General features: G+C 36.1%; 51 protein-coding genes and 4 tRNA genes (2 of these 55 only partly in view). 39 read left to right on the forward strand and 16 right to left on the reverse strand.

Annotation, left to right across the window (positions count from 1 at the left end; translation table 11 throughout):
• The 8 genes from NSQ89_RS22995 to dnaA form a co-directional block, all read right to left on the reverse strand.
• Positions 1–78, reverse strand: partial view of an HD-GYP domain-containing protein gene (locus NSQ89_RS22995; protein ID WP_047944613.1) — the start only. It extends 1002 nt beyond the left edge of the window; only the first 78 of its 1080 coding nucleotides appear in the window; the start codon lies at positions 76–78; its stop codon lies off the left edge, out of view.
• A gap of 177 nt (positions 79–255) precedes the next feature.
• Positions 256–2760: a DNA gyrase subunit A gene (gene gyrA, locus NSQ89_RS23000; protein WP_328283408.1), complete on the reverse strand. Its 2505-nt coding sequence runs from the start codon at positions 2758–2760 to the stop codon at positions 256–258.
• A 165-nt stretch (positions 2761–2925) separates the two neighbouring features.
• The gene (gyrB, locus tag NSQ89_RS23005; protein ID WP_047944611.1) at positions 2926–4857 is read right to left on the reverse strand and encodes a DNA topoisomerase (ATP-hydrolyzing) subunit B; all 1932 of its coding nucleotides are present in this window, start codon (positions 4855–4857) and stop codon (positions 2926–2928) included.
• A gap of 60 nt (positions 4858–4917) precedes the next feature.
• On the reverse strand, positions 4918–5163 hold the full coding sequence (remB, locus tag NSQ89_RS23010; RefSeq protein WP_047944610.1) for an extracellular matrix regulator RemB: 246 nt from the start codon (positions 5161–5163) through the stop codon (positions 4918–4920).
• 15 nt (positions 5164–5178) lie between these two features.
• Entirely contained in the window at positions 5179–6297 is a 1119-nt protein-coding gene (gene recF, locus NSQ89_RS23015; protein ID WP_061797267.1) for a DNA replication/repair protein RecF, read from the reverse strand.
• Between the two features lie 14 nt (positions 6298–6311).
• Complete coding sequence (gene yaaA, locus NSQ89_RS23020; RefSeq protein ID WP_047944608.1) at positions 6312–6524, reverse strand: S4 domain-containing protein YaaA; 213 nt, start codon at positions 6522–6524, stop codon at positions 6312–6314.
• A 217-nt stretch (positions 6525–6741) separates the two neighbouring features.
• On the reverse strand, positions 6742–7875 hold the full coding sequence (gene dnaN / locus NSQ89_RS23025) for a DNA polymerase III subunit beta (RefSeq protein WP_047944607.1): 1134 nt from the start codon (positions 7873–7875) through the stop codon (positions 6742–6744).
• Positions 7876–8074: 199 nt separating this feature from the next.
• Complete coding sequence (dnaA, locus tag NSQ89_RS23030) at positions 8075–9415, reverse strand: chromosomal replication initiator protein DnaA (RefSeq protein WP_047944606.1); 1341 nt, start codon at positions 9413–9415, stop codon at positions 8075–8077.
• Positions 9416–10435: 1020 nt separating this feature from the next.
• On the opposite strand from dnaA, the gene rpmH reads away from it, so the two are divergent.
• From rpmH to NSQ89_RS23080, 10 genes are all read left to right on the forward strand, one after another.
• Positions 10436–10570: a 50S ribosomal protein L34 gene (gene rpmH / locus NSQ89_RS23035; RefSeq protein WP_016201470.1), complete on the forward strand. Its 135-nt coding sequence runs from the start codon at positions 10436–10438 to the stop codon at positions 10568–10570.
• Between the two features lie 178 nt (positions 10571–10748).
• Complete coding sequence (gene rnpA, locus NSQ89_RS23040; protein ID WP_047944605.1) at positions 10749–11096, forward strand: ribonuclease P protein component; 348 nt, start codon at positions 10749–10751, stop codon at positions 11094–11096.
• Between the two features lie 139 nt (positions 11097–11235).
• Positions 11236–11970, forward strand: coding sequence for a YidC family membrane integrase SpoIIIJ (gene spoIIIJ / locus NSQ89_RS23045; protein ID WP_369988879.1), 735 nt, complete (start codon positions 11236–11238; stop codon positions 11968–11970).
• Positions 11967–12596: an RNA-binding cell elongation regulator Jag/EloR gene (gene jag, locus NSQ89_RS23050; RefSeq protein ID WP_095321077.1), complete on the forward strand. Its 630-nt coding sequence runs from the start codon at positions 11967–11969 to the stop codon at positions 12594–12596. Before spoIIIJ ends, jag begins: the two co-directional genes overlap by 4 nt.
• 431 nt (positions 12597–13027) lie before the next feature.
• Positions 13028–14413, forward strand: a complete 1386-nt coding sequence (gene mnmE / locus NSQ89_RS23055; protein WP_047944601.1) for a tRNA uridine-5-carboxymethylaminomethyl(34) synthesis GTPase MnmE — start codon at positions 13028–13030, stop codon at positions 14411–14413.
• A gap of 73 nt (positions 14414–14486) precedes the next feature.
• A complete protein-coding gene (gene mnmG, locus NSQ89_RS23060; RefSeq protein WP_095258366.1) occupies positions 14487–16367 on the forward strand; it encodes a tRNA uridine-5-carboxymethylaminomethyl(34) synthesis enzyme MnmG in 1881 nt (626 codons plus the stop codon).
• A 24-nt stretch (positions 16368–16391) separates the two neighbouring features.
• Positions 16392–17111, forward strand: coding sequence for a 16S rRNA (guanine(527)-N(7))-methyltransferase RsmG (rsmG, locus tag NSQ89_RS23065; protein ID WP_047944599.1), 720 nt, complete (start codon positions 16392–16394; stop codon positions 17109–17111).
• 371 nt (positions 17112–17482) lie between these two features.
• Positions 17483–18373, forward strand: a complete 891-nt coding sequence (gene noc / locus NSQ89_RS23070) for a nucleoid occlusion protein (protein ID WP_047944598.1) — start codon at positions 17483–17485, stop codon at positions 18371–18373.
• A 562-nt stretch (positions 18374–18935) separates the two neighbouring features.
• Entirely contained in the window at positions 18936–19697 is a 762-nt protein-coding gene (locus NSQ89_RS23075) for a ParA family protein (RefSeq protein ID WP_047944597.1), read from the forward strand.
• Entirely contained in the window at positions 19690–20547 is an 858-nt protein-coding gene (locus NSQ89_RS23080; RefSeq protein ID WP_061797255.1) for a ParB/RepB/Spo0J family partition protein, read from the forward strand. The genes NSQ89_RS23075 and NSQ89_RS23080 overlap by 8 nt, the downstream gene beginning before the upstream one ends.
• Before the next feature lie 88 nt (positions 20548–20635).
• Here NSQ89_RS23080 and yyaC read toward each other — a convergent pair whose 3' ends face one another.
• Complete coding sequence (gene yyaC / locus NSQ89_RS23085) at positions 20636–21253, reverse strand: spore protease YyaC (protein WP_047944595.1); 618 nt, start codon at positions 21251–21253, stop codon at positions 20636–20638.
• A gap of 462 nt (positions 21254–21715) precedes the next feature.
• Between yyaC and NSQ89_RS23090 the strand changes: the two genes are divergently transcribed.
• From NSQ89_RS23090 to rlmH, 23 genes are all read left to right on the forward strand, one after another.
• The gene (locus tag NSQ89_RS23090) at positions 21716–22567 is read left to right on the forward strand and encodes a mechanosensitive ion channel family protein (RefSeq protein ID WP_047944594.1); all 852 of its coding nucleotides are present in this window, start codon (positions 21716–21718) and stop codon (positions 22565–22567) included.
• Positions 22568–22587: 20 nt separating this feature from the next.
• Entirely contained in the window at positions 22588–22788 is a 201-nt protein-coding gene (locus NSQ89_RS23095; protein WP_047944593.1) for a DUF951 domain-containing protein, read from the forward strand.
• Positions 22789–22967: 179 nt separating this feature from the next.
• On the forward strand, positions 22968–24068 hold the full coding sequence (ychF, locus tag NSQ89_RS23100) for a redox-regulated ATPase YchF (RefSeq protein WP_341133329.1): 1101 nt from the start codon (positions 22968–22970) through the stop codon (positions 24066–24068).
• A gap of 166 nt (positions 24069–24234) precedes the next feature.
• On the forward strand, positions 24235–25386 hold the full coding sequence (locus NSQ89_RS23105) for a glycosyltransferase family 4 protein (RefSeq protein WP_341133330.1): 1152 nt from the start codon (positions 24235–24237) through the stop codon (positions 25384–25386).
• 165 nt (positions 25387–25551) lie between these two features.
• The gene (gene rpsF / locus NSQ89_RS23110; RefSeq protein ID WP_047944590.1) at positions 25552–25842 is read left to right on the forward strand and encodes a 30S ribosomal protein S6; all 291 of its coding nucleotides are present in this window, start codon (positions 25552–25554) and stop codon (positions 25840–25842) included.
• Between the two features lie 56 nt (positions 25843–25898).
• A complete protein-coding gene (gene ssb / locus NSQ89_RS23115; RefSeq protein WP_047944589.1) occupies positions 25899–26417 on the forward strand; it encodes a single-stranded DNA-binding protein in 519 nt (172 codons plus the stop codon).
• A gap of 41 nt (positions 26418–26458) precedes the next feature.
• Complete coding sequence (gene rpsR, locus NSQ89_RS23120) at positions 26459–26695, forward strand: 30S ribosomal protein S18 (protein WP_047944615.1); 237 nt, start codon at positions 26459–26461, stop codon at positions 26693–26695.
• A 371-nt stretch (positions 26696–27066) separates the two neighbouring features.
• Positions 27067–29040: a DHH family phosphoesterase gene (locus tag NSQ89_RS23125; RefSeq protein ID WP_047944588.1), complete on the forward strand. Its 1974-nt coding sequence runs from the start codon at positions 27067–27069 to the stop codon at positions 29038–29040.
• Positions 29037–29486, forward strand: a complete 450-nt coding sequence (gene rplI, locus NSQ89_RS23130) for a 50S ribosomal protein L9 (RefSeq protein WP_047944587.1) — start codon at positions 29037–29039, stop codon at positions 29484–29486. Before NSQ89_RS23125 ends, rplI begins: the two co-directional genes overlap by 4 nt.
• A gap of 249 nt (positions 29487–29735) precedes the next feature.
• Positions 29736–31100 (forward strand): replicative DNA helicase, encoded by a 1365-nt coding sequence (dnaB, locus tag NSQ89_RS23135; RefSeq protein ID WP_047944586.1) that lies wholly within the window; start codon positions 29736–29738, stop codon positions 31098–31100.
• A gap of 255 nt (positions 31101–31355) precedes the next feature.
• The gene (locus NSQ89_RS23140) at positions 31356–32648 is read left to right on the forward strand and encodes an adenylosuccinate synthase (protein WP_047944584.1); all 1293 of its coding nucleotides are present in this window, start codon (positions 31356–31358) and stop codon (positions 32646–32648) included.
• Between the two features lie 276 nt (positions 32649–32924).
• Positions 32925–33000 (forward strand) — tRNA-Lys (locus NSQ89_RS23145).
• Positions 33001–33018: 18 nt separating this feature from the next.
• Positions 33019–33090, forward strand: a tRNA-Glu gene (locus tag NSQ89_RS23150).
• A gap of 34 nt (positions 33091–33124) precedes the next feature.
• Positions 33125–33201, forward strand: a tRNA-Asp gene (locus NSQ89_RS23155).
• Between the two features lie 112 nt (positions 33202–33313).
• A tRNA-Phe gene (locus NSQ89_RS23160) sits at positions 33314–33386 on the forward strand.
• Positions 33387–34237: 851 nt separating this feature from the next.
• Positions 34238–34948 (forward strand): response regulator YycF, encoded by a 711-nt coding sequence (gene yycF, locus NSQ89_RS23165; protein ID WP_047941026.1) that lies wholly within the window; start codon positions 34238–34240, stop codon positions 34946–34948.
• 8 nt (positions 34949–34956) lie between these two features.
• Positions 34957–36786, forward strand: a complete 1830-nt coding sequence (walK, locus tag NSQ89_RS23170) for a cell wall metabolism sensor histidine kinase WalK (protein WP_047941025.1) — start codon at positions 34957–34959, stop codon at positions 36784–36786.
• A complete protein-coding gene (locus tag NSQ89_RS23175; RefSeq protein WP_047941024.1) occupies positions 36783–38096 on the forward strand; it encodes a YycH family regulatory protein in 1314 nt (437 codons plus the stop codon). Before walK ends, NSQ89_RS23175 begins: the two co-directional genes overlap by 4 nt.
• Positions 38083–38883 carry a two-component system regulatory protein YycI gene (locus tag NSQ89_RS23180; protein WP_047941023.1) on the forward strand — a complete coding sequence of 267 codons (801 nt, stop codon included), beginning with the start codon at positions 38083–38085 and terminating at the stop codon, positions 38881–38883. The genes NSQ89_RS23175 and NSQ89_RS23180 overlap by 14 nt, the downstream gene beginning before the upstream one ends.
• Before the next feature lie 6 nt (positions 38884–38889).
• Positions 38890–39678 (forward strand): MBL fold metallo-hydrolase, encoded by a 789-nt coding sequence (locus NSQ89_RS23185; RefSeq protein ID WP_047941022.1) that lies wholly within the window; start codon positions 38890–38892, stop codon positions 39676–39678.
• Positions 39679–39866: 188 nt separating this feature from the next.
• Positions 39867–41078 carry a S1C family serine protease gene (locus NSQ89_RS23190; RefSeq protein ID WP_095321883.1) on the forward strand — a complete coding sequence of 404 codons (1212 nt, stop codon included), beginning with the start codon at positions 39867–39869 and terminating at the stop codon, positions 41076–41078.
• Positions 41079–41385: 307 nt separating this feature from the next.
• Positions 41386–41547, forward strand: a complete 162-nt coding sequence (locus NSQ89_RS23195) for a CxxH/CxxC protein (RefSeq protein WP_016201499.1) — start codon at positions 41386–41388, stop codon at positions 41545–41547.
• An 80-nt stretch (positions 41548–41627) separates the two neighbouring features.
• Positions 41628–42107: a 23S rRNA (pseudouridine(1915)-N(3))-methyltransferase RlmH gene (gene rlmH / locus NSQ89_RS23200; protein ID WP_341133331.1), complete on the forward strand. Its 480-nt coding sequence runs from the start codon at positions 41628–41630 to the stop codon at positions 42105–42107.
• Positions 42108–42170: 63 nt separating this feature from the next.
• Here rlmH and NSQ89_RS23205 read toward each other — a convergent pair whose 3' ends face one another.
• Entirely contained in the window at positions 42171–42635 is a 465-nt protein-coding gene (locus NSQ89_RS23205) for a phage tail protein (protein ID WP_095333269.1), read from the reverse strand.
• Positions 42636–42654: 19 nt separating this feature from the next.
• A complete protein-coding gene (locus NSQ89_RS23210; protein ID WP_341133332.1) occupies positions 42655–43134 on the reverse strand; it encodes a GyrI-like domain-containing protein in 480 nt (159 codons plus the stop codon).
• A gap of 109 nt (positions 43135–43243) precedes the next feature.
• Between NSQ89_RS23210 and NSQ89_RS23215 the strand changes: the two genes are divergently transcribed.
• The gene (locus NSQ89_RS23215) at positions 43244–44206 is read left to right on the forward strand and encodes a helix-turn-helix transcriptional regulator (RefSeq protein WP_341133333.1); all 963 of its coding nucleotides are present in this window, start codon (positions 43244–43246) and stop codon (positions 44204–44206) included.
• Positions 44207–44466: 260 nt separating this feature from the next.
• On the opposite strand, the gene pdxR is transcribed toward NSQ89_RS23215, so the two are convergent.
• Positions 44467–45891, reverse strand: coding sequence for a MocR-like pyridoxine biosynthesis transcription factor PdxR (gene pdxR / locus NSQ89_RS23220; RefSeq protein ID WP_341133438.1), 1425 nt, complete (start codon positions 45889–45891; stop codon positions 44467–44469).
• Between the two features lie 134 nt (positions 45892–46025).
• Between pdxR and NSQ89_RS23225 the strand changes: the two genes are divergently transcribed.
• On the forward strand, positions 46026–46943 hold the full coding sequence (locus tag NSQ89_RS23225; protein WP_341133334.1) for a DMT family transporter: 918 nt from the start codon (positions 46026–46028) through the stop codon (positions 46941–46943).
• Positions 46944–47094: 151 nt separating this feature from the next.
• On the opposite strand, the gene NSQ89_RS23230 is transcribed toward NSQ89_RS23225, so the two are convergent.
• The 4 genes from NSQ89_RS23230 to moaC form a co-directional block, all read right to left on the reverse strand.
• On the reverse strand, positions 47095–48297 hold the full coding sequence (locus NSQ89_RS23230) for an AGE family epimerase/isomerase (RefSeq protein WP_341133335.1): 1203 nt from the start codon (positions 48295–48297) through the stop codon (positions 47095–47097).
• A 124-nt stretch (positions 48298–48421) separates the two neighbouring features.
• Positions 48422–49300, reverse strand: coding sequence for an SDR family oxidoreductase (locus NSQ89_RS23235; RefSeq protein ID WP_445668977.1), 879 nt, complete (start codon positions 49298–49300; stop codon positions 48422–48424).
• Between the two features lie 384 nt (positions 49301–49684).
• On the reverse strand, positions 49685–50788 hold the full coding sequence (locus tag NSQ89_RS23240; RefSeq protein WP_341133336.1) for a hypothetical protein: 1104 nt from the start codon (positions 50786–50788) through the stop codon (positions 49685–49687).
• 239 nt (positions 50789–51027) lie between these two features.
• Positions 51028–51516, reverse strand: coding sequence for a cyclic pyranopterin monophosphate synthase MoaC (moaC, locus tag NSQ89_RS23245; protein ID WP_095258342.1), 489 nt, complete (start codon positions 51514–51516; stop codon positions 51028–51030).
• Between the two features lie 86 nt (positions 51517–51602).
• Between moaC and modA the strand changes: the two genes are divergently transcribed.
• From modA to narH, 4 genes are all read left to right on the forward strand, one after another.
• Entirely contained in the window at positions 51603–52376 is a 774-nt protein-coding gene (gene modA / locus NSQ89_RS23250) for a molybdate ABC transporter substrate-binding protein (protein WP_095258341.1), read from the forward strand.
• 12 nt (positions 52377–52388) lie between these two features.
• Positions 52389–53051: a molybdate ABC transporter permease subunit gene (gene modB / locus NSQ89_RS23255; RefSeq protein ID WP_095258340.1), complete on the forward strand. Its 663-nt coding sequence runs from the start codon at positions 52389–52391 to the stop codon at positions 53049–53051.
• A gap of 105 nt (positions 53052–53156) precedes the next feature.
• Positions 53157–56840: a nitrate reductase subunit alpha gene (locus NSQ89_RS23260; RefSeq protein WP_341133337.1), complete on the forward strand. Its 3684-nt coding sequence runs from the start codon at positions 53157–53159 to the stop codon at positions 56838–56840.
• A protein-coding gene (gene narH / locus NSQ89_RS23265) for a nitrate reductase subunit beta (protein ID WP_303985689.1) crosses the window boundary here: on the forward strand, positions 56830–57671 show its 5' portion. 634 nt of this gene lie beyond the right edge of the window; the window shows 842 of its 1476 coding nt (coding positions 1–842); its start codon is at positions 56830–56832; its stop codon lies beyond the right edge, outside the window. The genes NSQ89_RS23260 and narH overlap by 11 nt, the downstream gene beginning before the upstream one ends.

A 57671-nucleotide genomic window follows, 5' to 3' on the forward strand; every position in this document is an offset into this window, starting at 1 on the left:
TATTGGTCTATTTGTTCGTATAAAAATGTCTTCTGCTAAAATACTGCCTGGCTTTAACTCTCTAACTTTAACAATCATGGAAACCACCCTTTAAAAAACGGACTTTTTTACTATTTTAATGTATTTTTTTTGAAATGTAACCCATTAATTTCATCCAATACTCCTAAAATCAGCTATATATTTAAAATATATGAATTAATCTCCATAAAAAAGAGATGCCTCTAGGTTTTCCCTTTAAGACATCTCTACACAATATTATTCGTTTGAATCCGCGTCATTCTCTGAAGATGCTTGTTGACCTTCTTCAGTCATTTCCACTTCTTCATCCTCTTTTTCTACCTTCGCAACAGTTGCAACAAATTCATTGTCACTTTCATTTAATTTAATCAGTCGGACACCTTGAGTGCTTCTACCCATTGTAGAGATATCACTTACTGCCATTCTGATTAAAACCCCGCCTGTTGTGATAATCATTACATCTTCTTCCCCGGTAACAACTTTCATCGATACAAGATTTCCATTTTTATCGGTGATGTTGCATGTCTTAATACCTTTTCCGCCTCTACCTTGAACTCTATATTCATCTATCGGTGTTCTTTTTCCGTAACCTTTTTTAGTTACAATCAGTATTTCCGAATTTTCTTCAAGAACTTCCATACCTACTACTTCATCCCCAGATGATAGAGTGATACCTTTTACGCCCGTTGCCGTTCTACCCATAGAACGTACATCTGTTTCTGGGAAACGAATAAGCAATCCGTTTTTCGTACCAATAATAATTTCCTTTGAACCATCTGTTAAACGTACAGAGATCAACTCATCACCTTCTCTTAAGTTAACAGCAATTAGTCCATTATTTCTTATATTGGCAAAAGATGATAACGGAGAGCGTTTAGATATTCCTTCTTTTGTAGTGAAGAATAAATACCAATCATCTACAAATTCTGAGACAGGAATAATTGCATTGACCCACTCATCCTTTTCCACACCTAAAAGGTTAATAATTGGAATACCTTTAGCAGTTCGGCTGAATTCTGGTATCTCATACCCTTTTAATCTGTATACTTTCCCTTTATTCGTAAAGAATAGAATAGTATCATGAGTAGATGTAGAGCTTAACTGTTCAACGAAGTCATCTTCATTCGTACCCATGCCCTGAATTCCTCTGCCTCCACGTCTTTGCGCTCTGTAAGTAGATGCTGGTAGTCTCTTAATATAACCATTATGAGTTAAGGTTATAATGATATTTTCTTCTGGAATCAAATCTTCATCTTCAATGTTTTCAATTCCACCAGCAATAATTTCCGTACGACGTGTATCATTAAATCGCTCTTTTACCTCTAAAAGCTCTTCGCGAATAATTTCTAAGATTTTTTCTTCATCCGCTAGAATAGCTTTTAATTCAGCAATTAGCTTAACTAATTCTTGATACTCATCTTCAATTTTTTCTCTTTCTAATCCAGTTAATCTTTGTAGACGCATGTCCAGAATAGCTTGAGCTTGTTTTTCCGAAAGATTAAAGTTCGTCATTAATCCTTCACGCGCTATATCTGTGGTTCGTGAACTTCGAATTAAGCTAATTACTTCATCTAAGTGATCTAAAGCAATACGCAGTCCTTCTAGTATATGAGCTCTAGCTTCAGCTTTTCTTAATTCAAATTCTGTTCTTCTGCGAATAATGACTTTTTGATGATCTAGATAATGAGCTAAACATTGTTTTAAGTTAAGTACCTTTGGCTGCCCATCAACCAATGCAAGAAGATTGATACCAAAGCTCGTCTGCATAGCCGTATGCTTATATAGATTATTTAATAAAACATTGGCATTTGCGTCTTTTCGCACTTCAATTACAATGCGCATTCCATTACGATCCGATTCATCTCGCAAATCAGTAATTCCATCAATTTTTTTATCGCGAACTAATTCAGCAATACGCTCTACTAGTCTTGCTTTATTGACTTGATAAGGAATTTCTTTGACAATAATAACTTCCTTACCACTAGGCTTCACTTCAATTTCCACTCGTGCTCTTAATATAATGGAACCTCTGCCAGTCTCATAGGCCTTTCTAATTCCGCTTCTACCAACAATCATTCCGTAAGTTGGAAAATCTGGTCCTGGGATAATTTCCATTAATTCAGGAATGGTAATATCAGCATTCTTACTTACAGCAAGGACTCCGTCTATTACTTCTCCTAATTGATGTGGAGGGATATTTGTAGCCATTCCGACCGCTATCCCACTTGTACCATTTACTAGTAAGTTAGGGAATCGAGAAGGTAATACTACTGGTTCCTTTTCTTCTCCGTCAAAGTTTGGCTTGTAATCAATTGTATCTTTATTAATATCACGTAATAGCTCCATTGCTATTTTTGACATTCTTGCTTCCGTATAACGCATCGCTGCAGCAGAGTCACCATCTACAGATCCAAAGTTACCATGCCCATCAACAAGCATATAGCGATAGTTAAAATCCTGAGCCATACGTACCATTGTTTCATAAACAGCACTATCACCATGTGGATGATACTTCCCGATAACTTCCCCAACAATACGGGCTGATTTCTTAAACGGCTTGTCAGAATGCATTCCAAGATCATGCATCGCATATAAAATACGTCGGTGTACTGGTTTTAATCCATCTCGTACATCTGGAAGAGCACGAGAAACAATAACGCTCATCGCGTAATCTAAAAAGGAATCACGCATTTCTTTACTTATATTTCTATCTTTAATTTGAGAATTTGGCATATCAGCCATTTAAAGGAACCTCCTTAAGAAACAATTAGACCAGCTTCTTCATGATAAAAAGTGTTTTAGAACAAGTATATCTAATCGAATTCCTTATGATTAATAGGAATAACTAACTTCTAAAGAAATACACAAGGTGCCAATCTAATCAGCACCAAATTTCTTTTCCTATCTTTAAACATCTAGGTTTTTAACGTAGGTCGCATTTTCTTCAATAAAGTTTCTGCGTGGCTCTACTTTATCACCCATTAGCATTTCAAATGTTTCATCTGCCTCAATGGCGTCATCTAAACTTACTTGTAAAAGTACGCGGTGTTCAGGATCCATCGTTGTATCCCATAACTGCTCTGCATTCATTTCTCCTAATCCTTTATAACGTTGTATATTCGGTTTAGGGTTGGCTGGTAATGTAGCTAGAACTTCTTGTAATTGTTTATCACTATATGCATATTCTAGCTTTTTCCCTTGTTTTATGCTGTATAGTGGCGGTTGTGCGATATAGATATAACCAGCTTCTACAATCTTTCTCATATAACGGTAGAAGAAGGTTAATAATAATGTTCGAATATGAGCACCATCAACATCGGCATCTGTCATAATAACAATTTTATGATATCTCGCTTTGGATATATCATAATCATCCCCAATTCCTGTTCCAATTGCAGTAATCATGGAACGAACCTCGTTGTTAGATAAAATCCGATCTAGTCTAGCTTTTTCAACATTAAGTATTTTACCTCTTAGCGGCAGAATTGCTTGGAAATGACGATCTCGACCTGATTTTGCAGAACCACCAGCAGAGTCTCCCTCTACTATGAATAGTTCACTAATTTTCGGGTCTCTTGAAGAACAATCCGCCAATTTTCCTGGTAAGCTTGAAACTTCGAGAGCACTTTTACGACGAGTTAATTCTCTTGCTTTTTTTGCAGCAATTCTTGCTCTTAAAGCCATTTGACCTTTGTCTACAATTTTACGAGCTACCGTAGGATTTTCTAAAAGGAATTTCTCAAGATGTTCAGAAAAAACAGTATCTGTAATGGTACGAACTTCTGAATTTCCTAGTTTGGTTTTTGTTTGTCCTTCAAACTGTGGATCTGGATGTTTAACAGAGACGATTGCAACAAGACCTTCTCTTACGTCTTCACCTGAAAGATTCGTATCTGATTCCTTTAATAAACTATTCTTTCTTGCATAATCATTAATTACACGGGTGAGGGCTGTCTTAAATCCGGATTCATGTGTTCCACCTTCATGTGTATTAATATTATTAGCAAATGAATGAATATTACCGGTATATCCGTCATTATACTGGAAAGAGATTTCAACTGTTATCCCGTCTTTTTCTCCTTCAATATAAATTGGTTCTTCAAAAAGGACCTCTTTATTACGGTTTAAATGTTCTACGTATGATTTAATACCACCTTCATAATGGTATTCTTTTCTTTTTTCCATGCCTTCACGTTTATCTTCAATCGTAATACGAATATCACGATTTAAGAAAGCAAGTTCTCTAACACGATTAGCTAATGTTTCATAATCATACTCTAATGTTTCCTTAAAAATTTCACCATCTGGCTTAAAGTGTGTAGTGGTTCCAGTAGTATCTGTTTCACCGATAATTTCTAAATCAGCAGCAGGAACCCCTTTTTGGTATTTTTGATAATAGATATTTCCATCCCGATGTACAAAAACCTCTAATTCTGTCGAAAGTGCGTTTACTACCGAAGCACCTACACCATGAAGTCCACCAGACACCTTATAACCGCCGCCGCCGAACTTTCCTCCGGCATGGAGAACTGTCATGATTACTTCTACAGCAGGTCTTCCCATTTTTTCCTGAATACCAACGGGAATACCACGACCATTATCTTTAACCGTAATACTATTATCTTGTTCGATAATAATATTTATCTCATTACAGAAACCAGCTAATGCTTCATCAATACTGTTATCGACAATTTCCCACACTAAGTGATGCAGACCTCGGCCACTTGTTGATCCGATATACATTCCTGGTCTTTTTCTTACAGCCTCTAGACCTTCTAAAACCTGTATCTGACTCTCATCATAAGATTGTTGTTCAACTGGATTTTGTTCCGTTGACATATCGATCACCTAACTTTCTATTGACATCAAAAAATTTTTTCATTTAATTTTGCATCATCATTAGTACTCTTGAATAGTTAACTGGACTATTCTTTTTTTTAACGTATTAGAAGCAATCGGCGAAAAATAGATAGTATCCTTCGTAATCACAATAGATTTATAAGTGGAACTTTTCCCATTGGTCATTGCTTTTTGCCGTTCTAGAAATTCCTTTGAGATAGGAGATGACTCAACTGTCTGTTTATCTAAAATAGTTAAAATTTCTGAAGTTCGCACAAGAATATTTTCTCCAATATGAACGTACACTTTTTCACCTCAAAGCTATTGAATCTTTTTAATCGTTCCGGATTCAACCTGAAAAGTAGCAGCTTCTTTTAATGTTTGATGGTCAATTCCATCAACATTGGTTGTTGTAACAAATGTTTGCACTTTCCCTTGAATGGTATTTAATAAATGAGATTGCCGGTAGTCATCTAATTCAGAAAGAACATCATCTAGCAGGAGTATCGGATACTCACGAATCTCAGAATAAATTAATTCAATTTCTGCCATCTTTATTGATAATGCAGTCGTTCTTTGCTGTCCTTGTGAACCAAAGGTTTGTACATCTCTACTGTTCACATAAAACATCATATCATCGCGATGAGGTCCGAATAATGTCATCCCTCGATCAATCTCTCGTTTTTTTAAATGCTGGAATTTTTCTTCGTATATACTCTTCATTTTCGACAAATCCTGGTCTTCTGATACATCAACGGAAGGTTTATAGCGAATTTCTAGCGTTTCCAACCCACGAGATATTCCTTTATGAATCGGAACGGCCCATTTTTCCAGCAGATGCAGAAATTCAAAACGCTTTGCGACAATTTTAACTGCCATATCTATAAATTGTTCGGTTAAAATTTCAAGCATTGTATGGTCTGTTTGTTTATTTGTTTGTAATTGTTTTAGGTAGGTATTTCGCTGGTGTAAAATTTTTTGATACTGGCTCATATCATGCAAATATACTGGTGATATTTGCCCTATTTCCATATCAATAAATCTTCTTCTAATTTGCGGGCTGCCTTTTACTAGATTTAAATCTTCAGGTGCGAACATAACTACGTTCATATTACCGATATATTGACTTAGTTTACGCTGCTCTATATGATTAAACTTGGCCTTTTTCCCTTTTTTAGCCACAACTAACTGCATGGGAATTTTCCCATGTGTCTTAACTAATCTACCTTCTATTTTAGCATATTCTTTGTCCCAACGAATAAGTTCTTTATCATTAGAAGTTCGGTGAGATTTAGCCATAGCTAGAACATAGATAGATTCCATCACATTGGTTTTTCCTTGTGCGTTTTCTCCTAAAATTACATTTACTTTATTTTCGAAAGAAATATCCAGTTCCTCATAATTCCGGTAATTTCTCAAAAGCAACTCATCAATATACATTTGGTTTCACCCTTTTATAAAACAGTGTACTTGCCAAATGAAGGAATATTTATTTCGTCACCACTTCTTAATTTTCTTCCTCTGCGCTGATCCTGTTCCCCATTCACAAATACCTCGTATTCTCCTAGGAACCATTTTGCCATTCCACCTGATTGTATTAACTCTGCTACTTTTAGAAATTGACCTAATGTAATATAATCCGTGTCAATTTTAATTTGATTATTCATCTTTTCACTCTCTCAACTTTAATCGTATCTTTCTATTCTACTAAATAATTTATTGATACACAAAGAAAAGTGTAATATTTCTATAAATAAGTCAGAAATAGTCGAAATGAGCTGACTAAAACACACTCACAGCTCACTCATTAATCATTTTGTATATTTATGCAATGTCTCTATAAAAAGAAAATTGGGTGTTCACTAAATAGAACACCCAAAAATTTTAATAGGTTCTAACCGGTAATATAAGCTGCAATGTAGAATCATCATTTGTTGGATGAATAACAAATGGTCGCATCGCTCCAGTAAAGCTGATTTTCACTTCTGATCCTTCAAGAACTTTCAACGCATCCATCATAAATTTAGCACTGAAAGAAATTTTTAATTCTTCCCCACTAACCGATTCGCTTACTAATTCCTCCATTACTTTTCCAATTTCCGGAGTAAAAGAAGAAATTTCTATCACATTATCACTCATAGTTGAAAATTTAACAACATTATTTCGACCTTCACGTGCGAGTAAGGAAGCACGATCAATGGATTGCAAAAATTCTTTAGAATTTACAACAATATCCGTCTTGCTCTCAGTAGGTATTAAGCGATTGGTGTCAGGATAATTCCCTTCTAACAAACGCGAGAAGAATAGAATATGTTTCGTTTTAAATAGAATCTGGTTTTCCGTAACAAAAATTTCAACAGGTTCATCATGATCATCTAGAATTCTATTCAATTCATTTAAACTTTTTCCTGGAATAACAATATTAAATGATTGTTCTTCCTCTGTTTCTATTTTTGCTTTTCTTAAAGCTAGTCGATGACTATCTGTTGCAATACAGATTAAATCATTGTTTTCTATTTTCCAGTTTACACCTGTCAACACTGGACGTGTTTCTGAGGTGGACACCGCAAAAACAGTTTGTTTAATAATATTTTTTAGTAAATCTGTAGGAACTTTAATAGAATTTTGTTCCGAAATTTGTGGTAAATGCGGGTATTCTTCAGAATCTAGCCCATTTAAATTGAATTCTGATTTACCAGAACGAATGGTTGTTTGTAAATTATCAACCACAATTTCAACTTGGCTGGTAGGGAGTTTTTTTACAATTTCACTAAAAAACTTAGCTTGTAAAACAATAGAACCAGGTTGCTGGATATCAACTATTTCTTGATCTCCTTCTTCTTTAGGAATAAAAGATTCAATGGAAATATCAGAATCACTTCCAGTTAATGTTACTCCTTCTTCACTCGCAACAATTTTTATTCCAGTTAGAATTGGAATTGTTGTTCTACTAGTAATTGCTTTCATTACATCTTGAACACTTTGAACAAGATGGTCTTTTTGGATGATGAATTTCATTAATTAATCCTCCGATTTAAATAAATTTTGAATGTAAGTTCTAAATGCTTATTTTAATAATATATTTTTAAAAAAAATAGTAGTACAAGTAGTAGGCCCTGTTAGTATGTGGATAACTTTGTTTAAGCAAGGAAACACAGTCTATCAACATGTGGATAGACTGTGTTTAAAGTAAGGAAAGTTATACACATTATTCTATCTAAACTTTTAAGAGTTCATTTATTTCTTTTAATTGTTTTTGAAGTAGAGAGTCCGTTAAAAGCAATTTTGATATTTTTTCATGGGCATGAATAACAGTTGTATGATCACGGCCGCCGAACTCTTCTCCGATTTTTGGTAAAGAGAAATCCGTTAATTCTCTCGATAAGTACATAGCAATTTGTCTTGGGAATGCAATGGATTTAGTTCGTTTTTTGGCTTTGAAATCTTCTAACTTGATATGAAAATGCTCTCCTACTACCTTTTGAATATCATGAATGGTTATTACACGCGGTTTAGAGCTTGGAACTATATCTTTTAATGCTTCAGCTGCTAAATCAGCATTTATATCTTTATTAATTAAAGAAGAATAAGCAACAACACGAATAAGTGCACCTTCTAGCTCACGAATATTAGAATCAATTTGATTTGCAATATAAAGCATTACTTCATTTGGGATGTCTAATCCATCTGCTTTCGCTTTTTTCCTTAAGATAGCAATCCGTGTTTCTAAGTCTGGCGGCGTAATATCTGTAATAAGTCCCCATTCAAAACGAGAACGCAGGCGATCCTCTAGTGTTGGAATTTCCTTTGGAGGACGGTCACTAGAGATAATAATTTGTTTGCTTTCTTCATGTAACGTGTTAAATGTATGGAAAAATTCTTCTTGTGTTGATTCTTTTCCAGCAAGAAATTGAATATCATCTATTAAAAGAACGTCAACATTTCGATATTTATCACGGAATTCAGCACCTTTATTATCACGGATACTATTAATAAATTCGTTTGTGAATTTCTCAGAAGATAAATAAACTACTTTAGCAGATGGATTATGATCAAGAACATAGTGACCAATTGCATGCATTAAGTGAGTTTTTCCAAGCCCAACTCCTCCATAAATAAATAGAGGGTTATATGCTTTTGCAGGTGCTTCAGCAACAGCAAGGGAAGCTGCATGAGCAAAGCGATTTCCAGATCCAATTACAAAAGTGTCGAACGTATATTTGGAATTTAAAATAGTTTGTTCCGTAACTTCTTCATCTTTTTTCTTTTGTTTGGTAGAAATTTGCTGATCAAATTCCTCTTCTTTTTGATTTTGAGGAATAATAAATTTTACAAGAAGTTCCTCTCCTGTAATTTCATAAAGTATTTCAGCAATCAGTTGAGAGTACCGTTCTTCTAACCAATCTCGGGCAAATTCATTAGGTGCTGTTACAACTAGAAGATCTCCTTGCAGGGAATTAGCCTTTGTAGGCTTAAGCCATGTATCAAAACTAGGTTTACTAATCTTTGTTTCGATTGTGCTTAAGGCATTATTCCAGAGATCCGTTATATTCTTCAAGTATCCTCGCCTCCTTTTCTCAGAGTTAATCTTGTTAGCGCTGTTCATCCCAGCAGATGATCTATCTTAAAACGTATAGAAAAAGATGATTTTCAATAGGAATGGTTAAAATTACTCAATTTGTCGTTCCTTAAAAAATATTAAAAACAAAAAAAGAGCTTTAAAGCCTTAAGATAAAATCGCTAAAAATACTTTTGCTAAAAAAGATAAGATCGATTGATGCGATAAGCAGCAATCGTAAAACAAGTGTAAATTTTTTTTGCAAAAGTCGATATTTTTTTCTTTGCTTCCTGTATTAAGTCGTCAAATTCCTGCAAAAGGAATTATCTAATCGTGACTTTGGACAAAAATCTTGCAGCAATATGGATATAATTAGACAAGATAACAGGAAAGTTGTCCTTTTCTAATGTGGAAAAATATATTATAAGGAAGATTAGTGGTATTTCGACAGTATCCACCATCTGTGGAAAACTCTGTTCAGTCACAAAGAATAAGATGTCCACAACTTATCCACAGATTGTGGATAATAGAGTTATGCACAGATTTTATTCAGATGTGAAAACAAAACTATAATAACAAAAATTTATAAGAACTGCAATGCTTTTTAATATCTTATCCATAAGTCAATTAGGTTGTTAGTAATAAATGTCCACAAGCTATTAGTTTGTTGAAAAGTTGTAAATAACTATTGTGGAAAAAATATTACCGTCGAAATTTATCCACAAACGTCGAAAGGATAGTTAAAAATGCTCAAAATTAGATAAAAGAGATTTTTGTTGAAATATCCAAATTGGTAAAAATTATTCGTTAAGAAACAGAAATGTTGGGAAGGATTATGAAGAAGAATAGAAAAATATGTGGTATACTATTGCAATGGCCTAAAAAAGATAGGAACATCACTAAATAAAGTGATCCATAAAATTAGATAAATAAAATGAATAGTTGACAATTAATTGCCTATGTTTATATAATTGTAAGGACTGTCTATAACAGCTATTCCTCAGGGAGGTGTCATATACAATGAAAAGAACTTATCAACCAAATAAACGTAAAAGAAGTAAAGTTCACGGATTCCGTAGCCGCATGAGCAGCTCAAATGGACGTAATGTCTTAGCGCGCCGTCGACGCAAAGGAAGAAAAGTATTATCAGCTTAGGCCACTGAAAAGTCAGTGGTCTTTTTTCAATTAAAAGGAGAAGGGAATGATCTTGCATAAAAGGACAGACCCTTCCTTTTTTTACAATAGATTGGTTTACTTCACGTTAAGATGCCTATCTAATTCTTTCTTTTATTGGGAAATTAGGTAAGTTGGAGGATTGAAGGAGTTATAAACGTTGAAAAAAGAATTTAGAATCAAGAAAAATAAAGAATTTCAGTCTGTTTTTAAAAAAGGGCAATCTTTTGCCAATCGACAGTTTGTTATTTATAAATTGAAAAAAGAAGAACAAGTGCATTTTCGTATTGGCTTATCTGTTAGTAAAAAAATTGGCAATGCCGTAAAAAGAAACCAGATAAAACGCTATGTAAGACAAGCATTTCTTGAATTAGATGACATGTTGGAAAACAAGTATGATTATGTCATAATTGTAAGAAAGCCTGTTGCTGATATGTCTTTTGAAGAAGTAAAAAAGAGTCTTATCCATATTTTGAAAATAGCAAAAGTTCTTTCAAAAAAGAATTAATGGGAAAATCCTATTAAAGCGTTTCCTACCGTTCGTTTATCGGTTACAATACTTATTAAGTAATATTCGAAAATCATGTTACAGGAGGATTTGCAGCTTGAATAAGAAATTTTTATTGATAGTTGGTCTACTTTTTTTAATGACCATTCTAACAGGGTGTACAGAGTTTAATCAACCAATAACTTCTGAAAGTGAAGGGATTTGGAATGAATACATTGTATATCCATTATCTCAATTGATTATTAAAACAGCAGCATTCGCTGGTGGTAGTTATGGTATCTCTATTATTATCGTAACTATTTTAGTTCGACTGGTTATTTTACCGCTTATGATTAAACAAACAAGAAACAGTAAGGCAATGCAGGCAATCCAGCCGCAGATGAAAGAGCTGCAGCAAAAATATAGCTCGAAAGACCAAAAGACACAACAAAAGCTTCAAGAAGAAACAATGAAGTTATTCCAAGAGAATAAAGTAAATCCATTAGCGGGATGCTTCCCTCTAATCGTACAAATGCCTATATTGATTGGATTTTATCATGCTATTTCTCGTACAAGAGAAATTGCTTCCCATGATTTCTTATGGTTCAGTTTAGGACAGCCTGATCCAATCTATTTATTACCGATAATAGCTGGTGTAACAACATTTATTCAAACAAAACTATCAATGGCAGGAGCACCGCCAAATCCGCAAATGCAAATGATGGTTTGGATTATGCCAGTGATGATTTTAGTATTTGCTATTAATTTCCCGGCAGCATTATCTCTTTACTGGGTAGTAGGGAATATCTTTACAATTGTTCAAACGTATTTTATCAAAGGTCCTGAAATTAAAACTGCTGGACAAACTAGCAAAGCAGGAGGAGCGAAGAAGTGAAAGAAGTTACTGCCGTAGGACAAACAGTCGACGCAGCAGTGGAGTCAGCTTTAGCTCAGCTTAAGACAACAAAGAATCAAGTTGAAATCATTGTTGTTGAGGAAGGAAAAAAGGGATTTTTTGGTTTTGGTTCTAGAACAGCAAAGGTAATCGTAAGGAAAAAAGTTAATCCAGTGGAAACGGTAGAGGAATTTCTCAAAGATGTTTGCGAAAAAATGGGCGTTCCTGTTAAGATTCAAATAAAACAAAATGGCAGAAATATATTGTATGAATTATCTGGTGAAAAAATTGCTCTATTAATCGGAAAAAGAGGGCAGACCCTTAATTCTATTCAATATCTAGCACAATTGGTCATTAATAGAGAATCGAAAGAATACTTAAAAGTATTATTAGATGCAGAAGGCTACCGTGAACGAAGAAAACAGGCATTAATTCAGTTAGCGGAGAGAATTGCCTATAAAGCGGTTAAAATAGGCAAAGAGATTCCGCTTGAACCGATGCCTGCTGATGAAAGAAAAACGATCCATACTGCTTTGGTATCTTTCAAAGGAATAAAAACTTATTCTTCGGGGGAAGATGCGAAAAGGCATATAATTATTGCGCCGATTAAGGTGAAAAACAGATAGAAAAAAGAGAATGTCTCTCAAGGAAGAGACATTCTCTTTTTTTTTTGTCTTTAAAAGAGGTTAGTAGTTATTTCTAATTATGAATGATTCGTCTTTACAATTTAGTCATTTGATTTGGAGTCAGATTCATGCAAAAGCAGTTTATCGAGTAAAAATGAAAAAAGAACATGGGCAAATAAAATTGAATCTAAGCACCTATAAAAATAGTAAGAAGAAATACATAGCTTTTGTAATTTTATTTTTCGTTTTATTGTTATTCACATGTGGATAAGATAAAATGGTAAGTAATGATAAAAGTGAATGTGGATAAGTGTGCGGATTTTTTTCTTTTTTTACATTTGTGGATATGTTAATCTAATCTATTGTAATCATGTCAAAGGTGAATACAATCATTTAAATAGATATTATTTTTTTGAATTGAGGTGAAAAAGATGGAATTAGATACAATTGCTGCGATATCGACGCCAATGGGTGAGGGAGCGATCGCAATCGTTCGATTAAGTGGACCGGATTCAATAAAAATCGCAGACAAGCTCTTTAAGAGTATAGGAAATAAAAAGTTAAGTGAGGTAGCAACTCATACGATACATTATGGACATATTATGGATCCAGCAACAAATGAGGTTGTGGAAGAAGTAATGGTATCGTTGATGAGAGGACCGAAAACTTTTACAAAAGAGGATGTTGTCGAAATTAATTGTCATGGTGGACTAGCTTCGGTAAATCGTTTATTGCAGTTGACTACTTCTCATGGTGCAAGAATTGCCGAACCGGGTGAATTTACAAAAAGAGCCTTTTTGAATGGAAGAATTGATCTTTCTCAGGCAGAAGCGGTAATGGACTTAATAAGAGCTAAAACAGATCGAGCGATGAATGTGGCACTTGGACAAATGGAAGGAAGATTATCGAAATTAATCAAGCATTTGCGCCAAGAAATTTTAGAGACATTAGCTCAAGTAGAGGTTAATATAGATTATCCCGAGTATGATGATGTGGAAGAGATGACACAGCAAGTGATGTTGGAGAAATCAAAGTATATTAAGACGGAGATTGAAAAACTTCTGCAAACGTCACAACAAGGAAAGATTCTGCGGGAAGGTCTAGCAACCGTTATTGTAGGAAGACCAAATGTAGGGAAATCCTCTTTATTAAATAGCTTAGTGCAAGAAAATAAAGCAATCGTTACAGATATCCCTGGTACAACAAGAGATGTCATTGAAGAATATGTAAATGTGCGCGGAGTCCCTCTTCGTTTGCTGGATACTGCCGGTATTCGAGAAACAGAAGATATTGTAGAGCGAATAGGGGTAGAGAAATCCCGGAAAGTACTACGAGAAGCCGATTTAATTTTGCTTGTCTTAAATTATGCGGATGATTTAACAGAAGAAGATAAGAATATTTTTAAAGCAACAGAAGGTATGGATTTTATTGTAATAGTTAATAAAACAGATTTACCACAAAAGATTGATTTAGAAAAAGTAAAAGAACTTGCCGGTAATCGAAAAGTCATTACAACTTCTTTAGTAGAAGAAAATGGTGTAGATCAATTAGAAGAGGCAATATCTAGCCTATTCTTTGAAGGTGCTATTGAAGCAAGTGATATGACCTATGTTTCTAACTCCAGACATATTTCCTTATTGAATCAAGCATTAAATGCTATTAGTGATGCAATAGTAGGCGCAGAAACTGGAACACCAATCGATATTGTACAAATTGACTTGACAAGAACGTGGGAAATACTTGGTGAGATTATTGGTGAAAGTGTTCATGAAAGCTTAATTAATCAGTTATTTTCTCAATTTTGTTTGGGGAAATAAACGAATAAATATAAATAGTACAGAGCCTCGAAAACAAGCTAAAAGAAAGACTTAGAAAGAAGGAGGCATCATGATGCAGTACGAAGCTGGAAATTATGATGTAATTGTTATTGGTGCAGGCCATGCAGGTTGTGAAGCAGGACTTGCAGCAGCAAGACTGGGCGCCAAAACATTAATGTTAACAATTAATTTAGATATGGTTGCTTTTATGCCATGTAATCCATCTGTGGGAGGACCGGCTAAGGGGATTGTTGTTAGAGAAATTGATGCACTTGGCGGCGAAATGGGTAAAAATATTGATAAAACCTACATTCAGATGAGGATGTTGAATACAGGAAAAGGACCTGCAGTCCGTGCACTAAGAGCTCAGGCAGATAAATATATGTATCAACATGAAATGAAGAAGACATTAGAAAATGAACCAAATCTGACATTAATTCAAGGGATGGTAGAAGAATTAATAGTGGAGGATCAAGTTGCAAAAGGTGTCATTACGAAAACGGGTGCTACGTATCGTGCAAAAACGATTGTCGTAACTACTGGAACATATCTTCGCGGCGAAATTATTTTAGGGGAGCTTAAATATTCAAGCGGTCCGAATAACCAGCAGCCTTCCATTCGATTATCGGAGCATTTACAGGAGCTCGGTTTTGATTTAGTACGTTTTAAAACAGGAACACCTCCTCGTGTAAACAGTCATACTATTGACTATTCTAAAACAGAAATACAGCCAGGGGATGATGTTCCAAGAGCATTTTCTTATGAAACAACGAAATTTATTACAGAACAGCTTCCTTGCTGGTTAACATATACAAATGAAACAACACATCAAATTATTGATGCAAACTTACATCGTTCTCCAATGTATTCAGGGATGATTAAAGGAACTGGACCACGTTATTGTCCATCAATTGAAGATAAGGTGGTGCGATTTAACGATAAACCAAGACATCAAATTTTCTTAGAGCCAGAGGGGAAAAATACTCAAGAAGTTTATGTGCAAGGATTATCCACAAGCTTGCCTGAAGATGTTCAACAGGAAATTCTAAGAACGATACCGGGATTAGAAAATGTACAAATGATGCGTGCTGGATATGCAATTGAGTATGATGCTATTGTGCCAACACAGCTATGGCCAACATTGGAAACAAAGAAAATTAAAAATCTTTATACTGCTGGTCAAATCAATGGAACTTCAGGATACGAAGAGGCAGCAGGCCAAGGATTAATGGCTGGTATAAATGCAGGCTTAAATGCTTTAGAAAAAGAAGAAGTTATTTTAAGTCGTTCTGATGCGTATATTGGCGTTTTAATTGATGATTTAGTTACAAAAGGCACAAATGAACCCTACCGTCTTTTAACTTCTCGAGCAGAATATCGTTTATTACTTCGCCATGATAATGCAGATCTGCGTTTGACGGATATTGGCCATAGAATTGGTCTTATTTCTGAAGAGCGTTACGCGAAATTCTCGGAGAAAAAGCAATTAATTGAAAAAGAAAAGCAACGTTTAAGCGAAGTCATGCTAAAGCCAAATGAACAAGTTCAAAATGTTATTAAAGAACAAGGCGGCAGTGAATTAAAAGATGGCATAAGAGCAGGAGATCTATTAAAGCGACCTGAAATGAATTATAGTCATATTGAAGGACTGGCACCTAGTGATATAGAATTAACGGAAGATATAAAAGAGCAAGTAGAAATTCAAATAAAGTATGAAGGCTATATTGAGAAATCCTTACAGCAAGTAGAAAGACTAAAGAAAATGGAGAATAAAAAAATTCCTGAGAACATTGATTATGATGCTATCTCTAGTCTTGCAACAGAAGCAGTACAGAAACTAAAAAAAGTTCGACCATTGTCCATTGCACAGGCATCAAGAATATCTGGGGTAAATCCAGCAGATATATCCATTTTATTAGTTTATTTAGAACAAGGGAAAATTGCTCGAGTTTAATCTCTGGATAGAAAGGGTTCATGCATGAATACGGAAGAATTTATTCAAATGCTCTCCGATAAAGGAATCACTTTATCGGAAAAGCAAATAAATCAGTTTGAGCTCTACTATGAAACATTAGTAGAGTGGAATGAAAAAATGAATTTAACAGCTATTACGGATAAATCAGATGTTTATTTGAAGCATTTTTATGATTCCATTACTGCTGGATTTTACTATGAAGGGTTTCATCGTCCTGCACAGCTATGTGATGTGGGAGCTGGGGCTGGCTTTCCAAGTATTCCTTTAAAAATTGTCTTTCCTGATTTAAAGGTAACAATTGTTGACTCTTTGAAGAAAAGAATTCACTTTCTTGAGCATCTAGCGTCCGTCTTAGAGTTAGAAGAGGTTAACTTTATTCATGACCGAGCAGAAACCTTTGGCCAAAATAAGGAGTATCGTGAAACATTTGATATTGTTACGGCCAGAGCTGTAGCAAGACTTTCCGTCTTAAGTGAGCTTTGTCTGCCACTAGTAAAGCTTGGAGGTACTTTCGTTGCTATGAAAGCAGCAAGTGCCAAAGAAGAACTGGCAGCTGGAAAAAAGGCTGTAAACCTATTAGGAGGAAAGGTGAATGAAACACATGCCTTTTTCTTGCCAATGGAAGAAAGCGAAAGAAATATCATCACCATCGCAAAGGAAAAGCCAACACCTAAAAAGTATCCTAGAAAACCAGGAACTCCTAATAAGGAACCAATCGAGTAGGGTAAGCTTAAGCAATTTAACAGGATGAGATGTTAGCTGTCTTAAAGCTAATTCGCGTCTTTCGAAGATACTCTTTTTCCACCCCTCTATAGAGTTAAGTTCGTCAAATGAAAAGGGGTGGAATCCTACTATGAAGACGATAAAAAAAGGCGATTAATTTTAAGCTATTACGAAAGAAAAAAGAGAATGATATAATCATTCATAGGATTAGGACTATATCAATTATCATATCTACTATATAATATACCTATAATTGTCATATTCTATTAAATTTCGAGAAGTTTCTTTCTATAAGTTAGATGACTTTGCAGGGATTAATGTTTCATATAGAGAATAATTAATAGGGAGTTTTGTAAAGGTGGTGCAGGGTGATGAAGCCTTCTTTCTCACGATTTTTTGGACTAGGCGAAAAGGGAGATCCAATAGAAGATGCTAGTCAATTAGGTGCAGATGCTGCTCAAGAGGAGATCGAGAATATGGGAAACAGTGAAGAAGTTAGAAAAATCCCAATTCATCAGATTGTTCCTAACCGTTTTCAACCAAGAACGGTATTTGATGATGAAAAAATTGAAGAATTAGCTCGTACAATCCATACCCATGGTATTATTCAACCAATTGTAATTAGAGAGTATGAGCAAGATAAATTTGAAATCATTGCTGGAGAACGAAGATGGAGAGCAATGAAAAAGCTTGGTTGGGAAGAAGCGCCAGCTATCATAAAAAACTTGAGTGATACAGAAACTGCGTCTGTTGCACTTATTGAAAATCTTCAAAGAGAAGAGCTTTCTCCAATTGAAGAAGCAATTGCATATGGAAAATTATTAGAGCTGCACAATCTTACCCAGGAGGCCCTTGCGCAAAGATTAGGGAAAGGGCAATCGACTGTTGCGAATAAATTAAGACTTCTTAAATTACCAGAAGAAATTCAAGAAGCATTATTGAATAAAGAGATTTCTGAGCGTCATGCTCGTTCGATGATTCCTTTAAAAGAACGCGAAAAACAAATCCAGCTTTTACAAGAAATCATTGAAAAGGGCTTAAACGTAAAGCAAACAGAAGAGCGTGTAGTGAGAATGCTCGAACAGACGAAGCAGAAGCCAAAGCCAAAAAGAAAGGCTTTTAGTAAAGATATGCGGATAGCTGTAAATACAATCCGACAATCATTAAATATGGTTTCTGATAGTGGTATTAATCTGAATGCTGAAGAAGAAGAATTTGAAGATTTTTACCAATTTACGATTAAAATACCGAAAAAGAAATAATAGATTTTTATATAGCATAATTATTTATACTTCCTTGTAATTTTTAAGCTCTGTTAAATTCCGCTTGTATTAAGAATTCCTTTTCGTCATTATATTGATTTAACAGAGCATACTTTTTTGTGAGAATAATAGCTAATTATGCTGATTCTCACTTTTTTATAGGATGATTTTTTCCTCAAAGGACACCACAAATAAAAATTAAAACCTCCATTGCTTATTTACGATGATTATTTTTTAGACCCAATCAAATAGGAAATTCTCCAAAAATGCTTGTATTAATAAGGTTTTCTCACTTGTTTTATTGTAGGAGTTTCTTTTCACTTACCATCATTAATCGAGATTAAAAGAAAAAATAACGATATTTAGAAGTTTTCATGATAAAATAATATACGTGATTACAATAGGTAGGAAATGAGCCATGTTGTAGTCTATTCTGTTTTTTACTAATAAATTGTTTTATAGTTTTAAAGAGCTATAAACAGTTCAATCATTTTATATTAAGTAGCCATCTTGCGTCGATTTATATTTCGTAGCTAGTATGGAATTAAAGGTAGGTGACATCATGGGTAAAATTATTACTGTTGCTAACCAAAAAGGTGGAGTTGGAAAAACAACTACATCAGTCAATCTTGGCTCTTGTTTAGCATATATCGGGAAAAGTGTACTATTAGTAGATATTGATCCACAAGGAAATGCCACTAGTGGTGTAGGTATTGAAAAAGCTGATGTTGATCATTGTATCTATGATGTGTTAGTCGATGATCTAGAAGCAAGTATGGTGATTAAGCAGACAAATGTAGAGAATTTGGATGTTATTCCAGCTACTATTCAGTTAGCTGGGGCGGAAATAGAACTTGTTTCTACTATTTCGAGAGAAGTTAGATTAAAAAGGGCATTAGATGAAGTCAAACATAACTATGACTACGTATTAATAGATTGTCCTCCTTCTTTAGGGTTATTAACGATTAATGCATTAACAGCTTCAGATGCGGTATTAATTCCAGTTCAATGTGAATATTATGCTTTAGAAGGATTAAGTCAATTACTAAATACAGTTCGACTTGTTCAAAAACATTTAAATCATGATTTGGCCATAGAGGGTGTGCTGCTAACGATGTTAGATGCTAGAACAAATCTAGGTTTACAAGTTATTGAAGAGGTTAAAAAGTATTTCCAAGACAAAGTCTATAAAACAATTATTCCAAGAAATATTCGATTATCAGAAGCACCGAGTCATGGGGAACCAATTATCATTTACGATCCAAAATCACGTGGTGCAGAAGTATATTTGGACCTTGCGAAGGAAGTGGTTACTAGTGGCTAAAGGACTTGGAAAAGGATTAGATGCCTTTTTTCCTAAAATAGATGTGGAGAAGGAAGAAAATGTTCAAGAAATAAGTCTAAATGAATTACGTCCGAATCCTTATCAGCCTAGAAAATTCTTTGATGAGGAAGCGATTGAAGAATTGAAGCTTTCTATACTAGAACACGGAATTCTTCAACCGATAATCGTTAGAAAGAGTATTAAAGGCTATGAAATAGTTGTTGGTGAACGTAGATATCGAGCAGCTAAAGAAGCTAAGTTAGAGACAGTTCCAGCAGTTGTCCGTCAATTAACAGAGCAACAAATGATGGAATTAGCAGTACTAGAGAATCTTCAAAGAGAAGATTTATCTCCTATTGAAGAAGGACATGCCTATCAGACTTTAATGAAGAAGTTAAAGCTGACTCAAGAGGAACTTGCAAAGCGTTTAGGGAAAAGCAGACCCCATATTGCCAACCACGTTCGCTTATTGACTCTTCCGAAGGCTGTGCAAAATTATATTTCTGACGGTAAAATATCCATGGGACATGGAAGAACTTTATTAGGTTTAAAAAATAAAGATAAGCTTCCAGCAATAGTTGATAAAATTATTAAAGACGGATTAAACGTGCGTCAGCTGGAACAATTAATTCAGCAACTAAATGAGAATGTTTCACGTGAAACAAAAAAAGAAAAAGCGCCTGTGAAAAATGTCTTTTTAAAAGAGCAAGAATCGTTTCTGCGTGAAAGATTTGGTACTACTGTTCATATTAAACAGAAGAAAAATAAAGGGAAAATTGAAATTGAATTTTTCTCTGAAGATGACTTAGCGCGTATTCTTCAATTATTTGAATTAGAAAATGAAAAGTAAAAAAGCCACCTAAGAAAGGGGAGTTTACCTTGTATGTGAACTAAACCTTTTTTAGGGGGCTTTTATATTAGCAATAAAATAGTAGGGATTAAACAGGTTCTTCCTTCGCTTGATATTCCTGAGCTTCTCTAGTATGCATATAGCGAAGGCTAGTATGATAAATGCCTTTGGAAATGATTTTGGCCATATTTAATACTAAGCTTAATCTAGTATTCTGAAGAACCAAGAATTCCATAAAACCACTAATATTTACTATCCCTGTAATATGAATATTTCCTACAGGAGGAAGCTCTTTATTAACACCACTGCCCGGTTTTACTGGCCCATCACCAATTTGGACGATACCTACACTTTTCATTCTGCCAAGGCAAGCATCAATACCTATAATGTAAGGGTTTTGATGTTTTTTATGCACTTCTCTTAATTTTTCCTCTAAATTAAGAGCGTGAATTGGATCATCTAGTGTTCCGTAAACATGAAAAGGAGAAATATTCTTTTCGCTTAACAAGGTACCAATAAGCGGACCTAATGAATCTCCAGTAGAACGATCAGTTCCAATACAAATAAAGACAATTGGCTGATTGATTGAAACGGATGGCAAATGTTTAGCTAATGAATCTGCTATCTTAAAGGCTGCTAATTGTTCATCATGAGCTATTCTAATGGGAAGTTCATTTTTTTCGAAAAGGCTGGAATATAAGGTCATTGAATCTACTCCTTTTATTTAGGATTCGATAAAATCTATAGAAGAAAGCAATTATTAAGTTGAGTTGATTGATGTTTGACCAACCATCAAGAATGAAAATCTATCGAACCATTAGTTGTTTTTAAGCATAATTATTGTAGTATTCAGTATATGGAAAAGAGGCATATTCTATACATATCCATCAAAATAAAGGAAAAAAGAGTGAGACAAATAGGAGAAACTTTCATGATAATAAGGGCAAAAGTCCTTTGTTTTAGGAAATATCGTACTACAAAGCAAATAGAAAAACTGTTAAAATAAACTTACCCAATATGATGGCTTTTAAAGAGTAAAATAGAAAAATAGTTAGCATTATTTTTTATTTGATTTAACTTTATAGAAAGTGCTTTATTTATTACCTTGCATGAATAGGGGATAAAAGGAAAATAATCTAGTAGAAGTTTATATTTAGAGGTGTTCTAAATGGATAAGAATATAAAAGAAGGTATAGATAGTCTTATGAATGAGAATTTGTGGAGGGATGTCGGCGTTGGAGCACTAAAACTCGTCCTTATTTTCCTAATAAGCGGAATTATCATCAGGATAGGGAAGGCTGCAGTACGGAATATATTTAAAGTAAGAACACATTCTGCCTTACGAGTATCTGAAAGAAGGGAAGCAACATTAATTAAGCTATTAGAAAACACGATTACTTATGTTGTTTATTTCATAGCTATCATGATGGCATTATCTGTCTTTCATATTGATGTTAAAGCATTATTAGCAGGTGCGGGGATTGTCGGCTTAGCCATTGGTTTTGGAGCACAAAGCCTTGTAAAAGATATTATTACTGGATTTTTTATTATTTTTGAAGACCAGTTTTCTGTTGGAGACCAAGTACGTATAGGAACTTACGAGGGCGTAGTTGAGGAAATTGGATTACGTACAACAAAAATAAAAGGATTTACTGGAGAGGTAAACATTATCCCGAATGGAAGCATTGTGGATGTAACGAATTTCTCCATCAATAATAGTAAAGCGATAGTAGATGTAAGTATTGCTTATCAAGGTGATATTAATCGAGCAGAAAAAGTAATACTGGAACTAATCGAAAAATTACCAGAGCAATATGAAGATATTGTTGGCGTTCCTGAATTATTAGGGGTACAAAATATTCAAGCAGCAGAAGTAACCATTCGTGTTGTAGCGGAAACACTGCCAACGAAGCATCATGCTATCGCAAGGATATTAAGGAAAGAAATAAAAAATGTTTTAGATGAAAATGGAATTGAAAGTCCTGTCCCCAAATTAGTCATGTATTCGCAACCACAGTAATTTATTTTTTAGGAGGTATTATGGAACAGAAAGAATTTGGTCTAAATGATGTCGTTGAGATGAAAAAAGCCCACCCTTGCGGTACAAACCGCTGGAAAATAATACGATTAGGAATGGATATTCGTATTAAATGTGAGGGATGTGGGCATAGTGTTCTTATTCCGCGAAGAGAATTTGCAAGGAAAATGAAAAAGGTTTTAGTAAAGCATGAGCAAGAATAGATTATTTTTCTTAGAAAAGACTGCAAATAATATTTGTAGTCTTTTTATTGATGGGAAAGGGAACACTACTTGTCTTTTTCTCTCGTTAAAACTATAATTGTTAGAGGTTTATAATAATAATGAAATTACTTTCTAGTTTGTACGATAGAGGTAGAAAGTTTATATAAGGGAGTGGCATAATGGCGTTAACTGCTGGAATAGTTGGTTTACCCAATGTTGGTAAGTCTACATTATTTAATGCAATTACACAAGCAGGTGCAGAATCAGCAAACTATCCGTTCTGTACAATTGATCCAAACGTTGGAATTGTAGAAGTACCTGATCATCGTTTAACAAAATTAACAGAATTAGTACAACCGAAAAAAACAGTACCTACTACTTTTGAATTTACAGATATTGCCGGAATTGTGAAAGGGGCAAGTAAAGGAGAAGGGCTTGGTAATAAATTCTTATCTCATATTCGTGAAGTAGATGCAATTTGCCAAGTAGTACGTTGTTTTGTGGATGATAATATCACCCATGTCTCAGGAAAAGTAGATCCTATTTCTGATATAGAAACAATCAATTTAGAGTTAATTCTTGCTGATTTAGAATCGGTAGAAAAAAGAATTGCCCGAGTTGGGAAAATGGCGAAACAAAAAGATAAAGAAGCAGTTGCTGAATTAGAAGTATTAGAACTATTAAAAGCTGCTTTTGAAGAGGAAAAACCAGCAAGAACAGTAGAGTTTACAGAAGAACAAGCAAAAATTGCTAAAGGGCTACATCTTTTAACCATTAAGCCAGTATTATATGTTGCGAATGTAGGCGAAGATGAAATTGCTGATGCAGCAAATAATGAATATGTAAAGAGGGTAAAAGAATTTGCTGCAAATGAAAATGCAGAAGTTATTATTATTTGTGCAAAAATTGAAGAAGAAATTGCAGAGCTTGAAGGGGAAGAAAAAGACATGTTCCTACAAGAGCTTGGCATTGAAGAGTCTGGTTTAGATCAGCTAATTCGTGCGGCATATCATCTTCTTGGGTTAGCAACTTACTTTACTGCTGGTGTACAAGAAGTACGTGCTTGGACATTTGTACAAGGGATGAAAGCACCACAATGTGCTGGAATTATTCATTCTGATTTTGAAAGAGGCTTTATTCGTGCTGAAACCGTTTCTTATGAGGATTTATTAGCGAGCGGCAATATGGTTGCAGCGAAGGAAGCTGGTAAAGTTCGCTTGGAAGGTAAAGAATATGTAGTAAGAGATGGAGATATTATCCACTTCCGTTTCAACGTTTAATACAATAAATATGAAAATCACTCCTGCTAAGGAAACGGCGGGAGTGATTTTTTATATGTAAGAAGATAACTGTACAATCTTTTTACAATTCCTTAAAACTCTCCAAGTATTGGATTGCTAAAATAAAAATAACCTAAAATAGTTTGCTGAAAAGGGAGTGAGGCTTTTGAAAATTGCCATTTTTTCAGACACTTATTTTCCTCAAGTAAATGGTGTTGCTCAGACTTTAAAAAGACTTACTAATCATTTTGACAACAAACAAATAGCTTATCAAGTTTATTCTCCTGAAAATAAAACTTCTACTACATACCCTAATATAAACCAATTTCCAAGTCTTCTATTTTTTCTTTATCCTGAATGCCGAACTGTTATCACGAATCCAAAGAAAATAGAGAATAGTTTAAAAAAATTCCAACCAGACCTTATTCATCTAGCAACACCATATATGATGGGGTTATACGGGTTATTTGCTGCTAAGAAATTAAATATTCCAGTGGTATCTTCCTATCACACCAACTTTGATCAATATCTTAAATACTACCATGCCTCCTTGCTAGAACCATTTTTATGGAAATATTTAAAATGGTTTCATCAATCTACCGAAAGAATATTTGTCCCCAGTAAAGAAACACAAAGAAAGTTAGAATCTTTACATTTTGATGGCTTAAAAGTTTGGGGAAGAGGGATTGATTCTAAGCTTTTTGCGCCTGATCATGATGCTAAAGAACAACTAAGAAAGAAATACCAAATAAAAGAAAAATATATTTTATTGTATGTAGGTAGATTAGCTCCAGAGAAAGATTTAGATACATTAAATAAAATTATTCATTGTCCTTCCGATATCAAAGATTCGGTCCATTGGCTTATTGTTGGAGATGGGCCAAACAAAGAAGCCTGGAGGGAAAAAGAGAGAGTACAAAAAAATATAACAATAACTGGTTATATAAAGGGGGAAGAATTGGCAAGGATATATGCAGGAGCAGATCTTTTTGTTTTCCCTTCCTTTACAGAAACTTTTGGGAATGTTGTATTAGAAGCCATGTCTAGCGGTATTCCGGCTGTCGTTGCAAATGCAGGAGGGGTAAAGGAGTTTGTAATAAATAATGTGAATGGAAAAATATGTGAACAGCAAAAAGCTGAGAGCTTTGTTCATGCAATAAGTGAGCTATTGGAAGATGAAACGATGCGACTGAGAATGGGTGTAGAAGCTAGAAATTATGCTCTAACACAATCATGGGATACTATTTTTGATGGGTTAATAAGCGATTACTATGCAGTCATACAATCCAGTCGTAATCTTAATCAAAAGTACGCTTAAAAGAGCTAGTTCTTTTTATATTTATTTAATAAAAATTAAAAGGTTATCGACTCATTTTCCTGCATTGCTATTTATTATGAAGTATGCTATACTTTTACATTGTGAGTAATGTATAGTTGCTCCTTGCCCATTGTGGGCCGTCTAGACCAAAAGGAGGTGAAAGTGATGAAAAAGTACGAAATTATGTACATCATCCGTCCAAATATTGAAGATGAGGCTAAGAAAGCTCTTGTTGAGCGTTTCAACTCTATTCTTACAGATAATGGAGCGGAATTAGCAGAATCAAAAGAGTGGGGTAAACGTCGCCTTGCATATGAAATCAATGATTTCCGCGATGGTTACTATCAATTAGTAAAAGTTAACGCTGCACCAGTAGCGGTTGAAGAATTCTCTCGTTTAGCTAAGATCAACGAAGATATCATTCGCCACATCGTAGTTAAAGATGAAGCAAAATAATAATAGATAAGTGATGTTTCACGTGAAACATTTAAAATGGAAGGGAGTTGAAACTGATGATGAATCGGGTAGTTCTTGTTGGCCGTCTAACGAAGGATCCTGACTTGCGTTATACACCGAGTGGAGTTGCTGTGGCTTCTTTCACACTTGCGGTTAACCGTACTTTTACGAACCAGCAAGGGGAAAGAGAAGCAGACTTCATTAACTGTGTTATTTGGAGAAAACCAGCAGAAAACGTTGCTAACTTCTTGAAAAAAGGGAGTTTAGCAGGTGTTGATGGTCGTATTCAAACTCGTAGCTATGATGGACAAGACGGAAAACGCGTGTATGTAACAGAAGTATTAGCAGAAAGTGTTCAGTTCTTAGAACCTAGAAACAGCTCTGGTAATAATAGAAGTGACAACATGAATTATGGAGCCCCAAGAGAACAAGATAATCCTTTTGGAGGATCAAATAATTATCAGAATCAGCGACCTCAAACAAATAGAAACAATCAAGATTATACAAAAGTGGATGAAGATCCATTTGCAAATAGCGGTCAAATCGATATTTCAGATGATGATCTACCGTTCTAAAAAGTAATTTTGATAATAAAAAGGAGGTTAATCTCATGGCAATGGGTGGACGCAGAGGTGGCCGTGCAAAGCGTCGTAAAGTATGTTACTTTACAGCTAACGGTATCACTCACATCGATTATAAAGATGTAGATTTACTTAAAAAATTCATCTCAGAACGTGGTAAAATTTTACCTCGTCGTGTAACTGGTACAAGCGCTAAATATCAACGTAAATTAACGATTGCTATTAAACGTGCCCGTACTATGGCTTTACTACCATACGTAAGTGGAGAATAATTAGCCTATAAAAAACCCTATTAGACATTTGTTTAATAGGGTTTTTATATTATCTATATGAAAACACTTGCATTGCTAGTTTCTTTTTGTCCTCCATACTCACGTTAGTAACTACATTGAAGAAGTAGATAAATGATAGTAAAATATTAGATAAAAGATGGGAACCCTTTCTTCTGGTAGAATACCCTTTTTCTAACGCCATAATAAGAAATCGATAACGTCGAAAATCTTATTCAGCCATCATGGAGTAAACGGACAGAGATAGACCTTTTTATATTTTAATTTAGTATTATGGGGTATAATAGTATCAGGTTTAATGAATACATAGTAAGGATTATGTGAAAATCTCACGAGCTTTAGGAGGAGAAAAATTGCCTACTTTTTTAGAGAAAGGATCCATACGGTATCCATTAATAAGTTTAATCGGTATTACCACTATCATGCTTGGAATCCTCTCTTTTTATAACTGGTTCTTTTCCTTAATTGGGTTATTTCTTTTTGTTATTCCTTTTTATTTTATTTTGCGAATAGATGATCGTCAGAGAAAGGAAACAGAAGAATATATAACCACTCTTTCCTACCGTGTTAAAAAAGTAGGAGAAGAGGCATTAATGGAAATGCCAATAGGAATCATGCTTATAAATGATGATTATTATATCGAATGGACAAATCCCTTTTTAGCATCTTGTTTTACAGAGGATACACTTGTTGGAAGGTCTTTATATGATGTTTCTCCATCCGTTATCCCATTAATTAAACAAGAGGTAGAAACGGAAATCATTACTCTACATGAAAGAAAGTTCCGAGTCATTCATAAAGTGGAAGAACGACTATTATACTTTTTCGATGTGACAGAACAAACCGAAATTGAAAAGCTGTATGAAGACGAACGTACGGCAATTGCCATTATCTTTCTAGACAATTATGATGACTTAACGCAAGGTATGGATGATCAGACAAGAAGTAGCATTAATAATACAGTCACAGCTATTTTAAATAAATGGGCTACAGATAATGGAGTCTTATTAAAAAGAATTTCCTCTGATCGTTTCATCGCTATTTTTAATGAACATATTCTACAAAGTTTGGAAAAGGGCAAGTTTACAATATTAGATGATGTTCGAGAATTAACTACGAAACAAAATGTACCCTTAACACTTAGTATTGGAGTTGGATCTGGTGTATCTTCCTTGCCTGAGCTGGGAAATATTGCACAATCCAGTCTTGATTTAGCCTTAGGAAGAGGGGGAGATCAAGTTGCGATAAAGCAGCCAAATGGTAAAGTGAAGTTTTTTGGAGGTAAAACAAATCCTGTAGAAAAACGAACTAGGGTTAGAGCACGAGTAATTTCTCATGCTTTGAAGGAATTAGTTCTAGAGAGTGATAAAGTCATTATTATGGGGCATAAGAATCCGGATATGGATGCAATTGGTGCAGCGATAGGGATACATAAAATAGCCCAGATGAACCAAAAGGAAGCATATATAGTCATCAATTTTCAAGAGATAGATACAGCTGTTCGAAGATTGATGGAAGAAATAAAAAAACAAGAGACCTTGTTTACGAAATTTATCACCCCTGATCAAGCATTAGAAATTGCTACAGGCGATACACTACTAGTAGTAGTTGATACCCATAAGCCTTCTTTCGTGATTGAAGAGCATTTATTGAATAAAATAGAAGATGTAGTAGTGATTGACCATCATCGTCGTGGAGAGGAATTTATAGAGAATCCGATTCTTGTCTATATGGAACCATATGCTTCCTCTACAGCCGAACTAGTAACAGAATTACTAGAATATCAGCCGAAAACTGTTAAAATTGAAATGTTAGAAGCAACAGCCCTTTTAGCAGGAATCATTGTGGATACAAAAAGCTTCACTCTTAGAACAGGGGCAAGAACGTTTGATGCTGCTTCCTATTTAAGGGGACAGGGAGCAGACACTGTACTGGTTCAAAAATTCCTAAAAGAGGATATTGAAAACTATGTGAAAAGAGCAAAAATTATTGAAAGTGTTCAATTTTATAAAGAGGGAATTGCAATAGCTATAGCGAAGGAAGAAGAAGCAGTAGATGTTGTTTTAATTGCTCAAACAGCTGATACTCTATTAACAATGGATGGAATTATTGCCTCTTTTGTAATAGCACCTAGAGGGGAAACGATGATTGGAATTAGCGCACGCTCCTTAGGAGACATTAATGTCCAAATTATTATGGAAAGTCTTCATGGTGGTGGACATTTAACCAATGCTGCTACACAGCTATCTAATATGCCGATGGAAGAGGTAGAGGCAAGGCTTAAGTTAGCGATTGATGACTATTTTGAAGGGAGAAGAAAAGAATGAAAGTTATTTTTCTAAAAGATGTAAAAGGAAAAGGGAAAAAAGGGGAAGTTAAAAACGTAGCAGATGGCTATGCACATAACTTTCTTTTAAAACAAGGTTTGGCTGTAGAGGCGAATGCTTCAGCTGTTAGTACACTAAATGCACAGAAGAAAAAAGAAGAGAAAGAAGCTATTGAAGAGCTTAATAGAGCAAAAGAATTAAAAGAAAAGCTAGAAAAAGTAACAGTGGAGCTGCATGCAAAATCAGGTGAAGGCGGTAGATTATTTGGATCAATTACAAGTAAGCAAATTGCTGATGAACTAAATAAAAAGCATCAAATTAAAATTGATAAACGAAAAATTGAATTAAATGATGCTATTCGTTCACTAGGTGTGACAAAGGTTGCAGTGAAGCTTCATCACGAAGTGTCTGCAACATTAAATGTACATGTAAAAGAATTAAGCTAATATTGGAAGTTCCATTTGCCGCTAAACATGTTAAAATAGAATAAGCTTAAGAAAATGTGATACAGGTTGAGCTGGTCACATTTTTTGTTTGACTGTTTTTAATAGAAAATATTTAAAAAAATGAAAAGGGCACAGTGGATACAAAAATATCTTTCAGCAAATGAAAGAATCTTTTTGTATAGATTGTTGCTTTTTTTAACCTAGGCTATGTTTATTATCATATCCTCTCATTTAAGGAGGTTTTATAGATTGAGTGAAATGTTAAATGATCGAATGCCCCCTCAAAATATTGAGGCTGAGCAGGCTGTACTAGGGGCCATATTTCTTGAGCCACAAAGCTTAACACTAGCTTCTGAAATATTAATACCAGAAGACTTTTATCGTGGCGCACATCAAAGAATATATTCAACGATGCTTAAATTAAATGATGAAGGAAAAGCAGTCGATTTAATAACAGTGACGTCTGAATTAGCAGCAACTAATAACTTAGAAGATACAGGTGGAGTTAGTTATTTGAGCGAGCTGGCAGCTTCTGTGCCAACCGCTGCCAATATAGAATATTATGCGAAGATTGTAGAAGAGAAGTCATTGCTGCGCCGATTAATTCGAACAGCAACAAATATTGCCCAAGACGGATATTCCCGCGAGGATGAAGTAGAAGCCCTTTTAAGTGAAGCGGAAAAGAATATTTTAGAAGTAGCACAGCGGAAAAATGCCGGTGCGTTTCATAATATCAAAGATGTTCTCGTGCGAACATACGATAACATTGAAGAGATGCATAATCGTAAAGGCGATATAACAGGTATAGCAACAGGGTTTGCTGAGCTTGATAAAATGACGGCTGGATTCCAGCGCAATGATCTAATTATCGTTGGAGCGAGACCATCCGTTGGTAAAACGGCCTTTGCCTTAAATATTGCTCAGAATGTTGCCGTAAAAACAGGAGAAAATGTAGCAATCTTCAGCTTGGAGATGGGAGCAGAGCAGCTCGTTATGCGTATGCTTTGTGCAGAAGGTAATATAGATGCACAGCGTCTTCGTACAGGGTCATTAACGGACGAGGACTGGGGAAAGCTGACAATGGCAATGGGGAGTCTGTCCAATGCTGGTATTTTCATTGATGATACACCAGGGGTAAAGATTACCGATATAAGAGCTAAATGTCGCCGCTTAAAGCAGGAGCATGGCTTAGGAATGATATTAATTGATTACCTTCAGCTTATTTTAGGAAGTGGACGAGCAGGCGAAAATAGACAGCAAGAGGTATCGGAAATTTCCCGTTCCTTAAAACAGCTTGCACGTGAGCTTCAAGTGCCAGTAATCGCCTTGTCCCAGCTATCACGCGGGGTAGAGCAAAGACAAGATAAGCGTCCGATGATGTCTGATATCAGGGAATCAGGAAGTATTGAGCAGGATGCCGATATTGTAGCGTTCTTGTACCGTGATGATTACTATGACAAGGAATCAGAAAGTAAGAATATTATAGAGATCATTATTGCGAAACAGCGTAATGGACCAACAGGAACGGTACAATTAGCTTTTGTAAAAGAATATAATAAATTCGTCAATTTAGAACGGCGCTTTGAAGATGGGGCAATGCCGACAGGCGCTTAGGAAAAAAAGATTAGTAGACTGCGAGCTACTAATCTTTTTTTGTGCCTTTTCAGATGGACAGAAGTCTTAATCGGAGTAAATATACTTCAACTTTTATCGTTTTTTATTAATCTCTTTTTTACGAACATAATCTTAAAATATCAAAAAGATTGTTCGTGTTTTATTGACTTTTATCTTGGGGAATTGATAAAATAGGAATGTTGATTAAGGATATAATAAAAAAAGATATAGAAACCTGTGGAGGTGCTCTAGGATATGTCATCAGTAGTGGTGGTAGGAACGCAATGGGGAGACGAAGGAAAAGGTAAAATTACCGATTTCCTATCTGAAAATGCAGAAGTGATTGCACGTTATCAAGGTGGTAACAATGCAGGTCATACAATTAAGTTTAATGGAGAAACATATAAATTACACTTAATTCCATCTGGGATATTTTATAAAGAAAAAATTAGTGTTGTTGGAAACGGAATGGTCGTTGATCCAAAAGCGATCATTGAAGAATTAAAGTATTTACATGACCGTAATATCAATACAGATAATTTGAGAATTAGTAATCGTGCACATGTTATTCTTCCCTATCATCTAAAATTAGATGAGGTTGAGGAAGAAAGCAAAGGTGCTAATAAAATTGGAACAACGAAAAAAGGAATTGGACCAGCTTATATGGATAAAGCAGCGCGTACTGGTATCCGTATTGCTGACTTATTAGATAAAGAAGTATTTGAAGAAAAGCTTGCAAGAAATTTAATTGAAAAAAACCGTTTATTAGAGCGTATTTATGAAACGGAAGGCTTTAAATTAGAAGATATTTTAGATGAGTATTATGAGTATGGACAGCAAATTAAGAAATATGTTTGTGACACTTCTGTTGTATTGAATGATGCATTAGATGAAGGCCGCAGAGTATTGTTTGAAGGTGCTCAAGGGGTAATGCTAGATATCGATCAAGGTACGTATCCGTTTGTTACATCTTCTAATCCAGTGGCTGGAGGGGTAACAATTGGTTCAGGTGTTGGTCCAACGAAAATTAAACATGTAGTTGGTGTATCCAAAGCTTATACATCAAGAGTAGGGGATGGACCTTTCCCAACAGAATTAAATGATGAAATTGGACATCATATTAGAGAAGTTGGCCGTGAATATGGAACAACAACTGGTAGACCACGCCGTGTCGGCTGGTTTGATAGTGTTGTTGTGCGTCATGCACGTCGAGTTAGCGGTATTACTGATCTTTCTCTGAATTCCATTGATGTTTTAACAGGAATTGAAACAGTAAAAATTTGTGTTGCTTATAAATACAAAGGGGAAGTAATGGAAGAGTTCCCAGCAAGCCTTAAAGTACTAGCTGATTGTGAGCCAGTATATGAAGAATTACCAGGCTGGTCAGAGGACATTACTGGATGTAAAACATTAAGTGAGCTTCCTGAAAATGCCCGTCATTATTTAGAAAGAGTTTCACAGTTAACGGGGATCCCATTGTCCATGTTCTCAGTTGGCCCAGATCGTACACAAACAAATGTGATACACAGCCCTTGGAGACAAATCTAAGCATGGTAAGAGGTCGTTCTAAACGTGTTAGAACGACCTTTTCTTTTCTAAATAGATAATAGAAGCAGGCTGGCTTGATTCGTTTACAGAAATGGCATGAGGGTATGATAAGTATACAGTATTCTTTATGTTGGGTATTTAATTTTAGTAACCTTGCGGATGGAAAAATAGTTGCGTAGGAGTTAAAAAATATTTTTGAAAAAACTTTTAAAAAAAGTATTGCTTTTTATTTTAATAATATGCTAATATAAAAAGCGTCGCAAATGACAAAAATACGAGCCATTAGCTCAGTCGGTAGAGCATCTGACTTTTAATCAGAGGGTCGGAGGTTCGAATCCTCCATGGCTCACCATTTCTTGTAATAAATCATGGCCCATTGGTCAAGTGGTTAAGACACCGCCCTTTCACGGCGGTAACACGGGTTCGAATCCCGTATGGGTCATAATATCTTTTTAAAGGTATTAATATTAAAAAATGGTCCGGTAGTTCAGTTGGTTAGAATGCCTGCCTGTCACGCAGGAGGTCGCGGGTTCGAGTCCCGTCCGGACCGCCATTTTTTCTTCCTATGCATTTGCATATTTAATATATATTTTTTATCTAATACATATTGAAGACAAGTGAAAATTTCGACCTGTGCTGCTAGTAAGCATCTGTCACAATAGTTTGGCTCAGTAGCTCAGTCGGTAGAGCAAAGGACTGAAAATCCTTGTGTCGGCGGTTCGATTCCGTCCTGAGCCACCTTGATTTACCATCACAACGAATGTTCGTTGTTTTTTTTATGCCTAATTATTTCCCCGTAAATAAATGTGAAAGAATCCGCTACTATTACAACCCCCCACAGAACATATAAATTTAACAACAATTTTATTACAATATAATAGCAAACCATTTTTCCTTATAAAAGTATGATAAAGTTAATGTATATGTCTTCTTTGTTAGGAACTTTATAAATAATGAAGTGAATGGAGTAGAAATAGAAGAGAATTATTTAATTTAGAAAAAAGTAAGTAGAGGATGTTATAGACAAAAAAAGGACAAGGAATCCATTCTATCAAAAAGGATATCCTTGCCAAAATTAAGGGAAAATGAAACTCATATATATAGACGATTATCTCGTCTAAAAGGTTTCAATAATTTATCCATCTACCTATGTATTTTTTATTGTAAAATAATGCTCTAACTAATTTTCTACAGAAAGAAGGCATATAACAGCCTAGTATGTATTGATGATGGATGTATGCTTTTAGTTCCCATGTATAAGAATAAAAGACTAATAAAGAAAAATAAGCAATTCTCTCTTTAAATAGAGAGATTTTTTATTCGGGGATGGAAGGAATGTTCAGTGGGCTAATGAAAAGCTTCACTGTCTTTTTTATTTGGGGCTATTTAGTGGATAGCAGTTATTTGGAGAATTTTATCATCCTCCTACCTATTTTTTGTTTCTCTTGGTAAAGGGAGATGAAAGCGGGATAAACTAATAATAGAAAAAAAGTGATTATATAAATTTAAAATGGTAAAGTAGACATTAGAAGTAAACAATAAAAGAATGAAATAACAATAGATAAACTTGATATAAGGAGAATAGCAGAATGAACAAAAAGATTCTAGTTGTAGATGATGAAAAACCAATTGCGGATATTTTGCAATTTAATTTAAAGAAAGAAGGATTTGAAGTTTATTGTGCTTATGATGGCAACGAGGCGTTAGAGAAGGTAGAAGAGCTTCAGCCGGATTTAGTATTATTAGATATTATGCTGCCACAAAGAGATGGAATGGAAGTATGTCGTGAGGTTAGAAAGAAATATGAGATGCCGATTATTATGTTAACGGCTAAGGACTCTGAGATAGATAAGGTGTTAGGACTGGAATTAGGGGCAGATGATTATGTAACAAAGCCTTTCAGTACGAGAGAGCTGATTGCACGTGTTAAAGCAAATCTTCGTAGACACCAGCAAGTTTCTTCTGCTGCAGAAGAGGAGAAAGAAACAAATGAAATTGAAGTTGGTTCCCTTATTATTCACCCAGATGCTTATATCGTATCGAAAAGGGGAGAAATGATTGAGCTGACTCATCGTGAATTTGAATTGCTTTACTATTTAGCAAAACATATCGGACAAGTTATGACGAGAGAGCACTTGCTTCAAACTGTATGGGGTTACGACTACTATGGAGATGTAAGAACAGTAGACGTAACAGTAAGAAGGTTAAGAGAAAAAATTGAAGATAATCCTAGTCATCCAACTTGGATTGTGACAAGAAGAGGCGTTGGATACTACTTGAGAAATCCTGAGCAGGAGTAAATCTATTAATGAAAAAAGTGAGTTTTTTTCGTTCTATTCATTTGAAGCTTGTGGTAGTAATTGTTTTGCTTATTCTAATTTCTATTCAGATTATTGGAGTCTATTTTGTAAAGACTTTACAGACGACCTTATTGGATAGTTTTAAAGTATCGATTCAAGAGAAAGTAAATATCTTATCGATTTATTTAGAAGAGCAGCTTGTAAAGGAAAGAGTCGTCGAAAATGGGGATTCAAAGTTAGAAGATGATATTAGAAGAATTCTGAGTGATAATAATTCTTCTGATATTAAGGAAATTAGAGTAGTTAATAGTAATGGAATTATAGTCGGAACTTCGGATCCGGAAAATCAAAATTTAGTTGGCCAGAGAATGGTCGACTATTCGGTAAGACGAATTTTATCTAACTCTTCCCAGCCAGATAATCCGATCAAGCAGAAAAATGGCGAGAAAATCTATGAGCTGATTACTCCTATAAAGACGAATGGAGATGAAATAGTCGGAGCCATTTATTTGGTAGGGAAAATCGAGAATGTGTATAAACAAATTGATAAGATTAATCAAATCTTCCAAAAAGGAACCATTATTACATTGGTTGTTACCGCTATTTTGGGAGTTCTGTTAGCAAGAACAATCACCAAGCCAATCTCTGATATGCAAAAGCATGCCTTTGCCTTATCAAAGGGGAATTTCTCTCGAAAGGTAAAAGTGTATGGATTTGATGAAATCGGCCAGCTGGCGATTACTTTTAATAATTTGACCAAGAAGCTTCAAGAGTCACAGGCTACAACAGAAAGTGAAAGAAGAAAACTATCTTCAGTATTAGCCTATATGACAGACGGAGTAATTGCGACAGATAGAAAAGGACGGATTATTCTTATTAATGAGCCAGCTGCAAAAATGCTGGATGTTTCACGTGAAACAGTCCTTTCTGAACCAATTGTTAATCTTCTTGATCTTAATGGAAAGTATACATTTGAGGAACTTCTCGAGGAAAGAGAATCGGTTATTTTGGATTATAGTACACATTATGAACCATATGTGTTACGGGCGAATTTTTCTGTTATCCAAAAAGAAACAGGGTTTGTGAATGGTTTAATTACGGTTCTCCACGATATTACCGAACAAGAAAAGATTGATATGGAAAGAAAAGAGTTTGTGGCGAATGTTTCCCATGAATTGCGTACGCCGTTAACGACAATGCGCAGTTATGTAGAGGCTCTATATGATGGGGCATGGAAAGATGAAGAATTGGCTCCGAAATTCCTTAATGTCACACAAACGGAAACAGAACGGATGATACGCCTTGTAAATGACTTATTACAGCTTTCTAAATTAGATAGTCGTGATTATCAGTTAAATAAAGAACTTGTTGATTTCATCGTATTTTATAATCGTATTATTGATCGTTTTGAATTGACGAAAGAGCAAAATGTTATTTTTATAAGGAAATTGCCTAAGAAAGCAGCATTTGTGGAAATTGATGAAGATAAATTGACACAGGTTCTTGATAATATAATTTCTAATGCCTTGAAGTACTCTCCTGAAGGTGGGAAAATTACTTTTTCTATAAAGGAGCAAGAACAGCAAATTATCGTAAGTGTATCGGATAACGGCGTAGGTATTCCAAAAGAAAATATTGATAAAATATTTGATCGTTTCTACCGTGTTGATAAGGCGAGAACACGTAAGCTTGGCGGAACAGGACTAGGCCTTGCTATTGCGAAAGAAATGGTAGAAGCACATGGGGGAAGAATTTGGGCATCCAGTAAAGAAGGAAAAGGAACAAAAATATCTTTCACCCTACCGTATATTCAATCTGAAGAGGATGATTGGGGATGAAATATGAGAACGTAAAAAGTGGCATTTTAATCTTGCTGGTAGCATTAAGTGTGTTATTATATTATCTCCTTTGGACAGACCAAGGTGGAGAGTTTGATGCGATGGATTCTAGTGGTTCTACTATGGAGCAAGAGGCATTAGGGGCTAAAAAGGAAGTCAGTGAAGTAATAAAACCTGATGAAATTTACCAACACATCGATGGGCAGCATTATGGTACAATTTCCAAGGAGGAAGTAGACCATATTCTAAATAGATTGAAAGAATTTGATTATGGGAATTTCCGTAATATATCTTCCACCATTCCTAGTATAGCCACTTTTTTAGAGGAGCAGAATAATAGTCTAGAAATAAGGTTTCCAGGACAAGTTCCTTTTCGTATTTATAAAGAAATTTTAAGAATTGATCAAGATAATTCCTTTGATTTTGATACAATCTTGTTTTCTTATAAGGATGGAAGTGTTTATTTTCTATCTAAAGAAACAGAGAAAGTATATGAAGCATCGATAAATACGACCTATATAGAGCAGCTTAATAAATTGAAAGAAAATGTTTATGCGGAAAAGACAGTGTACTCCACTTATTTTTCTTATAAACCTAATGATCAATATTTAATTTACTTGCCTAATGGAAAGCAGGAAGTAAATAAATATAAATACTTTACAAGACAAATTGAATCTATCCGCTTGAGCAGAGCATTATTTGAAGAGCCAAGTATTGCTCAAAAAGAAATTCTGACAAATTGGGAAGAGTATACGGATGATTCAGGTTTATTACGAATATATAAAGATACCCATATAGTTAGTTTCTTTAAACCTGCAGGCATTTCGAATGAAATGACTCAGAACCATATAATAAATAATAGTATCGAATTAATTAATGAACGTGGCGGCTGGATTAATGACTATCTTTATGTCGGACGAGATGATGATAGAAAGGTTACCTTTCGTTTATACAATACAAATGGGATGCCTGTGTTCAATCTAAATACGGAGTTGTCCGATATTCGATTATACTGGGAAGATAATAAGGCAAAGCGTCTTTTAACGAGTAATTTAATTATTATTAATACAACCACTCCGTTTGATTTTTCAAAAGAGACCATCTCATCAGGAGAGGATGTTCTAAATTATCTTAAAAGCAATAAAAAACTGAAGATGGAAAAACTCCAGAAGATCGTACTGGGATACGATATGCAGGTCGATTCGCAAAGTATCGTTTCTTTACAGCCAACTTGGTTTTACCAATATGATCATAAATGGTATTCCCTATATTCGGAAGGAACAGGGGGCAGCTTAGATGGACTGGAGTAAGATAAAGACGATATTTATCATTGCCTTTTTACTATTAGATGTTTATTTAATTTATGAATATGTAAAAATTAAGGAATACCAGCGGGCCGATGATTTACCAACAGAACCACCAACACACACATTGTCACGGCTAGGAATTGATTACGATAAAGAGAAACTGCCAGTGAATAATGTGAAGGATCAATATTTATCTGCCAAATCGAAGAAATTTACCGATGATGAGATCAAGAAGTTGGAAAAGGGATTATTAAGCGGTCAAGAAATTACGGTAAGAGATAGCATATATCTTCAAGCAGTCCTAGAGAAACCAATCAGTATAGATAAAGAGTTCGATCCCGATGATTTGACTGATTTTCTGCTTAATTCCGTACTTAACGGTGCAGAGTATCGCTTTTTGGAAAAGAAGGGGAACACGATAAAGTACTATCAGCAGCATGCAGGAAAAACATTGTATCGCAATCCTAAAGCGGAGCTTACCTTTAATGTCAATGAAGAAAATAAAATTGTTTCTTATAACCAGACATATTTAGAAAACATTAAAGAAATGGATAAAGAAGAGGTCATTATGCAGCCGCCTGATGCTATTCTTAACTTATTTAAAAATAATTTCATTGAAAGTGGTTCATATGTAAGTCATATAGAACTAGGGTATTATACACAGCTTGATACTTCGGCACAGCTGCTTGCACCAACTTGGAAAGTAACAGTGAACGAAGAAGATTTTTATGTGAACGCCCTAGATGGACAAGTTATTCAGCCAGAAACAGAGGAAATGAAAGTGGAGTGAGAGAAAATGCGGTTTAGTGTTCTCGCAAGTGGCAGTACAGGAAATGCCATTTTTGTTGAATCAGGAGAACATTCCTTTTTAGTGGATGCCGGATTAAGCGGAAAGCAAATGGAAGGCTTATTTCAAGGCATTGAACGAAAAATGAGTGATCTAACAGGCATATTAGTAACACATGAGCATAGCGACCATATTAAAGGGGTAGGTATTGTTGCAAGAAAGTATAAACTGCCGATCTATGCGAATGAAAAAACATGGAAAGCAATGGATCCACTCATTGGGGAAATTCCAGTCGAGCAGAAATTTCATTTTGATATGGAAACCGTAAAGACATTCGGCAATGTATCCATTGAATCCTTTGGCGTATCTCATGATGCGGCAGAGCCAATGTTTTATGTATTTCATGAAGGGGAGAAAAAGCTCGTTCTTATCACAGATACTGGGTACGTAAGTGATCGAATGAAAGGAATTATTTCCAATGCAGATTCGTATGTATTTGAAAGCAATCATGATGTGCAGATGCTGCGGATGGGAAAATATCCATGGAATATTAAAAGACGTATCTTAAGTGATGTGGGACATGTCTGTAACGAGGATGCTGCGATAGCCATGAGTGAAGTGATTGGAGATCGTACAAAGCATATATACCTTGCGCACTTAAGCTTAGATAATAATATGAAGGATCTAGCAAGGATGTCAGTTGGACAGACATTAGAAAGCCGTGGCGTTGGTTTGGGGGAACAGGTTCATTTATTTGATACCGATCCAAGGATACCGACAAAGCTAATGGCTATATAGCAGGATCGAAAAAAGCGGATAGTTAGATATTCGCTTTTTTTACTAGAGAAATAAAAGTATGGCAGGAAGGCTTTTGGGCATGATAGGGAGAAAACTTCTTGAAGTATTTCGTTTGTTTTTTTAAAAAACAGGAAAAATAATAAGGATATAGGTTAAGGATGATTTTTAGATTATGTCTTTAGAAAGGAATGAAGCTTGTGGAGTATGATTACGGTAATCGGGGAGATGGGCCAAAGAGAGGCTCAAGAAGAGGCTATTTCTTCTCTGGATTTATAGGTGCGGTGATAGGAGCATTACTAGTATTATTATTAAGCCCCCGCTTGACGGACTTAGCGATTTTTCAGAATGGAAATGAAAATGAGCAAATCGTAACTAATTCTGATGGGATAAAAACACAGAATATTTCATTGAACGTGGAAACGGATATTACAAAGGCAGTGGATAAAGCAGCGGACTCAGTTGTCGGAATTACCAATCTGCAGTCCTCTAATTTCTGGGCAGATGAAACAACAGCCCAAGAAGCGGGCACAGGTTCTGGAGTTATATATAAGAAAAGTGGGGGCAAAGCATTTATTGTCACAAATAATCATGTAGTCCAAGGAGCAACGGAACTTGAGGTCACGTTATCCGATGGAAAAAAAATTAACGCTAAGCTAATAGGTGCTGATATTTGGACCGATTTAGCAGTAGTCGAAGTAGCTGCAAAAGAGATAACAAAAGTAGCAGAGTTCGGCAATTCTGATAGCTTAAAGGCAGGTGAACCAGTCATTGCAATTGGGAATCCTCTTGGATTAACGTTTTCTGGTTCTGTCACGCAAGGAATCATATCTGGCTTACAGCGGACCATCCCTGTCGATATAAATGAAGATGGGACACCTGATTGGCAATCAGAAGTTATTCAAACAGATGCAGCGATTAATCCAGGAAATAGTGGTGGTGCACTGGTTAATATCGAAGGACAGCTTATTGGTATTAATAGCATGAAGATTGCTGAATCTGCGGTAGAGGGAATTGGACTTGCGATTCCGATTAACTCAGCGATTCCAATTATTGAGGATTTAGAACAACATGGAGAAGTGCAGCGCCCTTATATGGGGGTAGAACTACAATCTGTTAGTGATATTCCAGGCTATTATCAGCAGGAAGCTTTGAAATTACCGAATGATGTTACAACAGGTGTTGCGATAAAAGATGTATCACCAAATTCTCCAGCACAAAAAGCAGGATTAAAAGAGCTAGATGTTATCGTAGAACTAGATGGGGAAGAAATAGTCGATTTAATTTCATTAAGAAAGCATTTATATACGGAGAAGAAAATCGGCGATAAAATGGAAGTGAAATATTATCGAAACGGTAAGCTAGAAACAACAGAGCTTACGTTATCAGAGGAAGAAATGTAGTTAAGGAAGTAGAGCGAAGCCTTATTTAGGTATCGCTCTACTTTTTTTATGTGTATGTATTTTTTGAATGGAGATACTATTGCTGAATAGATGTAATGGAGCGAAAATAGTTTCTGTAAAAAATAATAAAATGCTTGTGGATAAGGTTTTATCGAAAAAGGCTGAGGAATTTCATTAGAGTAGTTGCAGTTTTTAGGTAGAATGATAAGATGGAATGTGGATAACTAATAATAAGGTCAAGAAGAAATATTATCCACAATTATTTATAGAAAAATGAAAACAGCAAGAGGTAAAAGGAGAAGAAGATATGATTTATAGTTGTGCTGAACACGTTGATATAGCAATAGATTCCGTTGTAAATGAGTATGAAACCTTTCCGATTTTAGAACAAATTTCAGAAGAAGAAAAGTTATCAACAACCTGTGAATATTGTAAAAATAATGCCATATATATGGTGGCGAACAAGTGATTCCATACTATATGTGGATTAAAAATGTGGATATGTGGATAAGTATTGTGGATATCTTGTTTGTAAAGTGAGGAAAGCATGTGAATATCTCAATTATTACAGTAGGAAAGTTAAAAGAAAAATATTTAAAGCTTGGAATCGAAGAATATACAAAAAGACTTTCAAGCTATTCTAAAATAGAAATTATAGAAGTGCCAGACGAAAAGGCACCAGAAATTTTAAGCGATGCCGAGATGCTGCAAGTGAAGAAAAAAGAAGGAGAAAGAATCCTTGCCAAAGTTCCAGCTGATGCACATGTTATTGCACTTGCGATAGAGGGCAAGCAAAAGTCATCCGAGGAGTTAGCCGACACACTCGATAAATTAGGTACATATGGGAAGAGCAAAGTGACATTTATTATTGGCGGATCGTTGGGATTAAGCGATGAAGTGTTAAGGCGAGCAGATGACAAGTTGTCGTTTAGCAAGATGACATTTCCCCATCAATTGATGCGGTTGATTCTGGTGGAGCAGGTTTATCGGGCTTTTCGGATTATGAGGGGAGAACCGTACCACAAGTAAATAAGCTAAGCAAAAATAAAAACAGCACCTCTATTTCTATAAAGAGGTGCTGCTTTACTAACGTTAATATTCTCCTTTAATAACAAAAAACGAGCCTCGGATTGTTCCGGCTAACTTAGATTTCTGCCTAGCAAATTTAAATTTCCCTTCTAATTCCTTTGGTACTTCCATCCCATCAGAAAGCTTAAAACCAACGGCGCGCTTTTTCGGGTTATCTACTGTATACAGAACGTTAATTGCAAGACCATCCTCATAAAAGACGTAGGTCCATTTAATATTTTCTACTTGAAAGGTTGAAGTTTCTAAAGGCTTGGCTGCAAATTCAATACCACGTTCTTCCTTTAAAATCCGGTTTACATAATCTAGAGTTTCGCAGGACTCATTAGCTGGTACAACCGTAAATTCATGCTTATATTTGTTCATAAAGTAACGGGCCTCGTTAGCTCGTAAGCCAGCAAGTGCTTCTGCTACAGGTGAAGATTCTAAACCAATCGTAGACACATTTTTAAAATCAACGATATAGGCCATTCCTATCCCTCCATCCTTCTTATTTCCTTACAACAGGAATCCACATTTCACCAAGTAATAAGCCGTTTTGCTGTCCCATTTCTACCACTGTATTTGGTTCACCAACATAGGCGAAATTCTTTGCTTCAGGCAACACTTGACCAAATGCAATGCCAGTAAGCATATTCTGCAATTCATCAGCGGTCTTACTTTCCCCTTTAACTACTAAGTATTCTCCTTTAGGAAATTGAATCATTCTGTCCGCTTCTGGTAATGATTGCTCTGTCATGACCCCGACATAATGCATCATCTTGTTGTTTACCGCTTCGTTTACGATAAAAATATAGTCATTTGTGGCAATGGCTTTTAAGGCGTCAAGCTTTCCTTCTTGTTTGACTACTTGCCAAAAGTCTGCTTTTTCCTTTGCTATGCCCGCATAGTCTGTATAATCACTCTTAAGTTCAGTTCCAATCCCTAAAACGATAAAGCTGTCTTTTTCTTCTAGCATATAGCCTGCCATATTCAACACTTCCTCTTTAAAAAATTAATCAAATGATTCTTCTTTTCACTTGATAGATATATAATAAACTTAAACCATGTCAAAAAATGATACTGTTTAGGGGGACGGGATGAAAAAGGTTGAACGAATTAATACCATTATGCGGTATATTAACAACCGCGCCAACTTTACAATTTCTGAAATCATGAGAGAATTTAACATCTCTCGTTCGACAGCAATTAGAGACATCAGAGAAATTGAAGCGATGGGGATGCCACTTGTCGCAGAAGTTGGAAGGGACGGGGGATATTTTGTTATGAACAACTCTGTCTTGCCGACTGTTCGCTTTACCGATAATGAAATTAAGGCTCTTTTTATTGCCTTTATGGCTACGAGAAACCAACAGCTCCCTTATTTAAAGAGTCGCCAGTCACTAGCTGAAAAATTACTAGGACTCATCTCAGAAACCCAGCAAGATGACCTTGTTCTTTTAAATCGCATCTTGCTATTTGAAGGGACCAACCCGAATAATCCTGATCTGCTTGATTTGTCAGATCTTCCTCATCCCATGTTAGAAAAATTAATCCAATTACTTATTATGGATAGATATTTACTAATTACTATTAGAGAGGAGAAAGTTATAAAGTCCTATCCTATTTACCTCTTGAACCTTTATCGTGAGAAAAGCCTGTGGCTGATTGAAGGCTTTGATTTAAAGGAAGAGAAGAAACGGATTTTGCCTGTTGACAATCTCACAGATGTAGAACCATGCACTATCAATAATAGATTAAGCAGGAAAAAGATTTTAGAAAAACTAAGTAAGCAGGAGGAAGTAATCAACCTTGTCCTTGAACTTGGTCCAAAGGCAATTGCACAGTATAAGAAATACCATCCGTTAAGAATGTCCATTTCTTATACGAATCCTTACCAAACTACAGCCATTCTAAAGACTTTTATCAATGTTAATCATTCCGAAGAATTAACGGAAATAACAAATTGGCTATTATTCCTAGGTGAGGATATCAAGGTTAGGGAAATGCCTGTAGAAATCTTGGAAGGTTTACAAAAGAGACTACTCCTATATTGTCCATAATCAATGCTTGTTAGACCATATTTATATAGATTACGTTGAACCAGTAAATAAGGTATTGGTTTGCTTTTGACAAGTGAGAGACAAATCATGCTAAGCGTATCCGTTGTAACTGCATGATAATCAGAAGAGAATGATGTCATGCTCAATGATATTCCTGCTTTCATAAATCAGTTGTCAATTGCTTTACCAATATCTTCCCTCCTTCCATTAAAAAGGGATTTCTTCAAATCAGCTATTATTGGATTATTTAGTAGTGTTGTTTAATTTTTCTGTCCTGACTCTGCTTCTATCACATTTCTTAAGAGCTTTACTCCTTCTGCTAATTCCGTATCAGTTAAATTACCATATCCGAAAATAAGCTTGTTGTTGTGTTTTCCTTTAATTAAAGCATGTTTCTCTACGGAAAAGATATTAACTCCTTTATTTTTGATTTCATCTAAGATCTTTTGTGGGAACTTAAAATTAAATTTAACAACTAGGTGAATGCCTGTTGAAGCACCAAGGATTTCAATTAGGTCTCCAAATTCCTTTTTTAGACATCCTATTAAGAAATCTCTCTTTTTTTTATATAGTTTCCTCATTTTAACTATATGTTTCTCTAAGTGTCCATCCTTTATAAAACGTGCTAAAATTACTTGCTCAATAGTTGGAGAGTGATAATCAGTGTATCTTTTAAGATTTTTGGCTTCTTCTACCAGTGCATTTGGCAAAATGACATAACCAATTCGCAGACTAGGTGATAAGATTTTACTAAAAGTCCCTATGTAAATAACTCGTTCAGGAAATAATCCTTGCAGTGAACTTACTGGATGACCAGAATAGCGAAATTCACTATCATAATCGTCCTCTAGAATATAACTATTTGTTTCCTTAGCAAAATTAATAAGTTGAATTCTTCTTTGAATGGGTAATATTCCACCTAAAGGGAATTGATGAGAGGGAGTAACGAAAATAATGTTTTCTTTTTTTTTCGTTGTAAGCCATTCTGTTTGCATTCCAAATTCATCGACTGGAATAGGAGTAATATTAGCCCCTCTTTCAATAAAAATTTCAGGAATTTCTTTCGTTACTGGATCCTCTATTAATACTTCGGAGTTAGTCTTTACTAATAGTTTAGCTAGAAGTGTGAATGCTTGAGTAGCTCCAGAGGTGATAATAATTTGACTAGGATGACAGTTTATTCCTCTAGTTCTATAAAGGTAGCTTGATAATACCACCCGTAACTCTTCACTTCCTTCAGGTGAACTATAACCAAATAATGAGTCTTCAATCGTTTCAAAAACGTCTTTTCCTATACTGGCCCACTTTTTTCGAGGAAACTTTTTTAAACAAGGTACGCCGGAACGAAAGTCAATGAAATTATTTGTCCTTACCTTACTCATTGAATCAGTACTTTTTTCAGAGATAGGCCGTTCCTCATTCGTAGGAAAACCCTCTAGTGATATTCCAGATTCCACGAAAGTTCCAGCTCCTTGTTTAGATTTAATGTATCCCTCAGCGATTAATTGATCATAGGCTTCGAGAACGACACTTCGAGACACGTTTAAAATGGCAGCTAAATCACGACTCGAGGGAAGTCGGTCCCCCTCAAGAAGTTCTCCTCGTAAAATCTGTTCTTTAATTTTCACGTATATTTGTTGAAATATTGGTTTTTCTGAAGTTCTATCTAATTCAATCCAAATCATCATTATCACCTAAGGTGTTCATATTGGTTTTAAAAATAAATGATAATTGGTTCTTTAATAAACCAATTTATAATGTTAATTTTACTGTAACACCAGTTTAAATGGAATAATTACTTGAGATGGAGTTGGTTATATTGAGTGAAAGGATTGTAGCATACCTTAAAGTTATTGCGGCAATGACCATTGTAGGGAGTTCGGTGGTTGCAGTAAAAATATTAATTCAAACGATGCCGATATTTTTAGCATCTGAGCTAAGGTTTTTAGTAGCTTCCCTAATATTAGTCCCTTTACTGATTTACAAGGAGGGGATTCCTTCATTAAGTAGAAGGGATATTGTCATTCTCTTTTTTCAATCTCTGACGGGAGTATTTTTATTTAGTATCTTTATGCTGTATGGTTTAAAATATACTACTGCAATGGAGGCAGGAATAGTTACTAGTACTTTACCAGCAATGGTTGCTCTTCTTGCTTACTTTATAATTAAAGAGAAACTTACAAGAAATAAAATAGCGGTTATAATAACTGCTATTTTAGGAGTCATCATTCTTAACGTTTCAGGAGTGATGCAAGAGATATCGGGCAGTCATCTAGAAATAGTAGGTAACTTCCTTGTTTTGGGGGCAGTGATGGGAGAAGCATTGTTTATCATTTTAGGTAAGTCTATATCAAAAAAAGTAAGTCCATTAACTATAACAACAGGAGTGTCTGTTATAGGGGGATTGTTATTTTTACCAATGGCTATTTATGATAGCATAACTGCTAATTATTCATTAGGTTCTGGTTATGATTGGCTTTTGATTTTTTATTTTGGAATGGTTGTTACTGTTTTGGCTTTTTTGCTTATGTATCAAGGCCTTGCTGTATTATCTGCTGCGACAGTAGGTATATTAACAAGCGTTTTGCCACTAAGCACAGTAGTTCTATCATTTTTCCTTTTGAAAGAACCACTTTATTATTACCATCTAATAGGACTATGTCTTATCTTTATGGCTATTTATTTTAGCTCGAGAGAAGAGAAAATACAGATGGATCAAGAGATTGGAAATAATTAAATCAAGTGTTAAAATCAGACCACTAAGAGACAAATAATAGAAAAATAATCGGAAGATAGTGAAAATTTTAGAGACAAAAGCATCTTTTAGCCAACCCCACTAAAAGATGCTTTTTAATATCATAATCAAGGCCATTCTTTAGACATCTGGCTTATGGCAGAGCTAGTATGGATTGATAGCAGGCTGAGATGGGGTGGTAATCTGTTTTGGGAGGTGTAGTTTTTACATTGCTATATTTTACATTCTCCCGGTTAAGCAGTGTAGACCAACCACCATGTTCATGATCCATGAAATACTGGGCGGAATAAGTGAATAACTGATTATAATAATCCCAGTATTGTTGATTCTTAGTTTTTGCAGCTAGTAAGGCTGCGGCAGCGATTGCTTCTGACATAACCCAGTAATTTTTATCCGTATCAATGACTTCTAAGCTTGGCGATAGGGCAAAATAAATACCTCCATATTTTACATCCCAACCTTGTTCCCATCCTTTTGCGAACAATTTCTCTGCAGTCTCCTGCATCCAAGGTTCTGATTGATGTCTGTCAAGCCACATTAAGAGTTTACTCCATTCAAATTGATGACCAGGGATAAATCCATATGGGCGGAATTCATCTTTTGTGTTGTCTTTATTGAATTGATAATCAGGCTGCCAGTCCGGTGTATAGTTTTCCCAAATCATCCCGCCTGCACGGTCTGCTAATTCTTGGGTAACGCCCTCTGCGAGCTGATAGGCCTTCTTTAAGTATTTTTTTTCATTTGTTGCTTCATATGCAGTCAGCATGGCTTCACACATATGCATGTTTGGGTTTTGCCCTCTATAAGAGGAAAGAGTGGTCCACGCAGCATCCCATTGTTCTTTGTAATATCCATGTTTCGGATCCCAAAAGTGGTTTTCCACCACATTAAAGACGTTTTCCATCACTTCTCTGGCTTCTTGTATGCCAGCTTGGTAGGCGATAGAGGATGCTAATAATGCAAAGGCATGACCATAGGCCATTTTAGCAGCATCTTTTACATCCGTTCCATTCATTTCAAAGTAGTATCCATTATACTGTTTATCTAAATGATGTTCATGCAAAAATTGGATTCCATGACGTGCTGCTTTTAAACACCAATCTGGACCATCTAAAATCGCACCAATACTAAAAATATAAATATACCGGCTAGTCGCTACTAAATGTTTAGTATCTGTGTCATTAATAGTACCATCATCTAAAAACCCATTAATATATCCGCCCTTTTCCTCATCGATACAGGCCGGATAATAAAAATGAAGTGTCTTAAATATATGTTTCTTCAATTCTCCCTTATCCTGATAATGGTCAAACTGGATATAACTTGAACCTTCCATATTGGCTACCCTCCTCCATTATGCGAGACATTGAATAGATAGCAGCAATCAAGAACAGTATTTCCCTACCATGAGGAAAATACTGCTTGATTTTTTTTGCTGTCCAAATGACTTATTTATCTAATTAAGAAGACATATATTGTCCACCATTCACATGGATGAATTGGCCAGTCATATAGGCAGAACCTTCAGAAGCAAGCAGGATGTATGGTTCTACAAGATCTGCTGGTTGACCAGGACGACCAAGAGGGGTAGAAACGCCAAATGATTCTTGCAGGTCGGTTGTCATGGTTGCTGGAATAAGTGGTGTCCAAATCGGTCCAGGTGCTACACCGTTAACTCGAATTCCTTTTGAGGAGAGTTCTTGCGCAATGGAACGAGTAAAGGATACAATAGCCCCTTTAGTAGATGTATAATCAATCAACGCTTTATTGCCAACATATGCATTAATAGAAGCGGTATAGATTAAGCTATCACCAACTGATAAATGGGGAATGGCAGCTTTAGTTAAATACACCATTGAAAAAAAGTTTACGTCAAATGTACGTTTCAATTGTTCAGCAGAGATTTCTAGCACACTGTTTTTTACTTCCTGACGTGCTGCGTTATTAACAAGGATATTCAGTTTTCCATGCTGCTGAATGACATCTTCAACTAGTTGATTACAAAATGCTTCATCCGCTACATCTCCAGCATGCAACGTACATTTTACGCCTTCTTGCTCAATACGCTTTTTCGTATTTTCTGCATCCTCTTGTTCATTTAAGTAGGCGATAGCAATATCCGCGCCTTCCTTTGCATACCCAATCGCTACTGCCTTACCAATTCCGCTGTCTCCTCCAGTAATCAAGGCCACTTTGCCTTTCAATTTTCCAGAACCAACATGGGTTTCTAGCTCATAAATCGGGATAGGGTCCATTTCCTTTTCAACCCCCGGCTGCTCGGATTGTTTTTGAGGAGTGACTCCATTTGATAATATGGTTTGTTCATCTAATTTACTCAATTATAACGCCTCCTAAATTATTTATGTGTTATTTAACATTCCACCCTGTCTTGAGACTAAACTCCTTTTTGACATGCAACCGCTTAGTGGAATTTTTTACCTTTTTACCTAGGCGGAGTGTTATAGCACTATCTGTCATATCGGGAATACTAGAGAATGAGTGGAATAGTTGATATATACCTTTTCTAATTCGAGTGGCTCATATATTAATCGGATAATAGAGTGGTGAAGTTATCATAAATAGTGGCAGATCAAGGGATGAAAGTAGGTTTCCAATTCTATGAGCTCTTGCACAAGTTTGTAGCAGATTACATGGATGAAGTAGAGGGGGATCATAATAAAAAGGGAGTAATGAAACTCCCTTTTTTCACAAACATTAACTCTTTATTGATAATTAATAATCGCTGGGCTTGGATCCAGCTTTAAGACCTCTTCGGGACTTAGCACAGGTTTATCTTTGTTATAAAAGATTTTAAATCCACCGTATTGCACTGCTTCATTGCGCACGAATTTGCGATAGAGTGCCATTTTAGTATTAGAATCGCCCCACCCGTCATAATTTAAGGCTACTTCTACATTCTCGGTTGGCTTGATGGCTTCTTTGTTCGTTAATGCTTCGTCCATAAATTGATGGACAAGGACAATTTTATCGGGCAAATTATTTTCTTTTACCATTTCCGTCAAGTACTGCACTGCTTCTTGTACTTCAGCTCCGTCTACTTGACCAAGATTAACACCTGGAGTTTGTCCTTCTTTTACATGAAATTCCGTATCAATCGCTAGGTGGACATGAGGGAGCTTTAGCCATTTCTCAAGCAATTTCACCTGATTTAGAACGGAATCTGTTCCAAGTTGAACATCCAGCATAAGCAGGGCATCGTTTTCTTCCGCGAGAGTAGAATATTCATCAATTTGCTCTGGTGAAGTTGGATGGTAGTATTTCCCATCCGTCCCTGGATCACGCTGTGCTACGGTAGAAATGAGTTCAATCATTGGTACAGCAGGGCGTGAAGGGTCAGCATCTGAATATGCTTGGGTTTGTTCTTTTAATTTTGCCATTAATTCATCTGGTTCCATTTCTCCCAATATTCCCATTTTGGTAGAGTTTGGATGTCCGTAATACGCTATAAGTCTATGATTCTTTAAGGGACAATCGGTTTGGTCATCAGCACCCTTTACCAAAGTTTCTCCAAGTGGAACCATTCTAGTGCGATCTTCCCCACGGGCTTCTGCACTCGGCATCTTCTCTATTTCCTCTTCAGCTACCTTTTCAGTTAGAGGAGAAGCACCTTCTGTTGGTTCCATTGGTTTGTAGGCTGGCGGAGGATTCTCTTCTTTTATTGCTTTCTTCTCACCAGAAGACTTTTCTTCCTGTGTCTGTTCTTCATCATGTTGTTCACTTTCTTTAATAGTAGGAGTGTTTTTCGAACAAGAGATGAGGAAAACAACAAGGAGTACTCCTGAGAATAGCAAGGCTAGTCTTTTCATGTTGTCACTTCCTTATGTATATTCTTCTATCTATTATTCTAGATGTATTCCCTATATGCAACAAAGTTAACAGGGAATATCTTATTTTTCATAGAATAGGAGCGTTTAGTTAATAGATTCTCCCTTTCTTTCCAAGCGCTTACCTATTTATAAATTAGGGTGTGATTCATGGAAGGGGAGAGTATTAAAAAAGGCTGGATCAAACGTCTCTGCTTGATCCAGCTTCCTCCACTTAAATCTCACATTTCCTCTCGCTTATAATCGCCACTTTTCCCGCCGGATTTCTCCACTAGAAAGGTTGGCCCGATTACCATCCCTTTATCGACCGCTTTGCACATATCATAAATGGTTAAGCTTGTAACTGCGGCGGCCGTTAATGCTTCCATTTCGACTCCAGTGCTTCCTTTGGTTTTTACTTCTACTCGTATAATAAGCTCCCATTTATCCTCATTTTGTTTCCAATTAAATTGCATATCAACTCCACTTAGTGAAAGTGGGTGACACATGGGAATAATCGAAGAAGTTTGCTTTGCTGCCATAATACCAGCAACTTGTGCAACAGCAAGTACATCTCCTTTTGCAAACTCATGGTTCATTATTTTTTTATAAATAAGTTCATTCACGATAATACTTGATTGACTAATAGCTGTGCGAGATGATTCCTGCTTGTCGGTGATATCAACCATCTTTGCCCTGCCTTGCTGATTAAAATGTGTGAAGTTTGTCACTAATATCACTCCTTGTTTGTAGTATAACAAAAGTAAATGGATGCGTCTTGCATCATTATCGGCTAAAAAAAATAAAGGAGGACCATATGTATAAATGGAAAGGCTTGATCATTATTTGTATCTGTTTCTTTTTTCTAGCGGGCTGTTCCTCGGAGAAAAGAGAAGTGAAGCTAACCGTGTCAGCCGCCGCGAGTTTAACGGATGCGATGGAGGAGCTTGTGGAGGCATTTGAATCTGAGGAATCCAATATAGCTATATCGCTAAATCTAGCATCTTCAGGAGCATTACAACAACAAATTAGTCAAGGTGCACCAGTTGACATTTTCCTCTCAGCTGCTGAAGAGCCATTTGACTATTTGAATAAACAGGGTTTGCTAGATAAGTCACATCAAGAATTATTATTACGTAATCAGTTAGTCCTGATCAAAAGAAAAGATAGCTTCTCTCAATTTCGCGAATTTAAGGATTTACTAGACGAACAGGTACAAGAAATTGCTATTGGGACACCAGAAAGTGTCCCGGCAGGTATCTATGCAAAACAGGCGCTCGAACATGTAGGGATATTTCATTCCCTTGAATCTAAATTAGTCTATGCAAAAGATGTTCGCCAAGTATTACAGTATGTGGAATCAGGAAGTGTTGACTTTGGTTTTGTATATGCCACAGACGTAATAACCGCTAAGCAAGTAGAAGTAGAGCGAGTAGTCGATGAAGAATGGCATGATCCTATCCAGTATCCAATCGGAATTTTGAAAGATACCAAGCATAAGGAAGAAGCAGTAGCTTTTTATAACTTTTTGCGAAGTGCAAAGGCAGACACTATTTTTGCGAAGTATGGGTTCACCACCGTAAACAAGTAAGGAGAGTGCAGAATGAAAAGTAGCTTTTGGCAGCCTATTGAGCTCTCTTTATTAATTGCAATTAGCGCGACGCTTTTTGTAATTATATTAGGAATTGTAACGGCATGGTTCATGACGAAAAAAGAGTTTCCGGGCAAGGTAATCATAGAAGTCATTCTGCTATTACCAATTGTGTTACCACCAACGGTGATTGGTTTCCTGCTGATTATGCTATTTGGCAAGAATGGTGTGATTGGGAAAGCTCTTGATTTTTTATTTGGCCAATCCTTAATGTTTACCGTTTCGGGAGCTATCCTTGCAGCTGTTGTGGTTGCTTTCCCATTAATGTATCAATCGGTGAAAAATGGGTTTGAGAGTATGGATCCATTAATAGAGGATGCAGCTCGAGTAGATGGTGCAAATAGTTGGCGTCTATTTCGACATATTTCACTACCATTATGTTCTCCCTTTCTTGTCACAGGCACAATATTAAGTTTTGCTAGAGCCTTAGGGGAATTTGGTGCAACGATTATGTTTGCAGGAAATATTCCGGGACAAACGCAAACGCTTCCATTAGCGATTTATGTTGCTTTTGAATCTAACAAACTTGCACTCGCATGGAGCTGGGTGATGATGATGGTGATTATTTCTTTTGTTATGCTGCTTTTTATTCAAAAGAGGGCACGCCGCAGTTAATGCATCCATGTGTGATGTAATTCACACCTTAAGCTAGTGGAGGATGTTTTAATAAGCATATAAGCAACCTGCTTTGATGACAGGTCGGAATATGGAGGGATAAAGATGAAGAAAAAACCATCTCCACTTTGGCAACGATTAAACTATTTGAAACCAAAAGAAACATATAGCAATAACCATAGTCAATTACAAGAAGGAGACCGGGATTGGGAAAATGTGTATCGCAGAAGATGGCAGCATGATAAAGTAATCCGTTCCACTCATGGAGTGAACTGTACGGGTTCTTGCAGCTGGAACATCTTCGTGAAAGACGGCATTGTGACATGGGAAGGGCAAAATGTGGATTACCCAACAACAGGACCAGACATGCCGGAATTTGAGCCAAGGGGCTGTCCGCGAGGTGCAAGTTTTTCCTGGTATTTATATAGCCCGCTGCGCGTGAAGTATCCTTATATTCGCAAAAAGCTACTATATTTATGGCGAGAGGCCATAGCGGAACACAAGAAACCATTAGATGCTTGGAAAAGCATTGTGGAAGATAAAGAAAAGGCCAATCAGTATAAAAGTGTTCGCGGAAAAGGCGGATTAGTACGGGCTGATTGGGAAGAAGTTACCCAAATTATTGCAGCGGCTGTTTTGTATACAACGGTAAAATACGGATCTGACCGCAATGTTGGCTTTTCTCCAATTCCAGCGATGTCCATGGTGAGTCATGCAGCGGGAAGCCGCTTTATGTCCCTAATAGGAGGACCGATGCTTAGCTTTTATGACTGGTATGCGGATTTGCCACCTGCATCTCCACAAATTTGGGGAGATCAGACAGATGTTCCAGAAAGCTCTGATTGGTTTAATGCTGGCTATATTATGACATGGGGCTCTAATGTTCCCTTAACACGTACACCAGATGCTCACTTCCTTGCCGAGGCAAGATATAAAGGAACAAAGGTGGTTTCTGTTAGTCCAGACTATGCGGAATCAACCAAATTCTCTGATGACTGGATGGCTGTCAAGCAAGGGACGGATGGTGCGGTAGCCATGGCAATGGGACATGTTATTTTAAATGAGTTTTATCATAAAAAACAAATACCATACTTTGAATCTTATGCGAAACAATATACTGATTTTCCTTTCGCCGTTCGTTTGAAAAAAGTGGGATCAAGCTACCAGGCTGACCGCTTTTTACATGCAAAGGATCTAGGCCTTTCTGGTGAGCACAATGAGTGGAAGCCTGCTATGTATAATGAGCGCACGGGGAATTTTGCTATTCCACAAGGAACAATAGGTTCGCGATGGGATAAAAAAGGGAAATGGAATCTGCATTTAGTGGATGAATATACAGGAGAAGCAATTGATCCAAAGCTAAGCTTTCTAGGACTTGAAGATGAGGTGATGGAAATTCAATTGCCCTACTTTGATGCAGAAAAGCGTTCTGTTATGAATCGTGCCGTTCCAGTAAAAGCAGTTGAATTAAATGGGCAAACAGAATATATCACAACAGTTTATGATCTTATGCTTGCTAATTACGGAATTGATCGGGGCATCGGTGGAGAAGTCGCACAATCCTATGATGACATGGCGCCTTTTACTCCAGCATGGCAAGAGAGTATTAGTAATGTCGATCGAAACTTAGTTATTAAAATCGCGAAAGAATTTGCCCAAAATGCTATCGATACAAAAGGTCGTTCTATGATTATTATGGGTGCTGGTATTAACCATTGGTTCCATTCTGACACTATCTATCGTGCCATCATCAACTTAATTTTAATGGTAGGTGCGCAAGGAGTAAATGGGGGAGGCTGGGCACATTATGTAGGGCAAGAAAAGCTTCGACCAGCAGAAGGATGGAATACCTTAGCTACAGCAAAAGATTGGCAGGCACCGCCAAAACTGCAAAATGGGACATCATTTTTTTATTTTGCTACAGACCAGTGGCGTTATGAAGAAACGTCTGTTAATGAAATAACGGCTGCGACAGTAGAGAAAGCAAGATATGACCATCATGGGGATTATAATGTGCTAGCGGCTCGATTAGGATGGCTGCCATCCTATCCAACATTTAATAAGAATGGCATTGCTATTTATAAAGAGGCAGTTGCGAAGGGCTGTCAAACCCAAGAGGAAATTGCGCAATATGTAGCAAAAGAGTTGATGAATAAATCATTGCAATTTGCGATAGAAGACCCAGATAATCCAGTCAATTTTCCTCGTACGTTATTTGTTTGGCGTGCCAATTTAATCTCAAGCTCTGGAAAAGGGCATGAATATTTTCTAAAACATTTACTTGGAACAACACATGGATTGTTGAATGATGATCAATCTAGTATTCGACCAGCTGAAATAAAATGGCGGGAAGAGGCACCAGAAGGAAAATTGGATCTTTTAATCGATCTTGATTTCCGGATGGCAGGAACGGCCTTGTATTCCGATATTATCTTACCAGCCGCGACCTGGTATGAAAAGTTTGATTTATCAAGCACAGATATGCATCCATTTGTACATCCATTTAATCCAGCGGTTGCTACGCCTTGGGAATCGAAGTCAGATTGGGATATTTTCAAGAAGCTAGCAAAAGGGGTTTCAGAGCTAGCCGAACAAATCGATATGGACGTAATTAAAGAGGTTGTAGCTACACCGCTGCAGCACGATACTCCACAAGAAATGGCCCAGCCTTTTGGGGAGATTAAAGATTGGTCCAAAGGTGATTGTGAAGCAATTCCAGGGCGAACCATGCCAAATATTCATGTGGTAGAACGAGATTATAAGCAGGTTTATAAAAAAATGACCTCTCTAGGACCGAATGTTGCCAAAAACCCATATGGCGGCAAAGGGATAAGCTGGTCCATGGAAAAGGAGTATGAACAAGTCAAGCATGCAATTGGTGTAGTAGAAGAAGAAGGGATTTCCAAAGGTCTCCCAAATATTGAAAGTGCAAGAGACGCTTGTCAGGCCATTCTCATGATGTCATCTACGACAAACGGCAAAATCGCAGTCAAGGCTTGGGAATCACTGGAACAGCAAACCAGCTTGGAGTTAAAGGATTTAGCTGCAGAGCGTGAAGAAGATCTATTTACATTAGAACAAATTAATGCACAACCAAAAACGGTCATTACGTCACCTGCCTTTACTGGTTCGGAAAAAGGCGGGAGACGGTATTCACCATTTACAACAAATATTGAGCGAATGATTCCTTTCCATACCCTTACAGGAAGACAGTCCTTTTATTTAGATCATGAGATGATGAAGGAATTTGGGGAAGAGATGGCGACATTTAAGCCAATGCTCCACCATACACCTTTTCAGCAAGATCGTCCAAAAGTGGAAGGAAAAGAAATTACGTTAAATTATCTAACACCACATAATAAATGGTCTATTCACAGTATGTATTATGATGCACAGCCGATGCTGACATTGTTTAGAGGTGGACCAACGATATGGATGAACAAGGAAGATGCCAAAGAAGTAGATATAGAAGATAACGATTGGATTGAATGCTTTAACCGAAATGGTGTGGTCGTTGCCAGAGCGGTTGTCTCTCATCGAATTCCTAGAAGTGTTGCCTTTATGTACCATGCTCAAGACAGACATATTCACGTTCCTGGCACGAATCTTACGAAAAACCGAGGAGGGACACATAATAGTCCTACGCGAATCCATGTTAAGCCAACGCATATGATTGGTGGCTATGGCCAACTAAGCTATGGATTTAACTATTATGGACCAACTGGAAACCAACGGGATTTGCATGTCGTCATTAGAAAGATGAAGGAGGTGGAGTGGCTTGAAGATTAAAGCACAAATTGGCATGGTGATGAATTTAGATAAATGTATTGGCTGTCATACATGTAGTGTGACATGCAAAAATACGTGGACCAATCGCCCTGGCGCAGAATATATGTACTTTAATAATGTCGAAACAAAACCTGGAATCGGCTATCCGAAACAATGGGAAGACCAAGAGAAATATAAAGGCGGCTGGGAGCTGGATAAAAAGGGTGAACTAAAACTGAAATCAGGTTCTAAAGTAAATCGATTATTCAGCCTTTTCTATAACCCAAATCAGCCAGAAATTGATGATTATTATGAACCATGGAATTATGATTATGAAACATTGACAAACAGTCCGGAACGTAAGCATCAACCTGTTGCCCGAGCAAAGTCAGCTATCACTGGCGAGTTTATGGATTTAGAGTGGGGACCGAACTGGGAAGATGACCTTGCTGGCGGGCATATAACTGGTTTGCGTGATCCAAACGTTGTGCAAATGGAGGAATCAATAAAAACGGAGTTTGAAGATGTATTTATGATGTACTTGCCGCGTATATGTGAACATTGCATTAACGCACCTTGTGTGAGCTCCTGTCCATCTGGCGCGATGTATAAACGTGATGAAGATGGCATTGTACTTGTAGATCAGAATGCTTGTCGGGCTTGGAGACAATGTGTCAGCTCCTGTCCATATAAAAAAGTGTACTTTAACTGGAAAACAAGTAAAGCGGAGAAATGTACACTATGCTATCCAAGAATTGAAAATGGCCAGCCAACCATTTGCTCTGAAACATGTGTTGGCAGAATCCGCTATATCGGTGTCATGCTCTATGATGCTGATAAAGTATTAGAGGC

Origin of the sequence: Niallia sp. FSL R7-0648, assembly GCF_038007005.1 — a bacterium.
GTDB lineage: Bacteria > Bacillota > Bacilli > Bacillales > Cytobacillaceae > Niallia > Niallia circulans.

Excerpts from the sequence above, each read along its gene's own strand:
- gyrA (WP_328283408.1), bottom strand. The coding sequence starts at position 2,760 with ATGGCTGATATGCCAAATTCTCAAATTAAAGATAGAAATATAAGTAAA.
- gyrB (WP_047944611.1), bottom strand. The coding sequence starts at position 4,857 with ATGTCAACGGAACAAAATCCAGTTGAACAACAATCTTATGATGAGAGT.
- recF (WP_061797267.1), bottom strand. The coding sequence starts at position 6,297 with ATGTATATTGATGAGTTGCTTTTGAGAAATTACCGGAATTATGAGGAA.
- yaaA (WP_047944608.1), bottom strand. The coding sequence starts at position 6,524 with ATGAATAATCAAATTAAAATTGACACGGATTATATTACATTAGGTCAA.
- dnaN (WP_047944607.1), bottom strand. The coding sequence starts at position 7,875 with ATGAAATTCATCATCCAAAAAGACCATCTTGTTCAAAGTGTTCAAGAT.
- rpmH (WP_016201470.1), top strand. The coding sequence starts at position 10,436 with ATGAAAAGAACTTATCAACCAAATAAACGTAAAAGAAGTAAAGTTCAC.
- spoIIIJ (WP_369988879.1), top strand. The coding sequence starts at position 11,236 with ATGACCATTCTAACAGGGTGTACAGAGTTTAATCAACCAATAACTTCT.
- mnmE (WP_047944601.1), top strand. The coding sequence starts at position 13,028 with ATGGAATTAGATACAATTGCTGCGATATCGACGCCAATGGGTGAGGGA.
- mnmG (WP_095258366.1), top strand. The coding sequence starts at position 14,487 with ATGCAGTACGAAGCTGGAAATTATGATGTAATTGTTATTGGTGCAGGC.
- rsmG (WP_047944599.1), top strand. The coding sequence starts at position 16,392 with ATGAATACGGAAGAATTTATTCAAATGCTCTCCGATAAAGGAATCACT.
- noc (WP_047944598.1), top strand. The coding sequence starts at position 17,483 with ATGAAGCCTTCTTTCTCACGATTTTTTGGACTAGGCGAAAAGGGAGAT.
- NSQ89_RS23075 (WP_047944597.1), top strand. The coding sequence starts at position 18,936 with ATGGGTAAAATTATTACTGTTGCTAACCAAAAAGGTGGAGTTGGAAAA.
- yyaC (WP_047944595.1), bottom strand. The coding sequence starts at position 21,253 with ATGACCTTATATTCCAGCCTTTTCGAAAAAAATGAACTTCCCATTAGA.
- NSQ89_RS23090 (WP_047944594.1), top strand. The coding sequence starts at position 21,716 with ATGGATAAGAATATAAAAGAAGGTATAGATAGTCTTATGAATGAGAAT.
- NSQ89_RS23095 (WP_047944593.1), top strand. The coding sequence starts at position 22,588 with ATGGAACAGAAAGAATTTGGTCTAAATGATGTCGTTGAGATGAAAAAA.
- ychF (WP_341133329.1), top strand. The coding sequence starts at position 22,968 with ATGGCGTTAACTGCTGGAATAGTTGGTTTACCCAATGTTGGTAAGTCT.
- rpsF (WP_047944590.1), top strand. The coding sequence starts at position 25,552 with ATGAAAAAGTACGAAATTATGTACATCATCCGTCCAAATATTGAAGAT.
- ssb (WP_047944589.1), top strand. The coding sequence starts at position 25,899 with ATGATGAATCGGGTAGTTCTTGTTGGCCGTCTAACGAAGGATCCTGAC.
- rpsR (WP_047944615.1), top strand. The coding sequence starts at position 26,459 with ATGGGTGGACGCAGAGGTGGCCGTGCAAAGCGTCGTAAAGTATGTTAC.
- rplI (WP_047944587.1), top strand. The coding sequence starts at position 29,037 with ATGAAAGTTATTTTTCTAAAAGATGTAAAAGGAAAAGGGAAAAAAGGG.
- NSQ89_RS23140 (WP_047944584.1), top strand. The coding sequence starts at position 31,356 with ATGTCATCAGTAGTGGTGGTAGGAACGCAATGGGGAGACGAAGGAAAA.
- yycF (WP_047941026.1), top strand. The coding sequence starts at position 34,238 with ATGAACAAAAAGATTCTAGTTGTAGATGATGAAAAACCAATTGCGGAT.
- walK (WP_047941025.1), top strand. The coding sequence starts at position 34,957 with ATGAAAAAAGTGAGTTTTTTTCGTTCTATTCATTTGAAGCTTGTGGTA.
- NSQ89_RS23175 (WP_047941024.1), top strand. The coding sequence starts at position 36,783 with ATGAAATATGAGAACGTAAAAAGTGGCATTTTAATCTTGCTGGTAGCA.
- NSQ89_RS23180 (WP_047941023.1), top strand. The coding sequence starts at position 38,083 with ATGGACTGGAGTAAGATAAAGACGATATTTATCATTGCCTTTTTACTA.
- NSQ89_RS23185 (WP_047941022.1), top strand. The coding sequence starts at position 38,890 with ATGCGGTTTAGTGTTCTCGCAAGTGGCAGTACAGGAAATGCCATTTTT.
- NSQ89_RS23190 (WP_095321883.1), top strand. The coding sequence starts at position 39,867 with ATGAAGCTTGTGGAGTATGATTACGGTAATCGGGGAGATGGGCCAAAG.
- NSQ89_RS23195 (WP_016201499.1), top strand. The coding sequence starts at position 41,386 with ATGATTTATAGTTGTGCTGAACACGTTGATATAGCAATAGATTCCGTT.
- NSQ89_RS23205 (WP_095333269.1), bottom strand. The coding sequence starts at position 42,635 with ATGGCCTATATCGTTGATTTTAAAAATGTGTCTACGATTGGTTTAGAA.
- NSQ89_RS23210 (WP_341133332.1), bottom strand. The coding sequence starts at position 43,134 with ATGGCAGGCTATATGCTAGAAGAAAAAGACAGCTTTATCGTTTTAGGG.
- NSQ89_RS23215 (WP_341133333.1), top strand. The coding sequence starts at position 43,244 with ATGAAAAAGGTTGAACGAATTAATACCATTATGCGGTATATTAACAAC.
- pdxR (WP_341133438.1), bottom strand. The coding sequence starts at position 45,891 with ATGATTTGGATTGAATTAGATAGAACTTCAGAAAAACCAATATTTCAA.
- NSQ89_RS23230 (WP_341133335.1), bottom strand. The coding sequence starts at position 48,297 with ATGGAAGGTTCAAGTTATATCCAGTTTGACCATTATCAGGATAAGGGA.
- NSQ89_RS23240 (WP_341133336.1), bottom strand. The coding sequence starts at position 50,788 with ATGAAAAGACTAGCCTTGCTATTCTCAGGAGTACTCCTTGTTGTTTTC.
- modA (WP_095258341.1), top strand. The coding sequence starts at position 51,603 with ATGTATAAATGGAAAGGCTTGATCATTATTTGTATCTGTTTCTTTTTT.
- modB (WP_095258340.1), top strand. The coding sequence starts at position 52,389 with ATGAAAAGTAGCTTTTGGCAGCCTATTGAGCTCTCTTTATTAATTGCA.
- NSQ89_RS23260 (WP_341133337.1), top strand. The coding sequence starts at position 53,157 with ATGAAGAAAAAACCATCTCCACTTTGGCAACGATTAAACTATTTGAAA.